Source organism: Micromonospora sp. S-DT3-3-22 (genome assembly GCF_015354745.1).
GTDB classification, from domain to species: Bacteria; Actinomycetota; Actinomycetes; order Mycobacteriales; family Micromonosporaceae; genus Micromonospora; species Micromonospora wenchangensis.
This window is the reverse complement of the sequence record NZ_JACGMO010000051.1, coordinates 1-46,808: the sequence shown is the minus strand read 5'-3', so window position 1 is coordinate 46,808 and position 46,808 is coordinate 1. Positions and strand designations below refer to the sequence as shown.

Annotated in this window: 32 protein-coding genes and 1 pseudogene; 13 read left to right on the top strand and 20 right to left on the bottom strand. The window is 73.1% G+C overall.

Annotation, left to right across the window (positions count from 1 at the left end; all coding sequences use genetic code 11):
* Positions 1–115: 115 nt before the first annotated feature.
* Positions 116–1,015, bottom strand: a complete 900-nt coding sequence (locus H1A17_RS16690) for a fibronectin type III domain-containing protein (protein ID WP_194822286.1) — start codon at positions 1,013–1,015, stop codon at positions 116–118.
* 524 nt (positions 1,016–1,539) lie between these two features.
* Here H1A17_RS16690 and H1A17_RS16685 point away from each other — a divergent pair.
* From H1A17_RS16685 to H1A17_RS16675, 3 genes are all read left to right on the top strand, one after another.
* The gene (locus tag H1A17_RS16685; protein WP_194822285.1) at positions 1,540–3,045 is read left to right on the top strand and encodes a twin-arginine translocation signal domain-containing protein; all 1,506 of its coding nucleotides are present in this window, start codon (positions 1,540–1,542) and stop codon (positions 3,043–3,045) included.
* A 438-nt stretch (positions 3,046–3,483) separates the two neighbouring features.
* Positions 3,484–6,138, top strand: coding sequence for a M14 family zinc carboxypeptidase (locus H1A17_RS16680; protein ID WP_240762136.1), 2,655 nt, complete (start codon positions 3,484–3,486; stop codon positions 6,136–6,138).
* Positions 6,139–6,253: 115 nt separating this feature from the next.
* The gene (locus tag H1A17_RS16675) at positions 6,254–7,813 is read left to right on the top strand and encodes a class I SAM-dependent methyltransferase (RefSeq protein ID WP_145920109.1); all 1,560 of its coding nucleotides are present in this window, start codon (positions 6,254–6,256) and stop codon (positions 7,811–7,813) included.
* A 72-nt stretch (positions 7,814–7,885) separates the two neighbouring features.
* Here the strand turns inward: H1A17_RS16675 and H1A17_RS16670 are convergent, their stop codons facing one another.
* On the bottom strand, positions 7,886–8,794 hold the full coding sequence (locus tag H1A17_RS16670) for a hypothetical protein (RefSeq protein ID WP_194822284.1): 909 nt from the start codon (positions 8,792–8,794) through the stop codon (positions 7,886–7,888).
* A gap of 483 nt (positions 8,795–9,277) precedes the next feature.
* On the opposite strand from H1A17_RS16670, the gene H1A17_RS16665 reads away from it, so the two are divergent.
* Complete coding sequence (locus tag H1A17_RS16665; protein WP_194822283.1) at positions 9,278–10,747, top strand: RICIN domain-containing protein; 1,470 nt, start codon at positions 9,278–9,280, stop codon at positions 10,745–10,747.
* A 164-nt stretch (positions 10,748–10,911) separates the two neighbouring features.
* Complete coding sequence (locus H1A17_RS16660; RefSeq protein WP_145920112.1) at positions 10,912–12,039, top strand: helix-turn-helix transcriptional regulator; 1,128 nt, start codon at positions 10,912–10,914, stop codon at positions 12,037–12,039.
* Positions 12,040–12,042: 3 nt separating this feature from the next.
* Here the strand turns inward: H1A17_RS16660 and H1A17_RS16655 are convergent, their stop codons facing one another.
* From H1A17_RS16655 to H1A17_RS16645, 3 genes are all read right to left on the bottom strand, one after another.
* A complete protein-coding gene (locus H1A17_RS16655; protein ID WP_194822282.1) occupies positions 12,043–14,298 on the bottom strand; it encodes a helix-turn-helix domain-containing protein in 2,256 nt (751 codons plus the stop codon).
* 69 nt (positions 14,299–14,367) lie between these two features.
* On the bottom strand, positions 14,368–14,895 hold the full coding sequence (locus tag H1A17_RS16650) for an RICIN domain-containing protein (protein WP_145920114.1): 528 nt from the start codon (positions 14,893–14,895) through the stop codon (positions 14,368–14,370).
* Positions 14,896–15,117: 222 nt separating this feature from the next.
* Positions 15,118–16,563, bottom strand: coding sequence for an arabinofuranosidase catalytic domain-containing protein (locus tag H1A17_RS16645; RefSeq protein WP_228543668.1), 1,446 nt, complete (start codon positions 16,561–16,563; stop codon positions 15,118–15,120).
* 367 nt (positions 16,564–16,930) lie between these two features.
* Here H1A17_RS16645 and H1A17_RS16640 point away from each other — a divergent pair, with 367 nt between their 5' ends.
* Positions 16,931–17,944 carry a LacI family DNA-binding transcriptional regulator gene (locus tag H1A17_RS16640; protein ID WP_145920116.1) on the top strand — a complete coding sequence of 338 codons (1,014 nt, stop codon included), beginning with the start codon at positions 16,931–16,933 and terminating at the stop codon, positions 17,942–17,944.
* A gap of 77 nt (positions 17,945–18,021) precedes the next feature.
* Here H1A17_RS16640 and H1A17_RS16635 read toward each other — a convergent pair whose 3' ends face one another.
* From H1A17_RS16635 to H1A17_RS16620, 4 genes are all read right to left on the bottom strand, one after another.
* The gene (locus tag H1A17_RS16635) at positions 18,022–19,758 is read right to left on the bottom strand and encodes an amylo-alpha-1,6-glucosidase (RefSeq protein WP_194822281.1); all 1,737 of its coding nucleotides are present in this window, start codon (positions 19,756–19,758) and stop codon (positions 18,022–18,024) included.
* A gap of 32 nt (positions 19,759–19,790) precedes the next feature.
* Entirely contained in the window at positions 19,791–20,552 is a 762-nt protein-coding gene (locus H1A17_RS16630) for a carbohydrate ABC transporter permease (protein ID WP_145922860.1), read from the bottom strand.
* 80 nt (positions 20,553–20,632) lie between these two features.
* The gene (locus H1A17_RS16625) at positions 20,633–21,514 is read right to left on the bottom strand and encodes a carbohydrate ABC transporter permease (protein WP_194822288.1); all 882 of its coding nucleotides are present in this window, start codon (positions 21,512–21,514) and stop codon (positions 20,633–20,635) included.
* A gap of 141 nt (positions 21,515–21,655) precedes the next feature.
* Positions 21,656–22,882, bottom strand: coding sequence for an extracellular solute-binding protein (locus tag H1A17_RS16620; protein ID WP_194822280.1), 1,227 nt, complete (start codon positions 22,880–22,882; stop codon positions 21,656–21,658).
* A gap of 293 nt (positions 22,883–23,175) precedes the next feature.
* Here H1A17_RS16620 and H1A17_RS16615 point away from each other — a divergent pair, with 293 nt between their 5' ends.
* Together H1A17_RS16615 and H1A17_RS16610 are read left to right on the top strand one after the other, a co-directional pair.
* Complete coding sequence (locus H1A17_RS16615) at positions 23,176–25,008, top strand: RICIN domain-containing protein (RefSeq protein WP_145920120.1); 1,833 nt, start codon at positions 23,176–23,178, stop codon at positions 25,006–25,008.
* A gap of 203 nt (positions 25,009–25,211) precedes the next feature.
* Positions 25,212–26,795, top strand: coding sequence for an arabinofuranosidase catalytic domain-containing protein (locus H1A17_RS16610; protein WP_309236785.1), 1,584 nt, complete (start codon positions 25,212–25,214; stop codon positions 26,793–26,795).
* 76 nt (positions 26,796–26,871) lie between these two features.
* On the opposite strand, the gene H1A17_RS16605 is transcribed toward H1A17_RS16610, so the two are convergent.
* From H1A17_RS16605 to H1A17_RS16570, 8 genes are all read right to left on the bottom strand, one after another.
* The gene (locus tag H1A17_RS16605; RefSeq protein ID WP_145920121.1) at positions 26,872–29,088 is read right to left on the bottom strand and encodes an ATP-dependent RecD-like DNA helicase; all 2,217 of its coding nucleotides are present in this window, start codon (positions 29,086–29,088) and stop codon (positions 26,872–26,874) included.
* A gap of 111 nt (positions 29,089–29,199) precedes the next feature.
* Positions 29,200–32,565 carry a M12 family metallo-peptidase gene (locus H1A17_RS16600; RefSeq protein ID WP_194822279.1) on the bottom strand — a complete coding sequence of 1,122 codons (3,366 nt, stop codon included), beginning with the start codon at positions 32,563–32,565 and terminating at the stop codon, positions 29,200–29,202.
* 255 nt (positions 32,566–32,820) lie between these two features.
* Positions 32,821–33,417: a GNAT family N-acetyltransferase gene (locus H1A17_RS16595; protein ID WP_194822278.1), complete on the bottom strand. Its 597-nt coding sequence runs from the start codon at positions 33,415–33,417 to the stop codon at positions 32,821–32,823.
* A 32-nt stretch (positions 33,418–33,449) separates the two neighbouring features.
* Positions 33,450–34,556 carry a winged helix DNA-binding domain-containing protein gene (locus tag H1A17_RS16590; RefSeq protein ID WP_194822277.1) on the bottom strand — a complete coding sequence of 369 codons (1,107 nt, stop codon included), beginning with the start codon at positions 34,554–34,556 and terminating at the stop codon, positions 33,450–33,452.
* A gap of 121 nt (positions 34,557–34,677) precedes the next feature.
* Positions 34,678–37,164, bottom strand: a complete 2,487-nt coding sequence (locus tag H1A17_RS16585) for an FtsX-like permease family protein (protein WP_194822276.1) — start codon at positions 37,162–37,164, stop codon at positions 34,678–34,680.
* On the bottom strand, positions 37,161–37,958 hold the full coding sequence (locus tag H1A17_RS16580) for an ABC transporter ATP-binding protein (protein WP_145920126.1): 798 nt from the start codon (positions 37,956–37,958) through the stop codon (positions 37,161–37,163). Before H1A17_RS16580 ends, H1A17_RS16585 begins: the two co-directional genes overlap by 4 nt.
* 110 nt (positions 37,959–38,068) lie before the next feature.
* Complete coding sequence (locus H1A17_RS16575; RefSeq protein WP_088646624.1) at positions 38,069–38,725, bottom strand: response regulator transcription factor; 657 nt, start codon at positions 38,723–38,725, stop codon at positions 38,069–38,071.
* Entirely contained in the window at positions 38,713–39,939 is a 1,227-nt protein-coding gene (locus tag H1A17_RS16570; RefSeq protein ID WP_194822275.1) for a sensor histidine kinase, read from the bottom strand. Before H1A17_RS16570 ends, H1A17_RS16575 begins: the two co-directional genes overlap by 13 nt.
* 170 nt (positions 39,940–40,109) lie before the next feature.
* Here H1A17_RS16570 and H1A17_RS16565 point away from each other — a divergent pair, with 170 nt between their 5' ends.
* Positions 40,110–40,328, top strand: coding sequence for a hypothetical protein (locus H1A17_RS16565; RefSeq protein ID WP_145920128.1), 219 nt, complete (start codon positions 40,110–40,112; stop codon positions 40,326–40,328).
* A gap of 87 nt (positions 40,329–40,415) precedes the next feature.
* Here H1A17_RS16565 and H1A17_RS16560 read toward each other — a convergent pair whose 3' ends face one another.
* The 3 genes from H1A17_RS16560 to H1A17_RS16550 form a co-directional block, all read right to left on the bottom strand.
* Positions 40,416–41,417 carry a MerR family transcriptional regulator gene (locus tag H1A17_RS16560; protein ID WP_145920129.1) on the bottom strand — a complete coding sequence of 334 codons (1,002 nt, stop codon included), beginning with the start codon at positions 41,415–41,417 and terminating at the stop codon, positions 40,416–40,418.
* Between the two features lie 6 nt (positions 41,418–41,423).
* A complete protein-coding gene (locus tag H1A17_RS16555) occupies positions 41,424–42,083 on the bottom strand; it encodes a HEAT repeat domain-containing protein (RefSeq protein WP_145920130.1) in 660 nt (219 codons plus the stop codon).
* 96 nt (positions 42,084–42,179) lie between these two features.
* Positions 42,180–43,082 (bottom strand): bile acid:sodium symporter family protein, encoded by a 903-nt coding sequence (locus H1A17_RS16550; protein WP_145920131.1) that lies wholly within the window; start codon positions 43,080–43,082, stop codon positions 42,180–42,182.
* A 256-nt stretch (positions 43,083–43,338) separates the two neighbouring features.
* On the opposite strand from H1A17_RS16550, the gene H1A17_RS16545 reads away from it, so the two are divergent.
* The 4 genes and pseudogenes from H1A17_RS16545 to H1A17_RS16530 all read left to right on the top strand — a co-directional run.
* Positions 43,339–45,354 (top strand): phage tail sheath C-terminal domain-containing protein, encoded by a 2,016-nt coding sequence (locus H1A17_RS16545; protein ID WP_194822274.1) that lies wholly within the window; start codon positions 43,339–43,341, stop codon positions 45,352–45,354.
* 12 nt (positions 45,355–45,366) lie between these two features.
* Entirely contained in the window at positions 45,367–45,885 is a 519-nt protein-coding gene (locus H1A17_RS16540; RefSeq protein ID WP_145920133.1) for a phage tail protein, read from the top strand.
* Complete coding sequence (locus H1A17_RS16535) at positions 45,882–46,595, top strand: hypothetical protein (RefSeq protein ID WP_145920134.1); 714 nt, start codon at positions 45,882–45,884, stop codon at positions 46,593–46,595. Before H1A17_RS16540 ends, H1A17_RS16535 begins: the two co-directional genes overlap by 4 nt.
* Positions 46,592–46,808: pseudogene (locus H1A17_RS16530) on the top strand (hypothetical protein); the annotation flags it as partial. The gene H1A17_RS16535 and the pseudogene H1A17_RS16530, both read left to right, overlap by 4 nt.

Sequence of the window (46,808 nt, the reverse complement as noted above, 5' to 3'; positions counted from 1 at the left end):
CCTCACGCTTCGCCCGCCCCCGCGCGGACAATCCACCACCATCGGGATACCTCATCCCATCGATCTACCCCAACCCCACACCGCCACACAGACCACATCGGACGAACCTGACCATTCAAGATCTGTAGCGGGTGAGCGTCTCGTTGGGGGCGTGCCAGGTCTCCGTCCAGGTGGTGGCCGGGGTGGCACTGAGGGTGGTGGTGTCGGCGGTGGCGTAGCCGGAGTTGCCGGCCACCCCCTCGGCCCGCAGCCGGTAGTAGTAGTGGGTGCCCGCCGGCAGTTTCAGGTTGTGGAACTTCGTCGTGCTGGCCGGCAGCACGTACGCGGTGCTCCAGGTGGTGCCGTTGGTGGAGCGTTCCAGCCGGTAGGCCGTCTCCCACCGGGTGTTGTCGGTCCAGGTGAGCCGGATCTGGTCGGTGGCCGCGGTGGCGAGCAGGCCGGTGGGCGCCGCCGGCGCCGGGGTGGTGGCGGTGGTGGTCCCGTAGATCTGCCACTCGCCGATCTGCATGTTGACCGACCCGTTGGTGGCGGTCACCCGCAGCCGGTAGTACCGGTAGGCGGTGGTGTTGCCGAACGAGTAGGTGTTGCGGTGGAAGCCGGTGATGAACGTCTGGTTGCTCTGGGTGTCCAGCGGTGTCCAACCGCTGCCGGTGGTGGAGGCCTCGAAGACCCAGTTGCGCGGGTTGCGGTCGGGCCAGTCGTTGGCGGAGGTGACGGCGTAGCTGGTCACCACGGCCGCCGTGGTCGCCTCGAACTGGATCCAGCCGGCGCCGCTGTAGGTGAAGTACTTGCGGTAGGGCGTGTTGTCGATGACCTTCTCGATGCCCTCGTCGCCGGTGGTCGACCACTGGTCGGTGATCGTGCCAGGGGTGTCGGTGATGTCCACCGCGGCGGCGAGGTGGACACCGGCCAGGTGGCTTGGGGTCCCCGCGACGAGCAGGACGATCGCGGCCACCGCGGCGAGCAGGGGCAGTGCCGTGCCCGGGGGGCGGCGGCGGATCGGGTCAGCGCGCATGGAGTGGGTTCCTCTCGGCGTGGTCGGTCCTTTCCGGTACGTGCCGGGAGTCGATGCCACCTCCCGGTGACCCCCGCGCGCGGCACGACGACCCGCCCCCGTTTCCCGGGGACCGGGTCGTCGAATAAATGGCGGGGAATGGCGCCGGAATGTGTTCGCCAGGAGCTCGACGAATCGGCCGGGCGACACCGGACAAGCATTCGATGTGGATACCGCGACCGCTCCCCGTTGACCGTCTGCGCACCGAATACTAGTTGCGGCATAGCAAACGGTCAATGAGACCTCTTTCTCACCGATGAGCAGGAAATGCATTCGCATGGATATCCCACCAGTGGTAGGCGGGCCGGCACGGCAGCCCGGGCCGGGGGCACGTGGCGGGTCGACCACCGGTCGGGCCGATGGCGCGGCGGCGCTGGCCGGCCGTCGTTCACCCCCACCCCGCGCGCCGTGCAGCGGTCGTTCACCCGTCTCTCGGAGGCTTCGACACCGACACGGTCGACACGGATCACGTGGAGGGCTCCGCAGTGCAGCACAGGGATTCCGAGGACGCCACAGGCGGTCAACTGTCACGCCGCCAACTGGTGAAGTACGCGGGCGTCGGCGCGACGCTCGCCGCCGCCGGCCCGTTCGTGGGCGTCGAGACGGCCCACGCCGACCCGGACCGGCAGGATCAGGCGACGGCCGGACCGGGCCGGGCCGACAACCGGATCTGGCGGGCCGGCGACCACCACATCCATTCCGAGTACAGCGGGGACTTCGACACCTCGACCAACCCGCCGACGTTCCGCAAGGGCGCCGACGCGGTCTATCCGATCGTCACCAATGCGATCATGGCGAAGAACTTCGGGCTGACCTGGGCGATGTGCACCGACCACGGTGGACCCACCCACTCCAAGGTGAACCTGGAGCAGGCGTACCCCGATCTGCTGCGGTCCCGCCGGCTGGTGCCCGAGGTGTTGCAGTTCTGGGGGATGGAGTTCGACGCCCCGGCGATGGACCACCACACCCTGATGATCCCCCGGCACGCCGACGAGGCGAAGCAGCTCTTCGAGCTGGAGAGCCGGTTCGCCAAGCGGGACCCGTTCCCGGCCGACCCGGGCCGCGACACCGAGGCCAAGATGGTGGAGTTCCTCAGGGTGGCCCGGAACATGCCGCACAAGCCGCTGGTGATCGCCCACCACACCTCCCGCTCGGCGACCGGGCTCGGGGTCTACGGGCAGGACCTCCCGCACGAGTTCCGCAACGGCAACGACGCGGCCCCGGACGTGTACGTCGGCTTCGAGGGCGCTCCGGGCCACCAGGCGGGCCCGCTCAACGGCAGCGCGCGCGGCGGCTACGGCAACCACCCCACCTACGGCGGCTACGACCAGGCGACCGCCCGGGTCGGCGGGCTGTGGGACGCGCTGCTCGGCGAGGGGCGACGCTGGTGGATCACGGCGACCTCCGACTCGCACGTGCACTGGACCCGGGGCGGCACCGACTTCTGGCCGGGCGAGTACAGCAAGACCTACGTGCTGGCCCGGCAGGAGTACCACGACATCATGGACGGGCTGCGGCACGGGCGGATCTTCGTCACCACCGGCGACCTGATCACCCGGCTCGACGTAACCGCCAGCAGCCAGGGCCGCTCGGCCGGCTCGGGTGAGACCGTCACCGTCAGCCGCCGCGACCGCACCGACGTGGACGTCGAGATCAGGTTCCGGCCGCCGACCGGCACGAACGCCAACGGCGACCGGCCGCAGGTCCGCCGGGTCGACCTGATCGTCGGCCGGGTGACCGGCCTGAGCGTCGACCGGGACGCCGACACCAACCCCACCACCGCCGTGGTGGCCCGGTTCGGTCCGCGCGACTGGCGGCAGCAGGGCGCGCAGTACGTCATCCGGCACACCCTGCGCGACGTCGGGACCGACAGCTACCTGCGGGTGCGCGGCACCAGCACCGACGAGGCCGAGCCGCTGGCCGACGGGCTGGAGAGCCTGTGGAGCGACCTGTGGTTCTACTCCAACCCGGTGTTCGTCCGGGTGCGCTGACCGCCCGGTCCCGGCCCGCCGTCGGCGGGCCGGGACCGGCCCCACCGGGTCGACGACGTTGAATATGATCAGGGGTACGGCGAGGGCCGTCCCGGCGGACGAAGGTCCACGGTGGACGCCGGGACTCGCCACCAAACGCCGCATTCGAGCCGGTGTGGGGCAATTGGCGAATCGCGTACCAGCCCCCGGTTGTGAATCTTGACCACCCGAAAGCGCAGGTCATACGCTCCGGGCACCCTTGATTCATTTCCCGGGAAGGGAAACGGGACACCCATGCGAACTGCCGGACTCCGCTCCACATTGCATTCCCGCAGACGGCTGGCGGGCGCCACCGCAATCGTACTACTGGCCGGAATAACCCCCCTGGTGGCCGGCCCCTCGGCCGCCGCCGCACCCCCGACAACCTGTAGTACCGATCCCACCGACCGATTGGCCTCGGTGCCCAGCCCGGAGAGCTTCCTCGGCTTCCCGCTCGGCACCGGCCAGGAACGGGTGGTCACCAACGAGGAGGTGCGGGGCTACCTCGACGCCGTGGACACCGCCTCCAAGCGGGTCGTCACCGGCGTCATGGGCACCAGCGTGCTCGGCCAGCCGCTGCCGTACGCGATCGTGTCGAACGAGCGCAACGTACGGCCGGCCGTGCTCAAGGGCATCGCCGAGGATGTCCGCTCGCTGCGCGACCCCCGGACGGTCAACCAGCAGCAGGCCGGCGAGATCGCCGAGGCCGCACCGGCGATCGTCTGGGTCACCGCCAACGTGCACGGCGGCGAGAAGAGCGGCACCGACGCCGCCCTCAAGACGCTGTACGAGCTGGCCGCCGGGCTCTCCTGCGAGGTCCAGCAGCGCAACGACAACCTGATCACGATCATCGTGCCGACGCAGAACCCGGACGGACGCGACGCCAACCGCCGGCAGAACGAGTACGGCTTCGACATGAACCGGGACTGGTTCGCCCGGACCCAGCAGGAGACCGACGGCAAGCTCGAACTGATGCGCAAGTACCCGCCGCAGGTCTTCATCGACGCGCACGAGATGGGCGGCCGGCAGTACTTCTTCCCGCCCAACGCCGACCCGATCCACCACGAGATCTCCGGCGAGGCGGTCGACTGGATCAACCGGATCGGCGAGGCCAACAAGGCCGGCTTCGGCTACAACGGCGCGTGCGGTGGCGCGGTGACCACCGAGTGCTACTTCAACTACTCCACCTACGACCTGTTCTTCATGGGGTACGGCGACACGGTGCCGGCCGCCGGCTTCGGTGCCGCCGGCATGACCTTCGAGAAGGGCAGCTCGTCGGCGGTGGCCGACCGGGTGCAGCAGCAGTTCCACACCCAGTGGTCGACCCTCGGCTGGGCGGCGGCGCACAAGCAGGAGGTGCTCAACGGCTGGTTCAAGGTCTGGAAGGACGCGCTCGCCCAGGGGCGGGCCGGCACGCTGGAGCCCAACGAGGTGGTCCAGCCGACCAACACCGTCCAGTTCCCGGTGCCGAACCAGACCATCCGGTCGTACTTCCTGCTGCCCGACCGGCAGCTCGCCGACGCCCGCCAGCTCGTCGAGCGGCTGCGCCGGATGGACGTGGAGGTCTACCAGGTCCGCAAGGCCGTCAAGCTGCCCACCGCGAAGCTCTTCGGTGGCCGGTCGGCGACCAACCTGACCGTGCCGGTCGGGTCGTACTGGATCCCGATGAACCAGCCGCAGAAGCACTGGATCCAGGCGATCATGGGTGAGGACCCGTACACGCCGTTCCCGTACTTCTACGACGTGTCGTCGTGGAGCAACCCGCTGCTGATGGGCGTGAACGCCGTCTACACCGGCGCGGACGTCAAGCCCAACGCGGAGCTGATCGACAAGATCCAGAACACCGGTGGCGGCAAGATCCTGGCCGCGCCGCCGTTGAAGGGCTCCTACACCTACGAGCTGGACTCCGCCGCCGCGGCCGAGTTCACCTTCACCCTGCTCGGCAAGGACGTGCAGCTGGTCCGGGACCTCGACAACGGCCAGGTGGGGATGCCGGCCGGCGCGTTGACGCCGGAGCTGAACACCACGGCCAAGAAGCTGGGCGTCACGCTCACCCCGTACACCACGGCGGCCGTCGGCACCCCGATCAGCCGGCCGGACGTCGGCCTGTTCCAGGGCACCGGCATCTCCACCACCTCCGGCTCGCACGGCGAGGCCCGGTACGTGCTGGGCAAGCGGTGGGGCCTGGACCTCACCCCGGTCACCACCGCCGACATCAACGACAACACCCCCGCCTTCACCGGCCGCACGGTGCTGCTGGTGCCGGACGGCAGCAACGCGACCGGTGGGCTGACCGCGACCGGGCAGGCCAACCTGCGCAACTGGATCGCCCAGGGCCACACCTACCTGGGCCTGCGCAACGAGGGCACCCGGATGGCCCGCGCCGCCGGTCTCACCTCGACCACCGAGAAGCCGAAGCCGACCGGCTACACGGTGATCGGCTCGCACCTGCGGGTCGACGTGGACGCCGACAGCCCGGTCGGGCTGGGCCGGCCGGCGGAGGACTTCGAGTTCAACAACAACGACCCGATCCTCAACCCGAGCAGCACCGGCCGCAACGTGCTGCGCTACCCGAGCGGGGACACCTTCTGGGCCAACGGCTACACGGTGCAGGGTGACGCGCTCAAGGGCACGGTCGCGGTGGTGGACGAGCCGACCGGCGCCGGCCGGGCGGTGCTGTTCGCGTTCAACCCGCTGTTCCGGGCGTACAACGAGAGTGGCCTGCACCTGGTGGCCAACGCGCTGCTGTACCCGGCCGGCGGCACGGCCGCCCGGACCGCGTCGCCGGTCCAGGTCGACCCGGCCCGCGCCGCCGCGGCGGCCACCCCGGTCGCCGAGAACCTGGGCGGCGAGTGGCGGCCGTTCACCCTCCAGGTTGCCGCCGGTGACCTGGCCCGCACCGAGGCCGTCGTCGGGCGATACACCGACACCGCGCGGGTCACGGTGGCGGACGGCTCGGCGTACCTGGTGATCCCCAACCCGGCGGGTCTCCAGATCGACGAGCACCCGTTCCTGGGTGACCTGGTACGGACCCTGCGGGCCGAACAGGTCCCGCTGCGCTCGCTGGTGGGCTGATCCCGACCGGGTGGGGGCGGGCACCGTACGGTGCCCGCCCCCACCCGTCCCGGCGGCCCGACGCACCCGGCACCCCGCGCGACGCCGGGAACCACGCGTCGGCTAGGAACGGTGCATGCCCCGCTACCTGCTGTTTCCCGGCCGACATCACCTGCTGACCCGGTTCCAGGCCGACTATCTGCACCGGCTCGCCACCGCCGGTCACCACGACACCCCGGACGGCGACCGGGTCGCCGGCGACGACGGGGTGACCGTGGTGTGGGCGGTCACCTCGGCCAACCACGAGAACACCCGGCGCAACCCGGTCCCCTACCACCGGCGGGAGGCGGCGATCGAACGGTTCAGCGTGCTCGCCGGCCTGCGGTCGGTGGTGGTGCCGGTCTTCGACACCGCCGAGACCGACCGGTTCGCCGAGGTGACGCTCAAGAACGTGGCGGCCACCGCCGGCCTGGAGCTGACCCCGGCGAACACCGTGGTCGCCTGTTCGACGCCGCAGGTCGCCGCCATGTACGCCCGGCTGGGGTTCCCGATCGCCGGGGTGGAGGCCGACGTCGACCCGACCCCCGCCCGGCCGTGGGACGTGCTGCTGCGGCTGGCCGCCGACGACCCCTCGTGGCGGGAGCTGGCCCACCCGGCGACCCTCGACGTCTACGCCCGCTACCGGCTCGACGACCTGGTCCGTTCGGTGGTCAACGATCCGGTGGTCGGGGACGAGGGCGGGCTGACCGCCACCCGCGACTACCGGACGTACGCCGAGGCGTTCGCCGACGCGGCGCAGCGCAAGTGGGCGGCGGTGCGCGAGCACGTGCGGCCCGGCCGGATCGTCGACGTCGGCTGCGGGGCGGGCGCGGTGCTGGAGCTGGCCGACCGGGAGCCGGCGTTGCGGGAGAGCGACCTGATCGGGGTCGAGGTGGCCCGGCACCTGTTCGAGGAGTGCGTGCACAAGAAGGCGCAGGGGGTGTTCGGCAACCCGAACGTCTTCTTCTACCGCCGCAACGTGCTCGGCGGGGCGGTGTTCGCGCCCCGCTCGGTGGACACCACGATGACCTTCGCGCTGACCCACGAGATCTGGTCGTACGGCGACCGGATGGCGTCGCTGCGCCGGTTCGTGCAGGCCATCTACGACCACACGGTGCCCGGCGGGGTGTGGATCAACAGCGACGTGTGCGGGCCGGACGGCCGGGACCGGACGGTCCGGCTGCGGCTGTCGACGACCGACGGGACGAACCCGCAGCGGCCCCGCGACGACCTGGCGTCGCTACCGGCCGACCAGGTGGCCGCGCACCTCGCCGGGCTGTCCACGCGGGCCCGGCTGGACCAGTTCGCCGTCGACTACCGGTTCCCGTTCGGCTACCGCCCGGTCGACGACGGCACCGGCGCGGTGGTCGAGCTGCCGCTCGGCGCGGCGATGGACTTCCTCACCCGCAAGGACTACACCGACAACTGGCTGTCCGAGACGCAGGAGGAGTTCTGCGGGCTGGAGTGGGCCGACTGGAAGGCCCTGCTGGCCGACGTGGGGTTCGAGGTCGACCCGGCCAGCGGCCCGTACCGCAACGACTGGATCGTCACCCACCGGCTCGCGCCGACCGCGGCGCTGTCGACGGTGGACGGGGCGCCGCTGGACTGGCCGGTGACGCACGTGCTGCTGGTCGCCCGCCGGCCGGTCAACACCTGATCCGGCGGCGGAGGACGGAAGGCCGGGGGCGGGAGGAATCCTCCCGCCCCCGGCACCGCCGTCAGGGGCCGGTCAGGACAGGAACTTGTCCAGCGCGGCCTCGATGGTGCCGCTGTCCGGCGCCGCGTACGCCTTCATCGTCGTCTTGTTGTACGAGATGAAGCTCGGGCACCGGGTCGCCGGGGCGTTGACGACCCCGCCGTCGCCGATCTTCTCCGCGGTCTTCGCGGCGTAGAAGGTCAGCTGGTAGCGCGAGGAGATGTACGAGACGCTGACGTTCTTGCCGTCGCTCGCCTTGTAGTCGCACTTCTTGGGCGCGCCCTCGCTGCCCGGGACCATCGACATGCAGCCGACCACCGACACGGTGGTGAAGTCCGCCGACTTGGCGTAGTAGCGCTTGTCGGAGCCGACGATCTTCGACGACCAGAACGTCGGCCGCTCGGGGTTGTTCGAGAAGACGTACGCCTTGGCGGTGGCCGGGCCGCTGTAGGTGGCCGCGTTGAGGATCGGGCTGCCGTCGCAGACCGACGACAGGTCGCTGGAGTAGCGCGCGGTCACCGCGTTGTTGTTGTTGTTCGGCTGCTCCGACGGCGGCTCGGACGGCTGCGGGCTGGACGAGGGTTCCGTGCCGGACCCCTGGTTGGCGGTCGCGCTCGGCGTCGGGGTCGGGTCGGGCTCGTCGTCGTTGCCGACCAGGGCGAGCCCGATGCCGGCACCGCAGAGCGCGAGGATGAGGACCACCGCGCCGATGATGAGGCCGATGACCAGGCCCCGGTTCGACTTCTGCGGCGGCACGGGAACACCGAACTGCGGGGCCTGGCCGTACTGCGGGGCCTGACCGTACTGCGGGGCCTGACCGTACTGCGGGGCCTGACCGGGCTGGCCGTACGCCGGGTAGCCGGCGGGCGGTGCCGGCGGCCCGCTCCACGGGGTGACGTTCGGATCCGGCTGTTCTCCGTACGGAGGGTGACTGTTGCTCATCTGAAGCCCTTATCGCTGTCGACGGTACCCAGGCACTGGATCATCGGTCAGGGTAGTGAGCGGCACAAACCGAGACGCTCGTTGTCGGACGGCAACCAACCCCGGCCGACCACGGGCGGGTGAGAGCCGGCTACGTTCCGTGGCGAAGTGCGGTACGTCGCCCGGTCCACCGGACCGTCGCGGGTGGCTTCGGCGGCGAAATGTGGGGTGCGGAAAAGGGATTCCGCCCGGAACGTGCCTTCCGTGCCGGACACCGCGAGAAGGGTTCACAATGTGACGTAGATCATGCATCACGATCTCGACAACCGCGACGACCATCCCCACCGACAACGTGGTGCGGATCTCCCGCCGACCCGCTACATATCGACGTTCATCACATTGAAGTATGGGCATGTAGCGGTGGCTCGGCTTATCGTGAGGCTCATGAAAAGGTCCCGCTCGTCCCAGCGGGCACCCCGCGTCCACCGTACGAGGAGGCGGCCCATGCCTGCCGCGCCCCACCCCACCACCCTCCGCCGGATCGTCCTCGCCCTCGCCGCCTGCGCGGTCGTGCTCGCCCCACTGACCCTCACCACCCCCGCCGCGCGGGCCGCACCCGTCACCGTCGCCAACGGCACGCAGTTCACCGACACCAGCGGCGCCGGCGTGCACGCCCACGGCGGCGGCATGATCAAGGTGGGCGACTACTACTACTGGTTCGGCGAGAACCGCAACGACAACAACACCTTCCGGTACGTGTCGGTCTACCGCTCCACCGACCTGCGCACCTGGGAGTTCCGCAACAACGTGCTCACCCAGTCCTCCGCCGGTGAGCTGGCCACCGCGAACATCGAACGCCCCAAGGTGATCTACAACGCCGGCACCGGCCAGTACGTGCTCTGGATGCACTGGGAGAACGGCGTCGACTACAACCAGGCCCGGGTCGCGGTGGCCACCTCCAGCACGGTCGACGGCAACTACCGCTACCTGGGTAGCTTCCGGCCGCTCGGCCACGACTCCCGGGACCAGACGGTGTTCCGCGACGACGACGGCACCGCGTACCTGATCTCGGCCACCCGCAACAACGCCGACCTGAACATCTACCGCCTCACCGCCGACTACACCGGGGTCGCGTCGCTGGTCCGGACGCTGTGGCCGGACAACTACCGGGAGGCCCCGGCGATGTTCAAACGCAACGGGGTCTACTTCCTGGTCACCTCGGGCGCCACCGGCTGGTCGCCCAACCAGGCCCGGTACGCCACCGCCAGCAGCGTCGCCGGCACCTGGACCAACCCGACGAACTTCGCCGACGGCACCACCTACGACTCCCAGTCGGCGTACGTGCTGCCGGTGCAGGGCAGCGCCGCCACCTCGTACCTCTACCTCGGCGACCGTTGGGCCGGCGCGACGGGCGGCCCGGTCAACCAGTCCCGGTACGTCTGGCTGCCGCTGAACTTCCCCACCGCCACCTCGCTGACCATGAGCTGGTACCCGCAGCTCACCATCGACACCGCCACCGGCGTGGTCTCCGGGGTCAACGGCGGCTACACCTTCGACACGCTGCGCGCCCGGCACAGCGGCAAGTGCCTGGACGTGCTCGACCGGTCCACCGCCGACGCCGCCGCGGTGGCCCAGTACGGCTGCAACAACGGCACCAACCAGCAGTGGCAGCTCCGCGACGCCGGCTCCGGGTACGTCCAGATCGTCGCCCGGCACAGCGACAAGTGCCTCACCGTGGCCGGCGGGTCCACCGCCGACAGCGCGGCGGTGCAGCAGTTCGGCTGCCAGTCGGGGCGTACCGACCAGCAGTGGCAGGTACGCGACGCGGGCTCCGGGTACGTCCAGTTCGTGGCCCGGCACAGCGGCAGGTGCCTCGACGTCACCGGCTACTCCACCGCCGACGGCGCCCGGGTGATCCAGTACGCCTGCGGCACCGCCGCCAACCAGCAGTGGCAGCGCGTCGGCGTCGCCTGAGCGCACCCCGTCCGCCGTCCCGCCTCCCGTAGGCCGGGACGGCGGACGACCGCCGCCCCGCACCCCACCAGCATCGGAACCCGGTGTGACGATTCCCTCACCCCAGGTGGCCTTCCGGCGACGTCTACTGGACCGGACAACAGACGTCCTCGCGGGGGTACGGGGTGCGGGACAGCACACAGGAACAGCTCCACCGGCTCCGGTCACTGCGCACCGCCGCCGGACTGACCATCGAGGAACTCGCCGCCCGGTCCGGGGTGAGCGCCCGCACCATCGGCGGGATCGAGCGGCACACGATCCGCCGCCCGCACCCCGGCACCCTGCGGGCGCTGGGCACCGCCCTGGGGCTGGACGGGCCCGGCACCGGCCGGCTGCGCGCCGCCGACGAGCAGGTCGGCGGGGTCACCGGGCTGCCCGGGGTGACGCCCCACTTCACCGGCCGCCACGCCGACCTCGCCTGGCTGACCACCCGGTTGGGCCACCGCCGCGCGGTACAGCTGATCGGCCTGCCCGGGGTGGGCACGACCGCGCTGGCCGTCCAGGCCGCCACCCGGCTCGCCGACCGGTTCCCCGACGGGGTGCGCTTCCTCGGCCCGGTCGGGGACGCCACCGCCGCCACGATCGCGCGACGGCTGCTGCCGGCCGCCACGACGGCGTCGACCGGGTCGGACCCGGTGGCCGTGCGGGCGTACCGCGACCTGGTGCGCGCCCGGCGGATGCTGGTGGTGCTGGACGGCGTCCGGGACACCCGCCGGGTCGGGCCGTTGCTCCCCCCGGACGCCGCCGCCGTCACCCTGGTCACCGGCGGCCAGCCGCTGGCGGAACTGCCGGACACCGACCGGCGGCTGGTGCCACCGCTGCCGCCGGCCGACGCGCGGGCCGCGCTGACCGCCATGGTGGACGGCAGCATCCCCGCCCCGGCGGTGGCCGAGCTGGCCGCCTGCTGTGCCGGCCTGCCGCTGGCCCTGCGGGTGACCGCCAACCGGCTGTTGACCCGTCCGCAGTGGAGCGCGCAGTGGCTGATCGACCGGTTGACCCGGCCGGACCGCGTGCTCGGCGCGCTGGTCGCCGGTGACCTGTCGGTCCGCGACGCCTTCGAGCGGGCGTACGCCGGGCTGCCGGCGCGGGCCCGCCGCGCCCTGCGGCTGCTGCCCCGGCTGACCGGGCCGGCCCCCGCCGAGGCGGGTTTCCTCGAACTGGCCGAACGGGGCTGGCTCACCGCCGGCCGGGACCACCGTTACCTGCCGCATCCGCTGGTCCACGCCTTCGCCCGGGTGGTGCCCGGCACCTGACGCTCAGCCGGCCCCGGACAGCTCGGCGAGCAGTTCCCCGGCCCGGCGGGCCAGATCCGGGTCGTCACAGTCGTCGGCCAGTTCGATCGCCCGCACCAGGTGCGCCGGGGCCTCCCGGGCCGCCCCCGTCCGCCGCAGCGCCTCGGCCAGCTCCACCAGGGTCACGGCCTCGGAGGCCGGCATGGCGTTCGCGCGCAACCGCGCGACGGCCTCCCGGCGGGCGGTGACGCACTCCGGCCACCGGCCGAGGGCGGCGAGATCGTCGCCGATGCGCCGACAGTTCAACGCGTCGGTGGCCGCCCGGGCGAAGGCCGAGATGGGGTAACGCGGATCGCGGAGCAACCGGCACGTCCGCTGGTGCACCCGCAACGCCTCGGCCGCCCTGCCGAGCGCCAGGAGGGACGTCCCGAGGGAGGCCATCGCCTGCGGCAGCCCTTCCCGGTCGGCCGAACGGCGCAGCAGCACCCAGGCCCGTTGCCGCTGGCGCAGCGCCGCCGCGTGCTCGCCCAGGCCGGTGTGGCCGCTGGCGGCGTAGAGCAGCGCCCAGCCCTGCTGGGCCGGGTCCCCCGCGCGCACGGCCCGGTCCAGCGCCCGGGTGGCAGTGGCCACGCTGTCGGCGTACTCCCGTTGGCAGATCGCCTGCGCCCAGGCCAGGTAGTTGAGGTGGACCGCCTCGGTGCGCGGGTCGCCCAGCCGGGCGGCCGACTCGGCGGACAACCGGAAGACCTCCGGCCAGACGTCGAGGTGCACCCGGCTGTCGGAGAACCAGTGCAGCGCGTCGACGGTGTCGACCACCTGGCCGTGCAGTCCCTCGGCGGCGGCCGACCGTAGCGCCGCGAACCAGTTGCCCCGCTCGGCGTCGAGCCAGCCGGCCGCCGCCCGCCGGTCCGGGAAAGGGGTCAGCGACGCCGGTCCGCCCGGCTCGAAGTGCTGCCCGGCGGCCGTGGTGCGGGCCAGCCACCACCGCAGCAGGGTGGTCCGCGACGGGTTGACGCCGTCCGGCTCCTCGGCGGTCATCCGGTCGGCGGCGAAATCCCGGACCAGGTCGTGCAGCCCGTACCGGTCCGCCGGCACGGCGTCCACCAGGCCGCTCTCGACCAGGGCCTCCAGCCGCCGCTCGGCGTCCTCGGCGTCGACGCCGGTGACCACGGCGACCGGGTCCGGGCCGAAGTCCGGGCCGGGCATCAGGGACAGCCGCCGGAAGGTGCGCCGCAGGTCCGCCTCCAGCCGCCGGTACGACAGGCTCAGCGCGGTGTGGATGCCGGCGGCCCCCGCGTCGATCACCGTGAGCCGGGCCTGCTCGCCGGTGAACCGCCGGTTCAGCTCCCCCACCGACAGCCCCGGCTCGTCCGACAGCCGTTGCCCGGTGACGCGCAGGGCCAGGGGCATGTGCCCGCAGTGCCGGGCCAGCTCCGCCCACCCGGTCGGGTCGGCGGCGGCGGGCCCGGTCGGGTCGGCGGCGGGCGCGGCGACGGCCCGCAGCATCGCGGTCGACTCCTCGGCCGGCAGCGGCTCCAGGGACAGCCACTGCGCGGTATCCAGGCCGCTGAGCCGTCGCCGGCTGGTGAACAGCACGAAACCGGGCCCGGCCCCGGGCAGCAGTGGCCTGGCCTGGGCCTCGTCGGCGGCGTTGTCCCACACCACCAGGGCCCGGCGCTGGCAGAGCACCGACCGGTACGCCGTGGCCCGCTCGTCGAGCCCGGCGGGAATCCGCTGTTCCGGCACGCCGAGGGCGCGCAGCAGCAGGTGCAGCGCCTCGCCGGGCGGGGTGGGGACGTCGTCCATGCCGCGCAGGTCGACGAAGAACCGGCCGTCGGGGAAGTCCGGGGCCAGGTCGGTCGCGGCCCGTGCCGCGAAGCTGGTCTTGCCCACCCCGGCGGGCCCGGTGACGACGACCACGGTGGCCTGCTGCCGGTCGCCCGGCGGCCGACGCGCGATGTCGCCGAGAGTGCGCAGCGCGGCCGCCCGGCCGGTGAAGTAGCGCGGCGGATCGGGCGGCTCGCAGCCGGCGGGCCGGGCGGAGGTGGCCGCGACCAGCCGGCGGCGCGCGTCGTCCGGTACGTCGAGGACGTCACACAGGACGGTCAGGGTGCGCCGCTGCGGGCGACGGACCCGGTCGCGTTCGATGTCGCTGATCGTCCGCACACTGACCCCGCAGCGCTCGGCGAGCCCCTCCATCGACAGGCCCGCCGCCAGCCGGTGGGACCGGAGCACGGCGCCCAGTGACGGCCGTTCGGGTGTGCTCGGTATCGGGTTCACCGGGCACACCCTCACAGATCTCCGGGCGCGGTGCCAGACATAGATCAGTGACTTAGCGCATGGGTCGGATCACCGACCATTCAACCGCCACGTCTGGTATCCGCCGTAGTTGCACGCCCGGGCGTACGCCTCCCCGCTGCCGTGGGTGTCGACGCAGATGTAGCGGGTGTCGAAGTAGTTGAGCCGCAGCGACACCTGGTTCCAGTTCGGACCGTAGCCCTCGATCAGCTGCTTCAGGCCGCCGGTGCACGGGTAGGCGTGCTGTTGCGGGCCGCCGTACTCCCACATCTCGATACACAGGCCGGTCTGCCGGTTGCGGATGGTCACCCGGTCGTATCCGGACGGGGCCTTGCCCGCCGAGGTGACGGTCCACGTCTGCCAGTTGTTGCCGGCCTGGCACGGCAGGGTGTAGATCGACCCGGCGCTGTTGCTGTCCAGGCACATCCCGGTGGCGTAGTTCTGGAACTGGCCGGTGAACTCGTAGGCCGCCGCCGCCGGGGAGGCGGACGCCACCGCCGCCCCCGCGACCAGCATCATCGTCGCGGCCAGTCGGGCGAGGACTCCCCGCCAGCTCGCGCCACCCATCCTGACTGTCACCTTCACTCCTCCTGTCGTCGGTACGGCCCCTCCCGTGCGGGCCGACGCCATCCGGCTACCAGGAGTACAGCGGCACCCGGCGAGGGTGAACATGCAGAACAGCAGGCAACAACCGGCGGCGGCGCGGTGCGGTCGTCCGTCCCGACCGGGTGGCCCGGCGGATGGGCCCCGGTCGGCCGGCCCCTGTACGGAGGCCCGGCCGACCGGGGCGGCGCGCGCCGGTCAGCTGCGCAGGTTCCACTGCTGGTTCTGTTGGCCGTTGCACGACCACAGGATCAGCTTGGTGCCGTTGGCCGTGGCCGCGTTGTTGGCGTCGAGGCAGAGGCCGGACTGGACGCCGGTGACGGTCCCGTTGGCGTTGACGTTCCACTGCTGGTTGGTCCCACCGTGGCAGTCCCAGATGATCACCTGGGTGCCGTTGCTGGTGCCCTGCCCGTTGGCGTCGAGACACTTGTTGCCCAACACCTGCAACTGCTTGCCCGCCGTGTAGGTGAACCGCTGGGCCGTGCCCCCCGTGCAGTCCCAGAGCTGGACCTGGGTGCCGTTGGTGGTGCTGCCGTTCGGCACATCCACACACCGACCGGACTGACCGCCCACGAGCTGGACGCCCTGCTGCGGCGTGCCGCCACCGGCGGGGGCGTACCCGGCGGCGGCGATGTTGGCCTGCACCGCGTCCTCGGTGGCCGGCGACGGGTAGCCCGAGGTCAGCACGCCCTCGAAGAAGGTGCCCCGGCCGGAGACGCTGTTGTCGCCGCCGATGCCGAGCAGAATCGCGCCCTCCTTCTTCATCGGGTGGTATCCGTTGGGCCGCCGCCCGTCGAAATAGGTCGTCAGGCCGCCCGACTGCGCGTTGCCACCGCGGATCGCCCAGTGGTTCGGCTCACCCTTGACCATGGCGGTCACGAATCGGTGGTTGATGGACGCGATGTTGTTGTATCCCGCGTTCACCCCGGAGAACAGCCCCCACTCCAGGTCGGCCATGACCCATGGGCCGGCGCCGGCGCCGTAGCCCCACTGCTTGTTGGCGCCGAAGTAGACCGTCTCCATGATGGCCGGCGCGTCGGCCTGGCCGTCGGTCTGCGCATTGCCGTAGTCGAAGCAGCACCACTGGTTGTAGTGGGTGCCGTCGACGACGGCGTAGATACCCTCGGGCTGGTCGCCGGTGGCGACGCCGTTGGTGTTGTTGTTGCGGTAGCCGGTGCCGGGTGAGACGTAGACGCCGTACGCCTTCTGGCCGCCGATCGTGACCGGGGCCGCCTTCGCGTCGGCCAGGTTGTCCCAGCCGCCCGGCGCGGGGCCGGGCCAGTAACCCGGGGGTGCCTGGGTGAGGCGGTTGTTGCGGCCGGACTGGTCGTAGATGATGGTGATCACACAGCTCGTGTTGGCGCAGAACGAATCCTGCGTCGCGGCGTTGACGACGCCACCCGCGCTCAGCACCCCGACGTCCCGGGTGGTGTTGTCCGACGTCCGGCGCACCTGGTACAGCGGCCCGTTGTAAGCGCCGTACAGGGCGCGGGTGGTGCTGTGCGCGGCCACGCACGGCGTACCGCCCGAGGCGAAGATGTCGCACGGGCCGGTGGTCGCCGCCCGTGCGCCCGGCGCGTCCGCCACCACGGAGCCGCCGCTGACGACGACGAGGGTCGCCATCGTCGCCACGGCGATCGTCATACGACTGGGCCTTCTCTTCACATTCATCGAATCCTCTCCGGAACGGTATGGGTACGGTGGTGGCTGCCTCTGGTACGGCTGCGCTTCGCGTCCGAACGACCGGGGTACGGAACCGATCCGTCAGCCGCACCTGCTCCTGACATAAACGTCAGATCTTTAACATAAACTTCTGTCGATATATTGCGCTACCCTGCGATCCCTGTCCGCCCCGCCCTGTACGCCACCGAACGCCGGGCATCGGCGGATCGCCCCCCGGGAGCGGCGACGGAACTGTTCCTGCCCCGTTGGGGAATTGCCGGACGGTTATGCTCCATGGGAAACACGGCGCATTCCCGCGTCGGTGGCGGAATTCGGCTTGAGGGCGGGCATGAACATCGGTGAGATCGCCCGGCGGGCCGGGGTGTCCCGCAGCACCGTGTCCTATGTGTTGAGCGGGAAGCGGGCCGTGTCGGCGACGACCCGGCAGCGGATCCAGGCGGTCATCGACGAGCTGGGCTACCGGCCGAACGCCAGCGCCCGCGCGTTGAAGGAGGGGCGCACCCGCACCCTCGGGCTGGTGATCCCCCCGGCCAGCCAACGCCTGACCGACATGCAGCTGGGCTTCGTCGCCAGCGTCGTCGAGGCGGCGGCCCGGCACGATCTGGACGTGCTGCTGTCCCCGTCCGGCGGCGACCACGACCGGTCGTTCGAGCGGATCGTCACCGGGCGGCGGGTGGACGGGGTGGTGCTGATGGAGATCCGGCTGACCGACGACCGGGTGACCCGGCTGGCGACGGCGGGGGTGCCGTTCGTGACGATCGGACGGACGGCCGAGCCGCACGGGATGAGCTGGATCGACATCGACTACGCCACGTTGATCTCCCGCTGCGTGCACCATCTGGCCGACCTGGGGCACCGGCAGGTGGCCCTGGTGAACCGGTCCGCCGAGCTGGTCGCGGCGGGTTACGGCCCGAGCCACCGCGCCCTGACCGGCTTCCGGACGGCCGTCGCCGAACGAGGTCTGACCGGCTTCGACGTCTGCTGCGGCGACGACACGCCCTCCGGCGAGGCGTGCGTGGAGCAGCTGCTGGCAGCGCATCCGGAGGTCACCGCGGTGGCCACCATCAACGAGGCGGCGCTGCCCGGCATGCAGCGTGCGCTGCACGCCGCCGGCCGGTCGGTGCCGGGCGACTTCTCCGTCACCGGAGTGGCCGCCCAGCACTGGGCGGAGGATTTCCACCCCCCGCTGACCGCCGCCGACGTGCCGATGCGCCAGATGGGTGCCGAAGCGGTGGCGTTGCTGCTGGAGCTGATCGCCGCGCCCGGCGGCCCACCCCGCCACCGGCTCTACGCGCCGCCCATCTCGCTGCGTTCCAGCACCGGCCCGGTCCGCTCCCGCTGACCCGGCCCCGGGGTCCGGCGCAGGCCCGGCCGGTCGGCTTCCGGGTGCCGACCCGCGGTCGGTCGCACCCAGGCCGTTCACCGGGCCGCCGGCCCCGTCGCGTCCCCCATTGGTGAGCCGTTGCGTTCCTGCTGGGCGGCGGCGAGGATGAGATAGCTGCTGGCGGTCCAGGTGTACGCCCGGTCGCGCAGCCCCGCACCGGTCTCGGCGTCGAAGTTCTCCGCGAAGCCGGACTTCTCACACAGGGCCAGGAAACGCTGGCTGATCTCGTCGGCGACCGCGATGTGCCCGGCCCGGCGCAGGCCGTCCTCGACCAGCACCGTGGAGGGTGCCCAGATCGGGCCCCGCCAGTAGCCGTCGGCGAGGTAGTGGGCCGAGTCCGTCGGTTCGGTGGCCAGCCCGTGGGTGGTCAGGTGGGCCTCGATCCGCCGGGCCAGCACGGAGGCGACCGGGGCGGGCAGGTCGTTGCCGAGCGTGACGGGCATCAGGTCGAGCAGGCTGCGGCTGGCCCCTCGGCGGCCGGTGAGCGGGCTGCGGGCGGTGAAGCGGGTGCCATCCCACAGGTCCCGCAGCAGGGCGGCGCGTACCCGGTCGGCCTCGGCGGACCACCGGTCGGCGGGCTCGCCCAGCTCGGTGGCCAGGTCGGCCAGGCAGCGCAGCTGGCTGACCAGGAAGGCGGCGAGGTCGGCGGTCTCCAACACCCGGTCGTGGTCGAAGGTGGTGGCGTTGTCCCAGCCGCTGTCGTTGCCGTGCTGGTAGTGCGGCAGGTCGTGCCCCGGGGCGCGGCGCGCGTCCAGCCAGAACCGGGTCCACCGGGCCAGCCGGTCGTACGTCTGGGCCAGCGCCGCCCGGTCCGGCGGCGTGGGCAGCCGGCGGCGCAGCTGCCGCAGGGCCCAGCCGTGGACGGGTGGCTTGACGTAGTTGTACAGCACCTCCGAGTGGGTGACCGAGTCCGGCAGGGCACCGGCCGCGTCCTGGTGGTCGAAGGGCAGCTGGAACTGGTGCCAGGCCAGCTCGGGCTCGCCGGCGGCCAGGGCGATCGCGTTGAAGCAGTGGTCCCAGCTCCACACCTTGTCCATCCAGTGCTTGGACATGAGTACGGCCGGTCGGGTGACGAACCCCGCCGGCCCGACGGTGGCCGACCACAGCACGTACGCGGCCAGCTCGGCGGCGGGGGTGTCGACGCCACGCCAGGGGGCGACCGCGTCGACGAACGCGGCGAACTCGGCGTCGCGGTCACGGCACAGCTCGTCGAAGGTGCCCGACCGGGCGTAGGGCCGGCGGGCGGTGGCGTACTCCTCGATCGCGATCTCCCAGGGCTGGTCGGCGGGAAGGTCCAGCCAGCGGTCGGCGGTGCCGAGCGCCTCCGCTCCCCGGGTCGCGCGCAGCGCGCCGGACAGCACGGTGATCCGGTAGCGGCGGCCCGTCTCGTAGGAGGTGAACACGGCCGACCCGTCGACCGGGTCGAGATAGAGGTAGGTGCCGCTGAACGGGGTGAGGGTGCCGGCGGCGGCGGCGATCCGCAGCCCGAGCCCCCTTCCCCGCAGCCGCAGGGTGTCCGGCCCCTGGTAACCGGCCTCGATCCGGTCGTCACCGCTGCGCCAGGTGAGCAGCGTGGGAGTGGCCACGACCGTGCTGCCGGCGTCCGGGGCGAGGCGGAGCACCGGGTGCAGTCCGGTCTGGTGGGAGACCAGGTGCAGATCGTCGGCATACGTCTTCTCGGCCACCACCGGGGAGATGTTGAGCCACGAACCGCGGTAGCTGAACGGGATGTCCTGGAGGGAGAACTCCGGACCGGACGGTGCGACGGTCATGGCTGGTGACGCCCTTTCTGTGGTACGGGTGGTCAGTCCTTGACCGCGCCGGCGGTGATCCCGGTCGAGACGTACCGCTGGGCCAGGACCAGCAGCACGGCGGCGGGGACCGAGGCGACGACGGCGGTGGCCATGATGGCGTTCCACTGTTGGTTGTTGTTGCCGATGTAGCGGTAGATGCCCAGGGTGATCGGCTGGTGCCCGCCGCCGGCGGCCAGTGTCGAGGCGAACACGAAGTCCGACCAGGCCCAGAGGAACGCGAACAGCGACACCGTGACGACCGCGTTGCGGCTCAGCGGCAGCACCACCGACCAGAAGGTGCGTAACCGGCCCGCGCCGTCGACCACGGCGGCCTGGAGCAGCTCGTCGGGGACACCGGACATGAAGGCCGTGAAGATCAGCACGCCGAACGGCACCGCCAGGGTCGAGTCGGCCAGGATCAGACCCGGCAGGGTGTTCAGGATGCCGAGTTCGAGATATCCGGCATAGAAGCCCATCGCCATGATGATGCCCGGAATCATCTGCGCGGTCAGCAGCACGAAGCTGAGCGCCGGGCCGCCGGGTGGGCGCAGCTTCGCCAGCGCGTAGCCGGCGGGGGCGGCCAGCGCCACGGTCAACGCCACCGTCCCGAGGCCGACCAGCAGGCTGGTGCCGAGGTACGGCAGCTGCTGGTCGAGCACCGCCCGGTAGCCCTCGACGGTGCCGTCGAGGGGGAACAGGTGCGGCGGGCTGGCCCGCAGGTCCCGGTCCCGGGTGAACGACACGTTGATCATCCAGTAGACGGGGAAGAGCATCAGCCCGCTCAGCACCAGGCCGACGCCGGTCTTGCACCAGGTACGCGTCCGGCGCCGGGTGCGCCACGGGGCGGTGGTGGTCACGACCGCTGCCTCCGTTGCAGCCGAAGGTAGCCGAGCCCGGCGAGCAGGGCCAGCACGATGAGCAGGTTGCCGACCGCCGCGCCCGGGCCGAACCGGGGCAGCAGGTTCCCGAAGCCGAGCCGGTACGCCCAGGTGGCCAGGGTGGTGGACGAATCGGTCGGGCCACCCCTGGTCATGATCCAGATTAGATCGAAGACCTTCAGTGTATAGATGAGGCCCAGCAGCAGGGTGACCGCGGAGACCGGGCGCAGCAGCGGGAAGGTGATCGACCGGAACCGTTGCCAGCCCGTCGCGCCGTCGAGGGAGGACGCCTCGTACAGCTCGGCCGGGATCGCCTGGAGGCCGCTGTGCAGCACCACCAGGTTGAACGGGATGCCGATCCAGACGTTCGCGATGATCACCGAGACGAGCGACCAGCGCGGCGACGTGAGCCAGTGGACCGGGTCCACCCCGACCACACCGAGCGCCGTGTTGACCAGGCCCGCATCGCTGTTGAGCAGCCACGACCAGGTGGACGCCGAGACGATCAACGGCAGCAGCCAGGGCACCAGGATCACCGCCCGCAGGGTCCGGGAGAGCGGGAAGTGCTGGTGGAAGAAGAGGGCCAGCGCCATCCCGATGACGAACTGGAGGACCAGCGACGCCGCAGTGAAGACCAGGGTGTGCGTCAGCGCCGGCCCGAACGTCGGATCGGCCAGGACCGTCCGGTAGTTCTCCGGGCCGGCGAAGGGCGCGCCGCCCTGGACGAACGACCGGACGGTGTACTCCCGCAGGCTCAACTCCAGGTTCCGGTAGAGCGGGTACGCGTAGCAGACGAGCAGGTAACCGGTCACCGGGGCGAGGAAGGCCCAGGCCGACCACCGTCCCACCCGGGACACGCGGTAACCGGGTGGGACGGTGGCGGCCGTCCCCCGACGGCCGCGCCCGGCGGTGGCGGCAGCTGTCGGGGTGGTCGGATGCGAGGCGGTCGGACGCGGGGTGCTGGATCCCGTGGCGGTCACGATGTCGACTTGACCCGGCTATCCGGCGGCACGCTGCGCGGCGGCCAGCGCCTCCTGCGGCGGCTTCGCCCCGCTGAGTGCCGCCTGCACCCCGGTCCACAGGGCTTCGGAGATCCTCGGGTACTTCGTGCCGAGGTTGTCACCGGTGCGGCCCTTGGCGGCCCGGACCGCCTCCACCCAGACCTTGAGCTGGGGGTCGACCGCCGCCTGCCGGTCCTGCACGGCGGTCACGGGCGCGACGTAGGAGAGGGTGGTGTCGGTGGCGAGGAGGTTGTCGGCGCTGGTCAGGCAGGTGACGAGCTGGCGCGATGTCGCGTACCGGCCGGTGTCGCGCTGCACCGGGACGGAGACGAACTCCCCGCCGGTGGGTGCCGGGGCCGGGCCACCCGCGCGGGCCGGGATCGCGATGATGCCGTAACCGAAGCCGAGCTTCGCCGCGTTGGCCAGCTGCCAGGTGCCGTTCTCGGCGAAGGCGTAGTCGCCGGTGGAGAACTCCTGCCAGCTCGTGGTCTGGGTGTTGTTGATGACGGAGTTCGGGGCGTATCCCTGCCTGAGCCAGTCGGTCCACAGCGTCAGCGCGGCGACGGCCTGCGGTGAGTCCAGCGCGGTCAGTCGGGCACCGGCCCCCCAGAACCAGGGCAGGAACTGGAAGCTGCCCTCCTCGGTGCCGATCGCCGAGAAGGTGATGCCCTTCTTGCCCGCGGCCTTCACCTTGGCCAACGCGCTGTTCAACGTGGCCCAGTCGGTGATGGTGGCGGGATCGACGCCTGCGGCGGCCAGCACCTCCCTGTGGTAATAGAGGGCGAGGGTGTTCGCCCCGATCGGCACCCCGTAGGTCCGGCCCTCGCGCTGGCCGGCGCCGAGCAGGTTCGCCGCCATGGTCTCCACGTCCAGTTTGTTCTCGTCGGTGGTGGTGAGCGCGCCGGCCTCGGCCAGGGTCGAGATCACCGGGTTGTCCACGATCAGCACGTCCGGCGAGTTGCCCTGCTGGGCGGCGAGCAGGGCCTTGTTGGTCAGGTCGGTGGTGTCGTAGCCGGTCCGCTCGACCGTCACCCCGGCCGCCGCGCCGCACTTCGTGAGCAGCGCGACCCAGGCGGAGTCGGCGGCGAACTGGGGGTACGGGTCCCAGACCAGGTAGCTGCCGCCGCCCGAGGGGTCGTCGGCGGACGAGCAGGCACCGCCGGCCAGGGCGACGAGCGTGGCGACGGCGACGGCCAGGCACCGCCGACGGCTGGTTGCTGTCATGTGCTGCCTCAATTCGCGTGCGGCGTCAGGTGGCGGGAGCGACCGCCGCTCGGAGCAGCGCGGCGATCATGAGGCGAATCGATTCGACTAATCCGTTCACACGAACATAGGTCTGTCGATGCGACCGGGTCAAGGGGGGCCACTCAGGAAGGGGATCATCGGCGGAAACCCCGACGTCACGGCCCTGTCATTTCATTGACATCCTTCACAGTCTCACCCTACGATCTCTGCGAATCGATTCGCATGCGAAGCCCTCCGGAGAGCGTTCCCCGCGCCCCACCAAGGAGCCGCCCGTGAAAACCCCGTCCCGCAGCCGGCCCGGACGAGTCCGCGTGATCGTCACCCGACTCGCCGTCGGCCTGCTCGCCGTCGCCGCCAGCACCGTCGCCGCCACCCCGGCCCAGGCCGCCGACGAGTCGATCAGCGTCAACTTCTCCGCCACCGACGGCACACCGACCTACCGCGCCTCCGGCTGGATCTACGGCATGACCGAGAACGCCAGCGGTCCGGCCGACCACTTCTACCGGGACGTCAAGTTCCAGTACATGCGGGCCGGGGGCGCGCAACTGCCGGGCAGCGGCTGGGTCGGCGGCAACTACGACCGCCGGTGGAACTCCACGCTCGCCCAGGCCCGACGCACCGCCGCCCTCGGCGGTCAGTTCGTCATCCTGCCGCACGACCTGTGGGGCGCGGACGGTGCCGGAATCTCCCGCTTCCCCGGCGACAACGGCAACTGGACCGACTACGACGCCTTCCTCACCCGGCTCATCGGCGACGTCCGGTCCGCCGGGCTGAGGGTGCAGTGGGACATCTGGAACGAACCCAACATCACGATCTTCTGGAACCGCCCGATCTCCCAGTACCTCGAACTGTGGCGGCGCACCTACCAGCGGCTGCGCGCCGAGTTCCCCGACCAGCTCATCGTCGGGCCGAGCTGCGCCTGCGTGCCGTCGACCAGCCACGCGTTCTGGAACCAGTACCTCGACTTCGTCCGCTCCACCAACACGGTGCCGGACATCGTCAGCTGGCACGCGCTGCCCGGCGACCCGGTCGCCAACGTCGCCGCCGCCAACGCCACCCTCGACCCGCGCGGCATCGCCCACCCCCGCCCGTACCAGATCAACGAGTACGGCGCGTCCAACGAGCAGAACCCGGCGGACGGCGCCTGGTACGTCGCCCGGCTGGAGCGGGCCCGCGCGGACGGCCTGCGGGCGAACTGGGCCGGTGGCGGCAACCTGCACAACGACCTGGGCAACCTGCTGGTGCGCAACGCGGCCGGCCAGCACCAGCCCAAGGGCGAGTGGTGGGTCTACCGCTACTACGCCGCGCAGACCGGGCAGATCGTCGCGGTGACCCCCAGCCCGTCCTACGACGCCTTCGCCACCAGGGCGACCGGGGCGGCGAGGGTGCTGGTCGGCGGCGGTCGGACCACCGGTAACCTGACGGTCAACCTGCAACGGCTGGACGCCACCAGCGGGATCGTGCAGAACAACCAGGTGCGGGTGCTCACCCAACGCATCCCGTACAACAACGGCGGCGCGGTGCAGGGGCCGGTCACGGTGTCGAACACCGTGCTCACGCTGACCAACAACGCCGCCTCGGTGACCCTGCCGTACGGCAACCAGAACGACACGTACACGGTCACCGTCCTGCCGCCCTCGGACACCGGTTTCACCTCGGTCGCGGTGGCCCAGCACTCCCAGCAGTGCCTGGACAACACCGGCCCGGGCACCGCCGACGGCAACCCCCAGCAGCAGTTCCCCTGCGAGGGTGGTGACCAGCAGCTCTGGAACTTCCGCCCGGTCGCCGGGGTGGCCGACACGTACACCGTGGTCAACCAGCAGAGCGGCAAGTGCCTGGACGTCAGCGGGGCGTCCACCGCCGACGGCGCGGCCGTGCAGCAGTGGACCTGCCAGAACGGCCCCAGCCAGCAGTTCACCCTGCGCCGGGTGACCTACGGGGGCAACGACTCCCACGACTACCAGCTCGTCGCCCGGCACAGCAACAAGTGCGTCGACGTCAACGGGGTCTCCACCGCCGCCCAGGCGCGGATCCTGCAGTGGACCTGCAAGCCGGTCGGCCAGAGCAGCCCGCTGAACCAGACCTGGCGCGTCTGGGGTCGGTAGACCCGTCCCGCATGGGGTCGGGTGCCGAAAGGCCGACGCCCGACCCGGCGTGGTCGCCGGAGGTGACGGGGACGAACCACCGCAAGCCATTGATTGATGTCGCTTGGTCCGTGATCCTGAAAAGGTCCGAACCGATTCGCCACCACCACCGACCGTAGGCGGATGCGCCCCGGTGCGCCGCCGACGAACCAAGGAGCCGCTTCGTGCGCACCCCGTCCCCCAGCGGACCAGGACAGGTCCGCGCCCCCATCCCCCGCCGCCGCCTGCACCGGCTGACCATGCTGGTCGGCGCGCTGGCCGGCGTCCTCGTCGTCGCCGGGGCCACACCCGGCCTCACCTCGCCGGTCGCCGAGGCCGCCGCCGCACCCGCGCTGGCCGCCATCGAGCCGGGGCAGAGCACCCGGATCGTCGGCACCGCCTCCGGGCGCTGCCTGGAGGTCCCCAACTCCAGCACCACCAACGGCACCCAGACCCAGCTGTGGGACTGCCAGGGCGGGGCCAACCAGACCTGGACCTGGACCACCAGCCGGCAACTCACGGTCTACGGCAACAAGTGCCTGGACGCCTCCGGCCGGGGCACCACCGCCGGCACGGCGGCGATCATCTGGGACTGCAACGGCCAGAACAACCAGCAGTGGAACGTCAACGCCAACGGCACCATCACCGGCGTGCAGTCCGGACTGTGCCTGGACGCGAACGGCAACGGCACCGCCAACGGCACCAAGATCCTGCTGTGGACCTGCAACGGTCAGGCCAACCAGCAGTGGACCTCGCCGACCACCCCGCCGACCACGCCGCCGCCGACGACTCCCCCACCCGGCGGGGCCCTGCCGTGCGACATCTACGCCGCCGGTGGCACCCCGTGCGTGGCCGCCCACAGCACCACCCGGGCGCTCTACGCCGCCTACAGCGGCAACCTCTACCAGGTACGCCGCTCCTCGGACAACACGACCCGCAACATCGGGCTGACCGGCACCGGCGGCACCGCCAACGCCGCCACGCAGGACTCGTTCTGCACCGGCACCACCTGCGTGGTGACCGTCGTGTTCGACCAGTCGGGTCGCGGCAACGACCTGTGGTACCAGGGCTCCAGCGTGGTGCCCGGGTCGCCGCAGAGCCGACCGGCGGTCGCGACGTCGGAGTCGCTGACGGTGGGCGGCGCGAAGGCGTACTCGCTCTACATCAACCCGGGCAACAGCTACTGGCGTGACGGGCACCTGACCGGGGTGCCGACCGGCGCCGCGCCCGAGGGCATGTACATGGTCACCAGCGGCACCCACGTCAACAACGGCTGCTGCTTCGACTACGGCAACAGCGAGACCACCCGCAAGGCCGACGCCGCCGGCGCGATGGACGCGATCAACTTCAGCACCCAGTGCTGGTTCGGCGGCTGCTCCGGCTCCGGCCCGTGGGTGCAGGCCGACCTGGAGTGGGGGCTGTTCCCCGGCGGCAGCAGCTCGTGGAACCCCAACCAGCGGGCGTTCCCGCACAAGTTCGTCACCGCCACCCTGAAGAACAACGGCACCTCCCGCTTCGCCATCAAGGGCAGCAACGCCCAGTCCGGCAGCCTCTACACCCTCTACGACGGGGCGCTGCCGCCCGGCTACAGCCCGATGAAGAAGCAGGGCGCGATCATCCTGGGCAGCGGCGGGGACTGCTGCAAGCCCGACGGCGGCGCGAACCTCAGCGCCGGCACCTTCTACGAGGGGGCGATGGTCGCCGGCTACCCGTCGGACGCCACCGAGAACGCGGTGCAGGCCAGCATCACCGCCGCCGGCTACCGCTGACCGACGACAGGTCGTCGCCGCGCCGGTCACCGTCCACGGTGGCCGGCGCGGCGGCCGTCGGCGTGGGACACCGGCGCTACCCGGCCGGCGCCCCGAGGCGGTGGTCCAGGGCGGTGTGCCGGCGGCCCGCGCCGACGGTACGGACGGCGGCGGCCAGCGCCCGCCGGGAACCGACCAGGACGACGAGTTGCCGGGCCCGGGTCACGGCGGTGTAGAGCAGGTTGCGTTGCAGCATCATCCAGGCACTGGTGGTCAGGGGTACGACCACCGCCGGGTACTCCGAGCCCTGCGAGCGGTGGATGGTCATCGCGTACGCGTGGGCCAGCTCGTCCAGCTCGTCGAACTCGTAGTCGAGGTTCTCGTCCTCGTCGGTGCGTACGGTGAGGGTCTGTTCCTCCGGGGTGATGGCGGTGACGATGCCGAGGGTGCCGTTGAAGACGCCGGCCTGACCCTTGTCGTAGTTGTTGCGGATCTGGGTGACCTTGTCGCCGATGCGGAACACCCGCCCGCCCATCCGCCGCTCCGGTTGCCCCTCACGGTGCGGGGTGAGTCGCTGTTGCAGCAGGGTGTTGAGCGCGGCGGCACCGGCCGGCCCCCGGTGCATGGGGGCGAGGACCTGCACGTCGCGGCGCGGGTCGAGGCCGAACCGGGCGGGGACCCGGGCGCAGGCGACGTCGACGGTCAGCGCGGCGGTGGCCTCGGTGTCCTCGCAGGCGAACAGGAAGAAGTCCGGCAGGCCGTCGAGCAGGGGCGGCCGGCCGGCGTTGATCCGGTGCGCGTTGGTGATCACGCCCGACTGGGCGGCCTGGCGGAACACCCGGGTCAGCCGCACCCGGGGAATGGCCGGCGCGGTGAGCAGGTCGCGCAGCACCTCCCCGGCGCCGACGCTGGGCAACTGGTCGACGTCGCCCACCAGGAGCAGGTGCGCCCCCGGCGGCACCGCCTTGACGAGCTTGTTGGCCAGGATCAGGTCGAGCATGGACGCCTCGTCGACGACGAGCAGGTCGACGTCGAGGGGGTTGTCCCGGTCGTGGACGGCTTCCCCGCCGGGACGCAGTTGCAGCAGCCGGTGCACGGTGGCGGCGGGATGCCCGGTCAGCTCGGACAGCCGTTTCGCGGCCCGGCCGGTCGGCGCGACCAGGGTGATCCGGGCCTTCTTCGCGGCGGCCAGCGCGACGATGGACCGCACCGTGAAGCTCTTGCCGCAGCCGGGCCCGCCGGTGAGCACCGCCACCTTCGCGGTGAGCGCCAGCCGGACGGCGTGCTCCTGCTCGGGGGCGAGGTCGTTGCCGGTGACCGTCCGCAGCCAGGCCAGCGCCCGGGGCCAGTCGACGTCGGTGAAGTGGGGCAACCGGTCGGCCCTCTCGTGCAGCAGCCGCAACAGGGCGGCGGCCAGGGACTGCTCGGCGCGGTGGAACGGCACCAGGTAGACCGCCGGCACCGGCTCGCCGTCGTCGCCGGGCAGGAACTCCCGGACCACGCCCTCCTCGGCGATCAGGTCGTCCAGGCAGCGGGTGACGAGGTCACCGGGAACGTCGAGGATCTTCGTGGCGTCGGCGACGAGCGCCGGGGCGGGCAGGTAGCAGTGGCCCGAGTCGGTGGCCTCGGACAGGGTGTACCGCAGGCCCGCCATCACCCGCTGCGGACTGTCGTGCGGGATGCCCACCGCCTGGGCGATGGTGTCGGCGGTCTTGAAGCCGATGCCCCACACGTCGGCCGCCAGCCGGTACGGCTCCTTCGTCACCACCTCGATCGACGCGTCGGCGTACTGCTTGAAGATCCGCACCGCCAGCGACGTCGACACCCCGACGCCCTGGAGGAAGACCATCACCTCCTTGATGGCCTTCTGTTCCTCCCACGCGGCGGTGATCTTCGCGGTGCGTTTCGGCCCGAGCCCGGCGACCTCGACCAGCCGGGCGGGTTCCTCCTCGATGATCCGCAGGGTGTCCAGGCCGAAGTGCGCCACGATCCGCTCGGCGAACACCGGCCCGATGCCCTTGACCAGGCCGGAGCCGAGATAGCGGCGGATGCCCTGGATGGTCGCCGGCAGCACCGTGGTGTACGAGTCGACCTCGAACTGCCGGCCGTACTTCGGGTGCGACGACCAGCGTCCCGACAGCCGCAGGCTCTCGCCGGGCTGCGCGCCCAGCAACGCGCCGACCACGGTCAACAGGTCGCCGCCCCGGTCGGTGGCGACCCGGGCCACGGTGTAGCCGGTCTCCTCGTTGACGTAGGTGAGCCGTTCGAGGACCGCGTCCAGGGTGGCGAGCGGCGGGCGGGCGGGGGCGGTCACCCCCTCATCGTGCCGGGTACCCGGAGCGCCCCGTGCACCGCCCGGACGGACACCGGCGTCCTCCCCCGCCGGGCGGGCGGGGAAGGACGCCGGGTGTCGCGGTGCGCCTGGTCAGCCGATGGTGAGGTTGCCACCGGAGGCGGTCAGGGTGATCTCCCGGGTCGACGCGCCGGTCCAGTCCGACGAGAACAGCAGCCGGTCACCGTCCCAGACGGTGATGCCGATCCCGTCGCGCCGGCCCGGCTCGCCCCGGTCGGTGGCGGTCACCCGCATGGTCAGCCCGGTGGCCACCGCGACCGGGTTCTGCGCGGTGGAGATGTCGTACAGGGTGACCTGGTAGCGCAGGTCGGCGACCGCTTCCCCGGCCGTCGTGGCGACGCCGAACGACTCCAGCGCGGTGCTCTGGAACTTGTACCGCTTGCCGCCCGACTTGTAGCCGACCTTCGCGCTGCCGACCAGCTTCTTGCCGTTGTTGATCCGGCCGTCCAAGGTCACCTCGATGCGCCGGTCGTCGTCGAGCGGGTAACCACCGGCGGTGGCCCCGCCCTTCAGGTAGCCCGAGCCGGCGACCGACCGGCCGTACCCGCCGGCCACCGTGACGGTGGCCGTCGCGCTGCCGGTGTACGCCCCCGACAGCGTGGCGGTGACCGGGTGCGCGCCGTGCGGCAACACGGCGCGGCAACTGGCCGAGCCGTCGTCCGCCGCCGCGCCGAACGGCGTCGCGACCGCCGTGCAGAGGGTCTCGTCGCCCTCGGTGAAGGTCACCGTGGCGTTGCGGACGTCACCGCCGCCACCCCGGACGGTGGCCCGCAGCAGCACCCCGGTCGAGTCGGCGTCGTCCACCGGGGAGGCCAGGGCGTCACCGGTGTAGGTGACCGTGGCCGCGCGGACCTGGGTGATGGCGAGGTCGGCGTCGCTCAGGTCGAAGAAGACGTTGCCGACCGCCTCGATCTTCAGCCGGCCCCGGGCGGTGTCCACGTTCGGCAGCGTCACCGTCGCCGCCCCGGTGTTCGGGGTGCGCTCGGCCAGCACGTACGGGAAGGTCGCCCCACCGTCGGCGGAGAACGAGATCCGCACCTCGCTGACGTTGACCGGCGCGGCGTCCGTGCCGGCCACGTCCCAGGTGACCGGCATGGTGCCGCCGCCCAGGTGGGCCGCCGACGTCGCCTGCGAGGTGACCAGGAACGGGCCGGCCGCCGGGGCGAGGGTCAACGCCACGTCGGCGCTGCCGATGCCGCCGCCGCCCGGGTGGTGGTCCCGGCCGGTGAGCCGGAAGTGCAGGGTCCGGTCGTTGGTGACACCGACCCAGTCGGCGGTGGGCAGGAACTCCGAGTAGCAGTCCACCGTCGCGGCGGGCACGTTGCTCGCCCCGCCGGTGGCCGGCGGGGCAGGCGCGGCCGGGCAGGCCCCGGTGGCGGCGTTGGTGTTGTTCGCCGCGATCTGCGCCAGGTTGGGGAAGTGCCGGGTCGGATCGGTGGTCACCGCGTTCTCCCCCGGCGAGTGGTACTCCAGGGTGTCGGTCGGGCTGACCGCCGCCGCCTCGCCGAACTGCCGGAACAGCGGCCCGTTGGTCTTGGTGTTGTTGACCAGCGCGGTGCCGGTGCTGCCGCCCCGGTCGTTCTGCTCCCACAGGTAGCTGACGGTGTCCCCGTCGGCGTCGGTGGCGCTACCGGTCAGCGCGAACGGGGTCCGCGCCGGAATGGTGTGCGCCGCCGCCGGCACGGTGACCACGGGGGCCCGGTTGCCGGTCTGCGCGGTCTGGAAACCGTTGTTGCCGGCCGCCCCGCCCCGGGCGGTCTCACCGACGAAGCCGGACGCGCCGACGAGGTCGGTCAGTTCGAGCGCCGGCACGTCGACCCCGGCCAGCGGGCCCGCACCGAAGGTGACCTGGAAACCGGTGTCGTTCGGCGCGCCGAGCCCGCCGAAGGCCGACACGGTGACGGTGGCCCCGGCCGGCCAACCGGCGATCGACTCGATGGCCGCCTTGATCCCGGCGGCGGTGTAGTTGCCGCCACGCACCACCGGCACGGACGACTGCCCCGCGTAGCTGATGCGCAACGCGTCGCCGTCGGTGTCGAAACCGGACAGCGAGACGGTCTGCACCTCGTTGAGCGCCGGGCGGGTGCCGGAGACGAACGTGCTGATCTCGGTGTAGCTGCGCTGCGACCAGTACGGGTCGCTGTGCGGCTGGAGGTTGTCCTGCTGGCAGATGCCCGCGTACGCCATGATCGACGAGCCGCTGCCCGGCTCGTAGGAGTTGGCGGCGCTGCGGTTGCTGCCGGAGCAGTTGTACTGGGTGCCGTTGAAGGTGTGGTTGCCGGCGAACTGGTGCCCGATCTCGTGCGCCACGTAGTCGACGGCGTAGAAGTCACCGACCGGGGTGGGCAGGCCGGTGCAGCCGCGGGCCTTGCCGTCCAGGCCGACCACGCCCAGGCCGGCGACGCCACCACCGGGCAGGCCGAGGCCGATGTGCCCGACGTCGTAGTTGCCCGCGCCGACGAGCTGGCCGAGCACGATCCGGTTGCGGTTGAGCAGCGAGCTGGTGCACGACGAGATCTGCGCCGGGGTGTAGCAGGCCGCCGCGCCGCACGGCCCGTTCGGCTCGGTGGCCAGGGCGGCGGTGTTCAGGTTGGTCTTGTCGGTGTCGTTGACCAGCACCAGCCGGATCGCCGTCTCGTCCTCGTAGATCTGGGTGACCCGGTTGATCAGGGTCACCTTCGCCGCGGTGACGTTCTCCGCGCCGAAGAAGGTGGCGTACGACGGGTCGGTCACCAGGGCCAGCCGGTAGGTGCGCAGGGTGACCTGCGGGCCCGCCGGCTCGTCCGCGGCCACCTCCGGCGACAGCGCCCCGGCCGCCGCCGCGACGTCCTCCCGCTCCACCATGGCCGGGTCGGTGTCGACCAGGTCGCGGGCGTAGTAGCTGGCGTAGACGCTCTGGTCGCCGTGGTAGTACGGGTCGAGGTACCAGCTGCCGCCGGTCGACCGGACCGAGGCGTGGAAACCCAGCGGGGTCAGGTCGGCCCGGATGGTCGCCGTCGGGTCGTCCAGGCCCCGGCCGACGTACGTGCTGATCTCGGGGTGCCGGGCGGCGAGGCCCGGCTCCATCACCGGCGAGTCGACCAGGCTGAACCGCTGGAAGCCTCCGGTGGGGGTGGGCAGCGCGACGGTCAGCGCCGGCTGCGCCCGCCGGGCCGTGCCGGCCCGCTCGGCGGGGGCGTCGGCCAGGGTGTCGGCCAACGCGGCCCGGTCCAGGGTGTACGCGGCGAACCGCTCGGCGCGGATGTCGGGGGTACGCCCGCCCCGGGCGTTGGCCGACAGCTCGCCGGGCAGCTGCCGCCAGGGGCCGGGGTCGGCCGGCGCGGCGACCGCCGCGGTGCCGCCGATCAGCGGCAGCACGGTGGCGACCAGCACCGCGGCGAGCAGCCCGGCCAGCCGGCGGCGGCCGCGACCAGCGGGATCGGGGGGTGGAACCGTCATCGAGTGGGCCTCACTTCACGAGGTCGGGGAACGGGCCGGATGGCGTGGCGTTCGTGGGCCACGCCGGGCTGTCCCGGGAAACACACGCTATGACGGGTCCCCTGTCGACAGACATCATCCGTAAAGTCGACGCGGCGGCACAGCCCGGCGGTGTAGACCCTCCCCGGTGGACCGCGCGCCACACGCCGGGGAGGCCCGAGCGACGCCGCCGTCCGGGCCGGCCGGGTGGGGGCGGTCGCGGACCGGGTGCCGGTGTCAGCCGGTCGGTCGATCGCCCCGGATGCGGGCGTGCAGGTGCATGTCGTGCCGACCGTCGGCGTGCACGGCGTCGCTGCGCTTGGTGCCCTCCAGGAGGAAACCGGCGCGCAGGGCGGTCCGGCAGGAGGCGACGTTGCGGGTCGAGTGGTCCAGGTGCAGCCGGTGGAAACCCGCCGTGTCCAACGCCCAGTCACCCAGCGCCGTCAACGCCCGGGAGGCCACCCCCGCCCGGCGGGCGGCGGGAAGCACCCAGTACGCGCACCCGGCGACGCCGTCGTCGAGATCCATGCTGGTCAGGGCGATCCGGCCGAGCACCTCGACGCCGTCGCGGGTCACCGCCCAACTGGCGCCGGTCTCCCCCACCCAGGCCCGGTCATAACCCCCGAACCACTCACGGACCTGACTCTCCGAGGCCGGATGACGGGTGTGCCAGTGCCGGATCTCCGGGTCCCGGTAGGCGGCCAGGAACACCGGGGCATCGGACGCCTCCCAGGGACGCAGGACCAGGCCCCCCGGCGCGGCGAGGGTCGGCTGCGCACCGGCGGCGAGGGCCCCGGCGGGAATGGCCGGTGGTGTGGAAAGAGGGACCCGCACGTCTCATCCTCCCCCGATGCCGTGTGCCGGTGTCAAACCCCGCCCGGTGCGGCGACGTCGACGTCGACGCGGGCGACGCCCCGGTGCGCGGCGAGACGTTCCGCCTGTGCGACGATGCCGTCGCGGGTGGCGGCAGGCAGCTTCCGCCACGGCTGGACGGCGAGCGTCAGCGTCCGGCCGGCCTTACGGGGACGCCAGGTGCCGACGATCTCACCGCCGGCCAGGACGGCGCCGGGGCGGCCCAGCACCGGCCACAACTGCTTGGCGTGGGCCGCGTCCGGCACCAGGATCGCCCGGTCCCGCGCCTGGAGGAACAGGTCGTACGGGCCGAGCAGGCGGACCGCCGTGGTGTCGGCGGCACCGGCGAGCGCCGGCTCGTCGGCGGCGAGCAGCGAACGGGCCTCCCCGTCGACCCGCACCTCGACCACGTCCTGCGGCCAGCGGGCCCGCACGTCCCTCACCGGGGCGTCGAGGTAGTCGGCGACCTGCCGGGGGGTGGCCGGGCCGAGCAGCCGCAGGTAGGCGCGGACCAGGTCGAACCGGTCGCCGGGCGGGGCGGCCCGGGTGAACCCGGGGATGCGGTGCAGGACCGGTGGCGAGGTGTCGGCGCGCAGCTCCAGCCCGGCCCGCACGGCCGCCAGCCGGAACGGCATCTCGTAGAGGTGGGTGGCGGCGCAGGGCCGGCAGAACCGCAGGTAGGGCTCGGGCAGCAGGGCGGCCAGCCGCCCGGAGACGTCGCCCTTGACCGTCGGGGTGGTGACCACGGCCCGCATCCGCGCCGCCACCTCGTCGAGGGCGGCCAGGTTGCCGATGCCGGCGGCCTTCAGCGGCCGGGCGGCGTCGTAGATGCGTTTGCCCGCGTCCGCGTCGGAGTACGGCGCGACCGCCCCCGCCACCTCGGCCACGTCGGCGCGACGGTAGAGATGCGGCGCGCCCCGCACGGTCCACAGCAGGACCAGGTCGTCCGCGACCGGTGCGGTCACCGCGACCCCGCGCAGGGCCAGGGCCCACCGGCCGCCGTCCGGGCCGGTGTCCTGCACCCCGATGTCGAGCACGGCGGTGTCCGCCGGCGTGCCCTCGGCCCGGCCGAGTTGCTGCGCCCCGACCCGGAACTGCATCACCTGACGGCGGTCGATCATCCGACCAGCCTAGGTGCCAACCCCGACAACCCAGGTCCCGTCGGGACCGGCACGCCGGGGACGGCGGCCCACCCGTCGTGGCCGGCACCCCGGGGCACCGGCCACGACGGGCGGGCCGCTGCTACTCCCGGAGCCCGATGTGGTCGACCGGCGGGACCCGGAGCAGCCGGCGGACCGGCCACACCGTCGTCGCCAGCGCCAGCAGGGTGACACCGCCGAGCACCACCACCACACCCAGCGGCGGCACGTACGGCACCGGGCTGCCGGTCAACGCGGCGACGATCGCGCCCAGGGTCAGCGCGGCGACCGTCGCGCCGATCAGCACCGCGCTGCCGAGCAGCCCGGCCTGCTCGGCAAGGACCATCCTGCGGATCTGCCGCCGGGTGACCCCGACCAGCCGCAGCAAGGCCAGTTCGCGGCGGCGGGCCAGCGCGGCCAGCACCATCGTGGTGGCCGAGGCCAGCGCCGCGTAGCCCACCAGCACGCCGATCAGCAGCCGGTTCAGCCAGGCACCCAGCGCCAGGTCGGTGCCGATCAGCCGGGTCCGGGTGGCCGCGTCGCGCAGCTGCCCGCCCGGCTGGCCGGCCGCCCAGCCGGCCAGCGGCGCGTCGGCGTCCGGGCCGGCGCGGACCAGGATCTCGTCGGCGGTGGCCCCGGCGGTGTGCCCGGCGACCGTCCCGGTGGCCAGGGTGACGTCACCGAAGCCGAGGCCCCGGCCGTAGACCGCCACGACCCGCAGGGTGACCGGGGTGCCGTCGCCCAGCCACAGGTCGGCCCGGTCGCCGACCCGCCACCCGGACGCGGACGCCTGCGTCGTGGACAGCGCGACCGTGCCCACTGTCAGGTCGGCCAGGTCGCCGTCGCGCACGTCGAGGTCCATCGTGTCGGTGAGGCCGACCGGGTCGACGGCCTGCGCGGGGACCGGCGTGATGCCGTCGAGCGACGACCGCACCACCACCTGGGTCCGGCGTACCCCGGTGGCGGCCCGCACCCCGGGCAGCGCGCGGACCTGGCCGGTGGCGTCGGCGGGCAGCCCACCCGGCGCGGTCAGCACCCGCCCGGCGAGCGTCCCCGCGCCGCTCTGGGCGACGGTCTGCCGTTCCAGGTTGGTCTGGAAGAACCAGACCGAGCCACCGAGGCCCACCGCCAGCACCAGGAAGGTCAGCACCGTCGCCGTGCCCCGCGCGGTGGCCCGCAGGTTGGCCGCGGCCAGGTAGCCGCCGACCCCCCAGAGGCGGGGCAGCGCCGGGGTGAGCAGCCGCGCGACGTACCCGTTGATCCACGGCGCGAGCAGCGCCACCGCGACGACGAACAGGTAGAGCATGCCGACCGCGCCGGCCAGCGCACCCGTCGAGCCGGTGCTGCCGGCGGTGACCGCCCCGGACGAGACCGCGCCCGCCAGCGTCAGGCCACCGACGACCAGCCGCACCCGGCCCGGCGGTCGGGCCTCGACGGCGGACTCGCCGAGCGCCTCGACCGGCTTGATCGCGGTGACCCGACGCCCGGCGACCAGGGCGGCGAGCACCGCCACCAGCACCGCCGTGCCGGCGGCGGCAGGCACCGCGAGCAGGCCGCCGGCCATCGGGAAACCGGCCGGGACGAAGCCCCGGTCGACCAGCTCACCGTGCACCCAGCGGGCGGCCAGCAGCCCGGCGGGCCCGCCGAGCGCGGCGGCGACCAGGGCGAGCAGGGCGGCCTCGGCGAGCAGCAGCCGACGCACCTGGCCCGGGGTGGCCGCGACCGCGCGCAGCAGCGCCAGGTCCCGGCGGCGGTGCCGGACGGAGAGCCCGATCGTGCCGGCCACCACGAACACGACCAGCAGGACGACGTACCCGCCGAAGGCCGAGCCGACGGTGACCAGCAGGCCCTGGGCGGCCAGGTCCGCCGGCTGCTCCACCGTGCCCCGGTCGCCGCCGACGTGGACGGTGGCGCCGGTGGGCGCGGCGACCCGGCGGACCGCGTCGGCGACCGCGTCGTGGTCGGCGTCGGGGGCGAGCCGCACACCGATCGTGTCCACCCGGCCCGGGTGGACGGACAGCCGGGCCGCCTGCGCGTCGGTGAAGAACACCGCGTCGGTGCCGGTGTCGACGGTGGCGCTCACCCGGTGGGACCGGGCGACCCCGCCGACGACCAGGTCGATCCGGTCGCCGGGGGACGCGCCGAGCCGCACGTCGACCGCCACCTCGTCGTCGGCGCGGGGCGCGACGCCCATGCTGACCGGCCGGCCGGCGAAGGCGTACGTGGCCCAGCCGTGCCCGACGGCCGGGGGCACACCGATCGGCACCCGGTCATCGCCGGTGGCGTCCGCGACGCCGGGCAGCCGACGGACGCGTTCCACCAGGGCGGCGTCCACCGTGCCGCCCTCGGGCAGGGCGACGGTGCTGGTGGTGGTGTCGCCGCCGAACTCCCGCGTCTGCTCGCTGAGCGTGCGGTGGGCGACCACCAGGTCGGCAGTCGCCCAGAGCCGGGGCTCCGGCCGCCACCGCAGCCCGGACTCGACGAGGGTGCCCATGGCGACCAGGATCGTCACCCCGGCGAGCAGGGCGAGCAGCGTCGCGACGGCCGGGCCGGCGCGGTGGCGCAGCAGCCGGGCGGCGAGCCGGGTCATCGGACGGCCCGCCCGTCCAGCGCCGCCAGGCGTTCGGCGATCCGGGCCGCCCCGAGCTGCGGCAGGTCGGCGACGATCCGGCCGTCGGCCAGCACCAGCACCCGGTCGGCGTACGACGCGGCGACCGGGTCGTGGGTCACCATCACCACGGTCAACCCGTGTTCGTCGACGATCGCGCGCAGCAGCGTCAGCACCTGTGCCGCGGTGTGCGAGTCGAGCGCCCCGGTGGGCTCGTCGCAGAAGACCACCTCGGGTCGGGTGGCGAGCGCGCGGGCGATCGCCACCCGCTGCTGCTGGCCACCGGAGAGCGCGGCCGGCCGGTGACGCAGCCGGTCGGTGAGCCCGACCCGCGCCACCACCTGACCCAGCCAGGCCCGGTCGGGGCGGACCCCGGCCAGCCGCAGCGGCAGCACGATGTTCTCCTCGACGGTGAGCGCGCCGATCAGGTTGAACGCCTGGAAGACGAACCCCATCCGGGTCCGCCGCAGCTCGGTCAGCCGGGTCTCGGACAGGGTCGACAGGTCGGTGTCGCCGAGGACGACCCGGCCGGAGGTGGGCCGGTCGAGCCCGGCGGCGACGTGCAGCAGGGTGCTCTTGCCGGACCCGGAGGGGCCCATCACGGCGGTGAAGGTGCCCCGGTCGAAGCCGACGTCGACCCCGGCCAGCGCGGTCACCGGGGTGGGGCCGGACGGGTAGACCCGGGTGAGCCGGGCGACGCGCACCGCCGCGCCGACGGGCCCCGCCGGGTCGGCGGTCCGTACGGGGTCGAGGGGGTGTGCCGGATGGACTGGCATCCTGGTGGCCTTCCGTGTCAGCGGGTGTGGGCTGCGCGCACCAGGAACGCTATGCAGGTGGAGGGCCGGGAACCATCCAGCGGGCTGCCCGGACGGCGGTACCGCAGGCGCTACCCCCGGCCGCCGTCGAGGTGGCGCAGCACCGCGGTGACCCGGCGGTCGACCCGGTCGTCCGGGGGGAGTTGGAGCTTGGCGAAGATGTTGCGGATGTGCTTGTGCACCGCCCCGTCGGTGACGAACAGGCGCTCGGCGATCGCGGTGTTGCCGAGCCCCTCGGCCATCAGCCCCAGCACCTCGCGCTCGCGTGGCGACAGCTCGCCCAGCGCGGTGTCCGGGCGGCGGTTGCGGGCCAGCAGTTGACCCACCACCTCCGGGTCGATGACGCTGCCGCCGTCGGCGACCCGGTGCAGCGCGGCGAGGAACTCCTCGACCCGGCCCACCCGTTCCTTGAGCAGGTAGCCGAGCCCGACCGCGCCGACGGAGAACAGGTCGGTGGCGAACGCCTGCTCGACGTACGCCGAGAGGACCAGCACCGCGAGGCCGGGCCGGCGGCGGCGGGCCTCCACCGCGGCCACGATGCCCTCGTCGGTGTGCGTCGGCGGCATCCGGACGTCCACGATCGCCACGTCCGGCGTGTGGGCGTCGACGGCGGCCAGGAACTCGCCCGGGGTGCCCGCCGTGGCGACCACGTCCAGGTCCTCCGCCCGCAGCAGCAGCGCCAGCCCCTCCCGCAGCAGCGGGTCGTCCTCGGCGATCACGATCCGCACGGCAACTCCACCTCCAGTCTCGTCGGCCCTCCCGGTGGGCTGGTCAGCGTCATCCGGCCGTCGTACGCCCCGACCCGCCGACGGATGCCGGTCAGCCCCGAGCCGCCGGCCTCGTCGGCGTCGCCGTGCCCGTCGTCGGTGACGGTCACCAGCAGCCGGTCCCGCTCGCGGCGGACGGTCACGTCGACCCGGCCGGCGCCGCTGTGCCGGACCACGTTGGTCAACGCCTCCGCCACCACGAAGTAGGCGGTGGCCTCCACCGAGACGGCGCAGCGTACCGGCACGTCGACGGTGAGCCGGCAGGGCACCGCGCAGCCGCCGGCCAGGCCGGCCAGGGCACCGGTGAGGCCCCGGTCGTCCAGCACGGGCGGCAGGATGCCCCGCACCACCGTACGCAGTTCGCCGAGCGCCTGTTCCGCCGCGTCCTGCGCCTGCCCGAGGATCTCGTCGGCCCGGTCCGGGTCCCGCCGTACCGCCCGGCGGGCCGCCCCCAGCAGCACGTTGACGGCGACCAGCCGGTTCTGGGTGCCGTCGTGCAGGGAGCGTTCGATGCGGCGCAGTTCGACCGCGTGGGCGTCCAGCGCCGCGGCCCGGGTGGCGGTCAGCTCGGCGACCCGCAGCGACAGGTCGAAGCCCGGCGGCGGGGGCAGCAGCCACCGGCCCGGCCGGGCCTGGAGGCGGGCCAGCGCCGGCACGAACGCGACGGTGGCGGCCAGCCAGCCGAAGCCGAGCAGCCCGACCACGAGCGCCTCGCCCAGCCCGTCGATGCGCCACCAGACGATCCCCGGCGCGCCGGCCTCGGGTGGCAGCAGCCGGTACCACAGCGGGAAGGTGAGGTCCTGCACGGCGTAGAGCGGCAGGGACAGGCCGAGCAGTCCGCCGGTCAGGCCGGCGACCGCGTGCAGCGCGACCCAGCCGAGTTCCCGGCGGACGAACGGGTCGCGTACCGCCACCCGCAGCTCGGCCGGCACCGGGCCCGGGGCGGGGACCGGCCCGCCCCAGCGGGACAGCCGGGCCCGCTCCCGGTCGGCCACCGCGCGTACCGCCCGCAGCGTGCCGGGCGCCGCCGGCAGCCCCACCCAGACCAGGCAGGCCGTCGCCACGACGAGCACCCGGAGCAGGGTGGCCAGCGCCAGCAGCGCGGTGCCGAGCCCTCCGACGAGATGGGCGAGGGCGTCGACCGTGGTACGGGCCCGGTCCCGCAGGTGTGTCATCGGAAGACCTCCCGCGCCAACATAGGCCACCGGGCGGCCGGCCCGGCACCGTCGGTACGGAAAGTACCGCCTGCTGTACCACCGTCGGTCGTGCTGGCGGGATCGTGTCCGGCCCGCCGCCGCGCCTAGCGTCGACCTGGTCGAACACCCGCCCACCCGAGGAGGCAGCCATGACCGATCCGTACCGCATCGCCGACGCCCCGGCCGACCCGCCGCAGCCGGCGGCCGACCGGCTCCGTCCGCTGCTGTGGCTGGTGCTGGTGGTCAGCGTCGCCGCCAACGCGGTGCTGACGACCGTACTGGACAACCAGTGGGCCGGCTCCGCGTGCGGCCTGCTGGCGGTGCTCTGCGCCGGGACGCTCGTCGCCCGGCACCGCCGCGCCCGGTGACCGACGCCGGGCCCGCCACCGGCCCCCGGGGCGGTGGCGGGCGGGCAGCCGTCGGCCGGAGCGGTCGAGCCGCGCCGGTGCCAGCGGTCACGGTTCCCGGTCGCGGAGCATCAGCACGTACGTCGCGGTGAGCGCCACCGGGCGGTCCGCGTCGACGGCCAGCTCCGCCAGGGCCCGCGACGCCCGCTCCCCCGGGATGCCCGCGAGCGCCTGGGTCAGGCGACGGCGTACCGGCGACGCGACGGCGTCACCGGTGAGGCCCGCGACGAGCGCGGCGGCGATCCGGTCGGCCGATTCGGCGTCGACGGCCAACGCGGCCAGCGCGTCGGCGGCCTCGACGTCGTTCGCCTCCTGCACGACCATGTCGACGAGCGTCGGAACGGCCTCGGGTACGCCCCGGGCACCGAGCGTGAGCGCCGCGCACCTGCGGACCGCCACGTCACGGTGGTCGAGGGCGTCACGCAGCAGCGCCGTCGCGGCGTCGTGCGGGATCTCCACCAGGCACCGCACCGCGCGGTCGCGTACCGCCGCCACGGGCGCGTCGAGCCCCTGTGCCAGCAGCGGCAGTCCCGCCGCGCCGGCCCTCGCCACCGCCCACCGCAGCGCCCCGGCCACGTGCGGGTCGGGTTCGCCCAGCGCCGCCTCGACCAGGGCCTCCACCGCGACCGCCCCGACCGGGGCCAGGGCGGCCCGTTGCCGCTGCGCCGCGTGCGACGAGCCCAGGGCCCGCAGCAGCGCGACGGTCTGCAGGACGTCGGTCCAGTCGCCCGGCCCGGCGGCGTCGATGCGCTCCAGCCGGGTGAGCAGCCGCGTCTCGTCGGCGATCCGCGCCCGGGTCCGCCGGATCAGGTCGTCGACAAGCGTCGTCGGGGTGAAATCCGGATCGTCGAGCGCCTGCCCCACGGCGCGCAGCGACAGCCCGAGCGACCGCAGGCTCTCGATGTGGAAGATCCGCCGGACGTCCTCACCGGAGTACTCGCGGTAGCCCGCGCCGGTGCGTCCGCCCGGCCGTACCAGGCCGAGCGACTCGTAGTGCCGGAGCATCCGGACGCTGACCCCGCAGCGCCGTGCCACGTCGCCGATCAACACCGCTGCTCACCCCTGCCGGTCGGCGTCGCCGAGCGCCACGACGCGTTTCGCCTCCTCGAGCGAGAACGCGAAGCCGGCGTCCGGGTCACGCATCAGCCGCCGGGTGGCGGTCGCGTGGGCCCGTACCCGGGGGTCGGGGTGGGACGCGGCGGCGTCCAGCACCGGCGTGACGACCTCGCCGAGGGCGGCCAGTGCGCGGGCCAGGCTCAGCCACGTCGCCCGGTCGCCCCGCCCGAGCTGGGTGGCCAGGATCGCGGCCAGCCCGGCTTCGGCGTCGTGGGGCACGAGCACGACCGCGGCCCGCCAGGCCGCCCGCGCCACCTCGTCGTCGGCGTCGGTGAGCAGCGCCGGGGTGAGCGCCGGCCAGGCCGACCTGTCCCCGATCTTGGACAGGGTGTGCAACGCCTGGCTCCGGGCCTGCGCGGACGGCGTGCCGAGCGCGGCGACCAGCCGGGGGACCGTCACCGCCGCGGGGTGCCGGGTGAGCGCCCAGGTCAGCATCTCGCGTACCGCGAAGTCCGGTTCGACCGCGCACCGGGCGACGAGCGGGTCGACGTCGCGCGGGTCGGGGGCGGTGCCCAACGCGAGCGCCACCCGTAGCCGCACCGACGGGTCGCCGCCCGCCAACCCCCGTGTCCGGTCCGTGTCCGCTGCCGACCCGGTCATCGTGACCACCTCCGGGTCACAGTGAAGACCCTGCCACCGTGTCAGGGTCAAGCCGGTCCGGGGCGGGCGTGGCGGCGGTCGGCGTGGCCCGCCGGGTCAGTGGGCGCGCTGCGGCGTCGCCCCGGTGGGGGTCGACGCCCCGGCCGGACGGCGGGAGACGAGCATCCCGAAGGCGGCGGCGGTGAAGAACATGAGGCTGCCGTAGACCACCGACGGCATCGCCATCGTGGGGTTGTCCAGCAGCGTCGGGCTCATCCCGATGGTGATGGCCAGGGTGGCGTTGTGCAGGCCGATCTCGAACGAGGAGGCGACCGAGTCGCGGTGCCCGGCCCGTAGCAGGCGCGGCGCGAGGTAGCCGACGGCGAGGCTGAGCAGGTTGAACAGGGCGACGATCACGATGATCTCGCCGAGGGTGGCCAGCACGTCGTCCTTGATGCCGGCCACCGCACCCACGATGATCACGGCCAGCACCAGGACGGAGACGATCTTCACCGGGCGTTCCATCCGCAGGGCGAACGTGGGGAACCGACGCCGCAGCAGCATGCCGACCGCGATCGGGACCAGGACCAGCGCGAAGACCTGGACCACCTTGCCGAACTGGAGACCGATCGTGCCGTCCGCACCGGCGAAGCCGGCCACCGACAGGTTGACGATCAACGGGAGGGTGAACAGGGCCAGCACCGAGTTGATCGCGGTCAGCGAGACGTTGAGCGCGACGTTGCCCCGGAACAGGTGGCTGTAGAGACCGGCGGTGCTGCCCCCCGGCGAGGCGGCCAGCAGCATCATCCCCACCGCCAGCTCCGGACGCAGGTCGAAGGCGGTCACCAGGCCCAGGCAGACCACCGGCAGGAGCAGCATCTGACACCCGAGGCAGATCAGCACGACCCGGGGGTGGCGGGCCACCCGGCGGAAGTCCTCGACGGTCAGGCTGAGGCCGATGCCCAACATGACGATGCCGAGGGCGACCGGGAAGAGGGCGAGCGACAACCCGGAACCCATGATCCACCACCCTCCGGAGAAAAATTGACTTGCCTCGTTGGAGGATGGCACCGGCGGGTGTCCCCGGGCACCTCACGGCATGCTCATCCCCGGCCGTCCACCCCGGAACGACCCCGGCGCACCCGCTCCGACCAGGCAACCGGACGGTCCGGGGTGTCGGGTTGTTGTCGGGGCGCAGTCGGGTGCCCGCTAGAGGCGGGTGCGGTGTGAGCGGAGGGTGACACCAGCCGACCCGCCACTGCGAGACGAGGTAGTCATGCCCGTCACCCCGACCTATCCCGGCGTGTACATCGAGGAAGTCGCGAGTTCCGTCCGCCCCGTGATCGGCGTGGCCACCGGGGTGACCGCCTTCGTGGGATACGTCCGGACCGGACCGGAGAACCGTGCCGTCCGGGTGAACACCTTCGGCGAGTTCGAACGCCGGTTCGGCGGGGTCGACCGGGACTCCGAACTCAGCCTGGCCGTGCAACAGTTCTTCCGCAACGGCGGGGCCGCCGCCCTGGTCGTCCGGGTGCCCCGCGCCGACGCCCGCGCCGCCTCGGTGACCCTGCTGGACAAGGTCGGCGCCGGGGCGAAGTCCGCGCTGCTGCTGGACGCGACGAGCACCGGCGCGTGGGGCAGCGGGCTGCTCGTCGACGTCGATCACGACGGGGTCGCCGACGCCAAGTCGTTCAACCTCACCGTCACCGACACCGCCACCGGCGACACCGAACGGTTCACCGGGCTGTCCGCCGACCCGGCCAGCGCCGCGTACGCGGTGGCCCTGCTCAACGACCCGGACCGGGGTTCGGCGCTGGTCCGGGCACGCGCCGGGGCCGCCGGGGCGGGCCGGCCGGTGCCCAGCGGCACGGTCGGCACCGCTCTCGGCACCCCCACCGTCGACGCCGCGAAGAACTACCGGCTCACCGTGCAGCCCGACCGGCCCACCAAGCCGGACCCGAACGACCCGGCCAAGACCGTGCCGGCGGTCGCCCCGGTGACCGTGACCGTGCTGGACAAGGGAGAGCGGCTGCCGTCCTCCCCCGCCGGGGTGGCCGCGCTGCTGCAACGGAAGGTCAACGCCGCGTTGGGCGCCGCCGACGGCGCGGCCGGCCTGCGGGTACGGGTGACCCCCACCGCCGCCGGCGGGCTGCGCGTCCTCGGTGACGTGGACGCGGTGGTCGCCCCGGCGGCGCTCGACGCGGCCTTCACCGTCGCGGGGGTCTCCCCCGCCGGTGACGTCGCCGACGGCGCGGCCCTGCTGGGCCTGGCCGGGACGACCGCCAACGTCGGCCGGTTCAGCCCGCTCGGCGTCAAGCGGCTCGGCCAGGGTGACCTGGTCACCGGCTCCGACGGCACCACCCTGCCCGGCACCGGCGCGCTGATCGGCAGCGAGGCCGCCTACACCGGCATCTACGCGCTGCTCAAAACCGACCTGTTCAACCTGCTCTGCATCCCCGACGCCACCCGTGCCCGGCACGGCGACCCCGCCGCCATCGACAACGGGCTGGACCCGGAGGCCGTCTGGTCGGCCGCCTACGACCTCTGCGAACGCCGCCGGGCGGTCCTGCTGGTCGACCCGCCGCCCGGGGTGGACGACCCGGACCGCGCCCTGGACTGGATCAACCAGCTCGGGGTCAAGGGCCCCAACGCGGTGGCCCACTTCCCCCGCCTGCGCATCCCCGACCCCACCGACGGTTTCCAGCCCCGCACCGTCGCCCCCGGCGGCACCCTCGCCGGCCTGTACGCCCGCCAGGACACCGAGCGGGGCGTGTGGAAGGCACCGGCCGGCACCGAGGCGCAGCTACGCGGGGTGACCAACCTGGTCTATCCGTTGACCGACGCCGAGAACGGGGTGCTCAACCCGTTGGGGCTCAACTGCCTGCGCACCTTCCCGGTGACCGGCACGGTCAACTGGGGGGCCCGCACCACCGCCGGCGCGGACGTGCTGGCCAGCCAGTGGAAGTACACGCCGGTGCGCCGGCTCGCCCTGTTCATCGAGGAGAGCGTCTACCGGGGCACCCAGTGGGCGGTCTTCGAGCCCAACGACGAGCCGCTCTGGTCGCAGCTGCGGCTGAACCTGACGTCGTTCATGCAGGACCTGTTCCGCAAGGGCGCGTTCGCCGGGCGTACGCCCCGGGAGGCGTACCTGGTGCGGTGCGACGCGGAGACCACCATCGCCGACGACCGGGACCGGGGAGTGGTCAACGTGGTCGTCGGGTTCGCCCCGCTCAAACCCGCCGAGTTCGTCATCGTGCGGATCCAGCAGCTCGCCGGCCAGAGCCCGTCCTGAGAGGTGTGAGTCATGGTGCAGTTCGCGGTCAACCCGACGCGCTTCGACCCGTACAAGAACTTCAAGTTCCGGGTGAAGTGGGACGGCCGCTACGTGGCCGGGGTCAGCAAGGTCAGCGCGTTGAAGCGGACCACCGAGGTGGTCAAGCACCGCGACGGCGGCAACCCGTCGACCAGTCACAAGTCGCCGGGGCGGACCGAGTTCGAGGCGGTCACCCTGGAACGGGGGCTGACCCACGACGCCGAGTTCGCCCAGTGGGCGGGCCGGATCTGGGCGCTGCACGCCGGTGCCGGGGCGGAGGTGTCGCTGGCCGACTTCCGGCGGGACATCACCATCGAGCTGCTCAACGAGGCCGGCCAGGTCGCCCAGTCGTACCGGCTGTTCCGCTGCTGGGTGTCGGAGTACCAGGCGCTGCCGGAGCTGGACGCCAACGCCAACGCGGTGGCGATCGAACACCTCAAGCTGGAGAACGAGGGCTGGGAGCGCGACGAGGCGGTCGCCGAACCGGCCGAACCCCGGCTCGGGTCGTGACCGCCGCGGGCCCGCCGTCGACCGAGGTGGCGCTGGTCCACGCCTGGGACGACGCGCTCGGTCAGCCCGCGCCGCGCCGGGGGTTGCTGCTGCTCGGCCGGCCCGACGCCGACCGGCTGCCGGTGGGCGAGGTGACGGCGCTGCTGCTGGCCACCGCCGGTGGCTGGACCGGCGGCCGGGTGGCGACCACGGTGGACTGTCCGGCCTGCGCGCAACGGCTGGAGGTGACCCTCACCGTCGCCGACCTGCTGACCGCCGCGCCGCAGCGGACCGACCGGACCGCCGGCCCGTTCACCCTGCGGTGGCGGGGGCACCTGCTCACCCTGCGGCTGCCCACCCCCGCCGACCTGGCCGGGGCGGCGCGGGCCGGTGACGCGGCGGCGGCCGAGCGGTGGCTGCTCGACGCCTGCCTGCTCGACGCCGACCCGCCACTGGCCGACCCGTCCGCCGCGCTGCCGGCGGTGTCCGCCGCGATGGCCGAGCGCGACCCGCTCGGCGTCGTCGCGGTCGCCCTGACCTGTCCGGGCTGCGGCGGCGACACCGAGGCGCTGTTGGACGTGCCGGCGTGGGCGTGGCACGCCGCCGACGTCCGGGTGCGCCGGCTGCTCGACGAGGTGCACCGGCTGGCCCGCGCGTACGGCTGGTCCGAGGCGGAGGTGCTGGCCCTGGGTCCGCACCGCCGGGCGGCGTACCTGGAGCGGGTCCCGTGAGCGGCTACCTGGCCGCGCTGGCCGCCCTGGCCATCGGGACCGCGCCCCGGCTGCGTCCCCGCGCCCTCGGCCGGTTCGAGCCGCAGGAGCCGGAACCGGACGGCTTCCTGACCGAGCAGGAGCAGGAGCGGTGGCCGGCCACCCCGCCGCCGCCCGCCCGACCGACCGGCGCGCCGCCGTCGCCGGAGTCGCCGCCACCGCTGCCGTCGTCGC

Coding starts and splice junctions, on each gene's coding strand:
- H1A17_RS16565 (WP_145920128.1), top strand. CDS start 40,110: ATGACCGATCCGTACCGCATCGCCGACGCCCCGGCCGACCCGCCGCAG.
- H1A17_RS16630 (WP_145922860.1), bottom strand. CDS start 20,552: ATGCTCTTCCCCGTCTACTGGATGATCAACGTGTCGTTCACCCGGGAC.
- H1A17_RS16555 (WP_145920130.1), bottom strand. CDS start 42,083: ATGACCGGGTCGGCAGCGGACACGGACCGGACACGGGGGTTGGCGGGC.
- H1A17_RS16550 (WP_145920131.1), bottom strand. CDS start 43,082: ATGGGTTCCGGGTTGTCGCTCGCCCTCTTCCCGGTCGCCCTCGGCATC.
- H1A17_RS16675 (WP_145920109.1), top strand. CDS start 6,254: ATGCCCCGCTACCTGCTGTTTCCCGGCCGACATCACCTGCTGACCCGG.
- H1A17_RS16545 (WP_194822274.1), top strand. CDS start 43,339: ATGCCCGTCACCCCGACCTATCCCGGCGTGTACATCGAGGAAGTCGCG.
- H1A17_RS16635 (WP_194822281.1), bottom strand. CDS start 19,758: ATGACCGTCGCACCGTCCGGTCCGGAGTTCTCCCTCCAGGACATCCCG.
- H1A17_RS16665 (WP_194822283.1), top strand. CDS start 9,278: ATGCCTGCCGCGCCCCACCCCACCACCCTCCGCCGGATCGTCCTCGCC.
- H1A17_RS16600 (WP_194822279.1), bottom strand. CDS start 32,565: ATGACGGTTCCACCCCCCGATCCCGCTGGTCGCGGCCGCCGCCGGCTG.
- H1A17_RS16670 (WP_194822284.1), bottom strand. CDS start 8,794: ATGAGCAACAGTCACCCTCCGTACGGAGAACAGCCGGATCCGAACGTC.
- H1A17_RS16580 (WP_145920126.1), bottom strand. CDS start 37,958: ATGCCAGTCCATCCGGCACACCCCCTCGACCCCGTACGGACCGCCGAC.
- H1A17_RS16540 (WP_145920133.1), top strand. CDS start 45,367: ATGGTGCAGTTCGCGGTCAACCCGACGCGCTTCGACCCGTACAAGAAC.
- H1A17_RS16590 (WP_194822277.1), bottom strand. CDS start 34,556: ATGATCGACCGCCGTCAGGTGATGCAGTTCCGGGTCGGGGCGCAGCAA.
- H1A17_RS16645 (WP_228543668.1), bottom strand. CDS start 16,563: ATGACGATCGCCGTGGCGACGATGGCGACCCTCGTCGTCGTCAGCGGC.
- H1A17_RS16690 (WP_194822286.1), bottom strand. CDS start 1,015: ATGCGCGCTGACCCGATCCGCCGCCGCCCCCCGGGCACGGCACTGCCC.
- H1A17_RS16640 (WP_145920116.1), top strand. CDS start 16,931: ATGAACATCGGTGAGATCGCCCGGCGGGCCGGGGTGTCCCGCAGCACC.
- H1A17_RS16570 (WP_194822275.1), bottom strand. CDS start 39,939: ATGACACACCTGCGGGACCGGGCCCGTACCACGGTCGACGCCCTCGCC.
- H1A17_RS16620 (WP_194822280.1), bottom strand. CDS start 22,882: ATGACAGCAACCAGCCGTCGGCGGTGCCTGGCCGTCGCCGTCGCCACG.
- H1A17_RS16585 (WP_194822276.1), bottom strand. CDS start 37,164: ATGACCCGGCTCGCCGCCCGGCTGCTGCGCCACCGCGCCGGCCCGGCC.